The following is a 56,977-nucleotide window of genomic DNA, read 5'->3' on the forward strand; positions in this document are numbered from 1 at the left end:
ACCGCTTCGACGGCATCGAGGCCGTGCTTCGACGCGCCGGTGAGACAGCCGTCGGAGCGCACCGGGTCGGGTTCGTGGCACCCCGTCGCACCGCCGGTCCAGGCGGGCGCCGGCGCCGATGCGGCGTCCTTCGCCGGTGCCTTCGCCGCGGGTGCCTTCGCCGGGGCGGCCTTCTGCGGCGGTGGCGGGGACGACTCGCGGTCGTCGACGGCCGTCGTGCCGGAGTAGTCGGCGACGAAGCCGTGCACCGCGTCGAGGTAGCGCCGGATCGCCGACGCGCACGCCTGCGAGCAGTTCGCCTCCCCTGCTGCCGGCACCCCCGACCTCGACCCGGTGACCCGGCTGCAGCCCGCGATGTGGCAGACCAGCATCGCGTCGAGCACCGGGACGTCCTTCGGGGTCGTCGCGAGATACCCGGCGGCGGCGCGCAGCGTCGAGCAGAGCCACGGCACGACGACGCGCAGGTGCCCCTCCGGCTCGGTGAGCGCCGCGTCCGGCCAGGGTGCGCCGCCGGCCGCGACCCAGGTCCGTTCCGAGACCTGCAGCAGCCCGGCGGCGGTGCCGGTGCGCAGCTCCGGGTCCCAGCCCGACTCCGCCTGCACCTGCGCGACCACCCAGGCCGGCGGCAGCTCCGGGCAGCCCTGCGAGGTCAGCTCCGTGACCAGGTCGAGGTAGGGCCGCGCCGCCTCCGGCACCCGTGCCGCGTCGATGCCCGAGGTGACCGGATCCGCGGTGGGGGCAGCCAGGACCTGACCCGCCGTCCCCAGCAGGAGCGCGACGACGACCGGCACGATCAGCAGCGCGCGCACGGCTCACCGGCCCGGCCCGGTCGGGAGGGCCAGTACCCCACGCATCGGTCGCAGCCCACCGACGCCGGCCGGGGTGAGCGGCCGGTCGAGTCGTCCGGACGTGGTCAGCGCGGTGACGACCCGGCCGATCGCGTCGGCGTAGCGGCGGACCGCGGCCGAGGGCCCGGGCCGGGTGAGGACCCCGGCCGCGTCCGACCACGGGTCCGCCGAGCGGGCCCAGCCCGGCACCGCGGGCAGCGCGACGACGGCTGCCCAGCCGGGCCCCGCGGCGTCGGCGTCGATGCCGTCGGGGTCGGCGGTGCCGGGGTGCAGGACGAGGACCGGTGAGCCCGGCCCGGGCGCCGGGGCGACGCGGGCCGCGGCAGCCAGACCGGCCGCGGTGTCCCGGGTGACGACGACGTCGGGCAGCAGGTCCGGCCCGCACACGCGCCCCAGGTCACGGCCGTGCAGGGCCCTGGCGACGGTCGTCGTCCCGACCCCGCCGGCCAGGCCCCCGACGACGGGGACACGCCCGGTCACCGCACACCGCCCCGTGCGAGGTCGACCGGCGACGGCCGCCGGGCCGGCTCGGCCGCGGGCCCCGCGTCGACGACGAGCCCGTCGTCGGTGAGCGCGACGGCCACCTCCAGCCGGACCCACCGCGCGGCCAGCCCGCGCCAGCCGCGCGCAGCCGGGGCGGGGGCCCCGGCGGGCGCCCCGATCGGGTCGTCGGGCTCGGGCTCGGGCGCGGCCGTCCCACGGGCGTCGACACGGCGGTAGGGCACGACCCGCACCCGGACGTCGACGACGGCCCGGTCGGCATCGGCGCGGACGCGGCCCGGCAGCACGAGGTCGGCCCGCTGACGTCCGGTCCCGGTCCAGCCGAGCAATCCGTCGGCCGCGGTGGCGGGCAGGTAGGCGGCGAGGACACGGGCGCGGCGGTCGACGTCGTCCTCGTCCCAGGACAGCAGGTCCGCGGCGAAGGCCCCGGCCAGCGCGGACGCCTCGGCGGGGTCGACGAGGGGCGGCGGGGCGGTCCGGACGGGGGAGCCGGTGGCGGGCCGCGCCCCGGCGTGGCGGGAATCCGGTCCGGCTGGGACCGGCGACGGGTCGGAGGGGCCGGGCGACGGGTCGGCAACACCGCGCGGCAGGTCGGCGAGACCGGGTGACGGGTCGGCAGGGCCGGGCAACGGGTCGGCGTCGCCGGGGAACCGGTCGGCGTGGCTGGAGGAGGGGTCGGCGTGGCCGAGTGACGGGTCAGCGGGGCCGGGCGACGGCTCGGCATGACCGGGTGACGGAGCGGGAGAGCTGGGTGACGGGTCGGGGGAACCGGCCGAGGGGGCGGCGGGGGCGGATGACGGGGCAGCAGCGGTGCCGGGCGCGGTCCCTGTCGTTGCGACCGGGGCTCCGGCGGGGCGGGCAGCCGGACCGTGCTCGGGGCCCGACGGCGCCGGACCCGGCGCCGCGGTCGTCGTGCCGGTCGTCGTGGTGGGCGGCGTGCTGGGTGGAGTGACGGGGGCCGGCGACGCGGCTCCGGACGCTGCACGATCCGCCCCTCCCTCGGCCGGGGACACCGCGGCAGGCGCCCAGGCCGCCCAGGCCGCAGCGACCTCGTCGGAGGCGGAGGCGGAGACAGGGGCGGGGGCCGAGGTGGCGGCGGCAGGGGGCGGTACCGGCGGGAAGCCGAAGGGATCGGTGACCGGCTCCGGCTCGGCGATCGGCTCCTGCGGCGGCCGCCGCGGCGTCCAGAGCGCCGGTCGCGCCGCCGCGGTCGCGGGACCCTCGGCGGGCAGCGCCGTCGCACCCGTCGTCGGCGCCGGGGGCATCCCGCTCGTCGACGGCGCCGGGAAGGCCTCCCGGGCCCGGGACGGGACGGGCCGCGGCGCCGGTGCGGGAGCCGGGTCGTCGAGCCAGGGGTCGGGACCGTCGTCGAGGAGGTGCTCGTCGCGGGAGGTGCGGCCGAACAGCCGGAACGGGGACATCGTCGTCGCCCGGGTCATCGACGCCGGTCGGGCTGGTGCTGGATGGACATGTCCCTCCGTCCCGTACGCGCACCCGGGGCGGGTGTGCGGAGGGGGACGGTAGGAACGCGAGGGTGGTGAGCGGGCCCGGTCGCGGAGAATGCTTCGCGATGGCGAAGCCGATCAGTCGGGGATCTCCCAGGTGTGGACGGGCTGGTTGGCCGTCGAGTGCGCCAGGTAGCGCTCGAGCATGCCGCGCAGGGCGGTCATCCGGTCCGCGCCCCGCGCCTCCAGCGCGGCGACGGTGTCGATCTGCCACGACGACCCGGTCTGACGCGTGACGCAGCGCCGCTCCAGCACCGTCAGGTACCGGTCGCAGACCGCGCCGGAGACACCCCAGCGGGCGAGCCCCTCGTGCGCCAGGGGGAGCAGCTTGCGCAGGGCGAGCTCGTCGGGGAGCACCCAGCCGGTGCCGGGCCAGTACAGGGGAGCGTGCATGCCGTGCTTGGCCGCGGTCTGGAAGTTCTCCCGGGCCGCCTCGAACGACACCGCCCGCCACAGCTGCTGGTCGGCCTCGACCAGGGTGCGGAGCAGGCCGTAGAAGAACAGCGCGTTGGCGACCATGTCGACGGTCGTCGGCCCCGCGGGGAGCACCCGGTTCTCCAGCCGGACGTGCGGGGTGTCGCCCGTACTGTCGTAGATCGGCCGGTTCCAGCGCCAGATCGTGCCGTTGTGCAGGGTCAGCTCCGGCAGGTCCGGGAACCCCTTGTCGCGCATCTGCGTCGCCGGGTCCACGTCCGAGGTCAACGGCATCAGGGCCGGGAAGTAGCGGGCGTTCTCGGAGAACAGGTCCAGCACCGAGTCGATCCAGCGCTCGCCGAACCAGACCCGTGGCCGTACCCCCTGGTTGTGGAACTCGGGGGTCCGGACGTCGCAGGACTGCTCGAACAGCGGGATCCGGGTCTCCGACCACAGCTGCGACCCGAGCAGGAACGGCGAGTTCGACCCGAGCCCCAGCTGGACGCCGGCCAGGCACTGCGCGGCGTTCCAGTAGCGCCCGAAGTTCGCGGGGGAGACCTGCAGGTGCAGCTGCATCGACGTGCAGGCCGCCTCGGGGATGATCGTGTCGAAGTCGGCGTTGACCCGCTCCTCCGGCGAGCAGCCGGCGATGTCGATCCGGATCGGCTCGCCGCGCGCGGTGAGCATCTGGTCGTTGAGCGCCTCGTAGCGGTCCTCGGGGGAGATCGCCTCGGCGGTCATGTGCCCCGGGTCCAGCGTCGGCAGGATCCCGATCATGACGAGCTGGGTGCGCAGGTCCCCGGCCTTCGCCCCGGCGCCCGCGAGCAGGTCGAGCAGCTCGTGTTCCAGCTGGCGCCACTGGTCGCCGGGCAGCGGGCGCGGCGGGAGGTTCAGCTCGAGGTTCCAGCGGCCGAGCTCGGTCTGCCACTCGCCGGAGTTGATCGTGTCCAGGACGTCGGTCCCGTTGAGCGACGGCGCCAGCTCTGGACCGACCAGGTTGAACTCGATCTCCACGCCGGTCATCGGCTCCGTGTCGGAGAACGGGTAGCTGCTGAGCAGGTCACCGAGAGTGTCCAGACAGCGCTGCACCTTGATCCGGTACCGCTGGCGGTCGCGCCGGCTGAACGTCGTCCGGTCGACCACCTGACCCATGCGCGAACCGACCTCCATCGAACGGGGAGCGCCTCCTCACCCGCACGGCGGAGGGCCGTGCCGAGGGAGGCGGCACTACACCGTGTCATATCGCCGGACCGGGCGGTACCGGCTGACCGGGCGACCAGACGCGGCGAACGGTCAGTGACGTGGGACGATCGGGCGTCGTGGCCATACTCACCACGGTCGAGCACCCCGACGACCCCCGTATCGACGATTACCGCGACCTCACGACCGCCGATCGGCGCCCCGATCGGCCCGGTGGGCGCGGGCTGGTGATAGCGGAGGGTGTCGTCGTCGTGCGTCGTCTGCTCGACTCTCCGTATCCGGTGCGGTCCCTGCTGGGGGTCCCGCGCCGCCTCGACGAGCTGTCCGACGACCTCGCCGGCGTCGACGTGCCGGCCTACGCGACCGACGCCGACACGATGGCCCGCGCGGTCGGGTTCCATCTGAACCGGGGGGTGCTCGCCGTCGCCGACCGTGCTCCCGCGCCGTCCCTCGACGACGTGCTGGCCCGCGCCCGCACGCTGGCGGTCTGCGAGGGGGTGGGGGACCACGAGAACCTGGGGTCGTTGTTCCGCAACGCCGCCGCCCTCGGCGTCGACGCGATCCTGCTCGGCCCCGGCTGCTCGGACCCGCTCTACCGGCGCAGCGTCCGCGTCTCGATGGGGCACGTGCTGCGGGTCCCGTTCACGACCCTCGACGGCGCGTGGCCCGCCTCGCTGGACCGGCTGCGGGAGGCGGGGTTCACCGTCGCGGCACTCACCCCCGCCCCCGACGCCGAGCCCCTCGCCACGGCGGGCCTGGGCGGCCGGAAGGTCGCTCTGCTGCTGGGCGCGGAGGGCCCCGGGCTCACCGACGAGGCACTGGCCGCCGCCGACCGCCGTGTCCGGATCCCGATGGCGAGCGGCGTGGACTCGCTCAACGTCGCGACGGCCGCCGCCGTCGCCTTCCACGCCGTCACCGGCGGGAGCTGACCCCGGCCGTGTTCCCACACCGGATCCGGGCTCCCACACGGGACCGGATCCGGTGTGGGAGGTCGGAACCCGTGCGGGAAGGTGTCAGCGCTGGCCGCGGACGCCGAGCAGGACCTCGTCCCACGACGGCATGACCGGCTTGCCCTTCTTCGTCCGCCGCGATCCTGCGGTGGATGGGCGGCGCGGGGCCGCGGTCTCGGCGTCCTGTGCCGGGGTGGGGTCCGTCTCCTGCTCCGACGTGGCCGGGGTCTCGGTGGTGGCCGCGGCGGGTGCCTCGGTGCGCTCGTCGGCAGACCCGTCGTTCGTGGCGGCCCCGTCGTTCGTGGCGGTCCGGCGGTCGTCGGTCGCGGGACTCGCCGCGGCGGAGTCCGTGTCGGTGCCCGCGGGCCTCTCAGCGGAGTGCGCCTCGGTGGACCGCGCCTCCGCGGACTGCGCCTCGGTGGACTGTGCCGCGGTGGACGGCGCCGCAGCGGACGACCCTGCGGTGCTCGTCGCCGCCTCCGCGGTCGTGTCCTCCGGAGTGGCCGATGCGGTGGCGGCCGGTGACGTGCCGGCGGGGGCCGGGCTGCCCGCTGCGTCGGTGTCCGACGCCGAGGTGGCCGCTCCCGTCGACGTCGCCGCCGCCGAGGCGGTCGCGTCCGTCGCGTCGTGCGCGGGCCCGGTGGCCGACGAGCCCGTACCGATTGCGTCCGTGGCGGTGGCCGCCGGGGCCGGGACGACCGGGTCCACGCCGTCCGAGCCGGTCGAGCTCGCGCCGCCGGAGGTCGTGCCGCCCGGGGTCGTGCCGTCCGCGGACACACCGTCCGAGGCGGGTCCGCTCGACGCGGTGTCGGTCGCGCCGGCCGACCCGGTCCCGTCGGTGGCGTCGGTGCTGTTGATGGCGTCGGTGCCCTCGACCTGCTCGACGCGCTTCGGGACCACCGGCGCCGCGGCGGCCGGGGCCCGGGTGTCGTCCGGGCGGGTGCCCACGGTGCGACCGGGTGTCTCGACGCGGGTCCGGGGCGGCGGCGGGCTCGCCCGACGCTGCTCGGGCGCGATCCCGCGCCCGGCCCAGGCCTCGGGCTGCTGCCCACCGGCCGCCGCGACGGCGCGCGCGGGAGCGGCGGTCGTCGGCGCCTCGGGGGCGTGGTCCTCGTCGCGGGCCATGTCGACCACCGACCCGAGCGGGCGCAGTGGACGTGCGGGCAGACCCTCGACGAGGTCGGAGGCGTGCTCGTCCAGCGCGACGACGGTGCCGCCGTGGGCACCGGGCTGGAACGCCCAGTGCGCGGCGTTGTCCGAGCGGCCGGTCTGCCAGGTCAGGACGACGACCCACTTGCCGTCCTCGCCCTTCCAGGAGTCCCAGCCGGCCCCGGCGTAGTCCTGTCCGCGCAGGCCGAAGGTGTGCGCGACCGTCTCACCGAGCGTGCGTGAGTCGGGGCCGTCGGCGCGCTGCGGATGTGCACTCTGGGCCAGCTCGGCGGTCCGCGACCGCTCGAGCAGGACGGGATAGGCGAAGCGTTCGATCTTCTGGGTCGGGACGCCGGCCGCGGCTGCGACCTCGTCGACCGACGCGCCACCCCGGATGCGGGCCTGGATCTCCCGTGGGCGCAACTGGCTCTCCAACTCGATCGCGATCTGGCCGAGCCGGGTCACGTCACCCCGTGCCGCGGCCCGCAGCTGCTCGTCGGCCGGCACCGTGTAGCGCTCGCGGCGGCCCGGGTCTTCGAGGACGACCGAGCCGTCCCCGGTCACCCCCACGACCCGCAACGCGCGCATCGACCTGACCTCCTGCTGTCGTCCCCGTCCGGGTGACGGTAGATGGCGAGGGGTCCGTGCCGGGTGAGGCGCGCCGGGCGAGTTCTGCCTGGTCGACAACACCTACTCGCCCGGGGGACCACCGGACCTTTCTCACTGACCGTGCTCAGCGTCGCACAGTTCGTGACGCACGAGGGAATTGGGGCGAGTGTTGCGCGTGTGACTACAACGAGTTGCTATCGATCACGCAACGACGCTGCGTGGCAACGCAACCCCCACACACGACGACGGCCGCCCCCAGGTGGGGACGGCCGTCGCGGTTCGTCGACGAGCAGGTGTCAGGAACCCAGCCGCTCCACGACCCAGTCGATGCACGCGGTCAGCGCCGAGACGTCCGACGGCTCGACCGCCGGGAACATCCCGATCCGCAACTGGTTGCGGCCCAGCTTGCGGTACGGCTCGGTGTCCACGATCCCGTTCGCGCGCAGCGCCGTCGCCACCGCGGCGGCGTCGACGGCGTCGTCGAAGTCGATCGTGCCGACCACCAGGCTCCGGTGTGCCGGGTCGGTGACGAACGGCGTCGCGAAGCTGCTCTTGTCCGCCCAGGTGTAGAGCCGGTCGGAGGAGTCGCGGGTGCGCGCGACGCAGCCGTCGAGCCCGCCGCGGGCGTTCATCCAGCGGATCTGGTCCTCGAGCAGGAACAGCGTCGCCAGCGACGGCGTGTTGTAGGTCTGGTCCTTGCCGGAGTTGTCGACGGCGGTGGCCAGCGACAGGAACGGCGGGATCCAGCGGTCCGACGCGGCCAGCTCGGCGACCCGCTCCAGGGCCTTCGGGCTCATGATCGCGAGGAACAGGCCGCCGTCGGAGGCGAAACCCTTCTGCGGGGCGAAGTAGTAGACGTCGGACTGGGTGATGTCGACCGGCAGTCCGCCGGCGCCGGAGGTCGCGTCGATCAGCACGAGCTGGTCGTCGGTGGTGCCCGCGGGCCGGTTGACCGGCACGGCGACTCCGGTCGAGGTCTCGTTGTGGGCCCAGGCGATGACGTCGACCGACGGGTCGCTGACCGGCTCCGGCGCGCTGCCCGGGGCGGCCTTGACGATCACCGGGTCGGCCAGGAACGGCGCGCCGGTGGTGGTGTCGGCGAACTTCTGCGAGAACTCGCCGTAGGTCAGGTGCAGCGACCGCTCGCGGACCAGGCCGAACGCCGCCGCGTCCCAGAACGCGGTCGAGCCGCCGTTGCCGAGGACGACCTCGTAGCCGTCGGGCAGCGAGAACAGCTCGGCCAGGCCCGAGCGCACCCGTCCGACGAGCTCCTTCACCGGCTTCTGCCGGTGCGAGGTGCCCAACAGGGAGTCGCCGGTCGCGGCGAGGGCGGACAGCTGCTCGGGGCGCACCTTGGACGGACCGCATCCGAAGCGGCCGTCCTGCGGAAGGAGATCGCCGGGGATCTTCAGATCGGCAGGAGAGGTCACGGTCCCAGTGTCGCAGCAGTACCCGTGGTGACGTGCGCCCAGTGCCGCGCGGATCACGCGCCGGCGGGTGCCCGGTGGGCGCGCCGGTACGCCAGCGGCGCCATCCCGATCTCGGCGTGCAACCGCTGCCGCAGCGCCGCGGTGGTGCCGAACCCGGCGCGCGCGGCGACCTGCTCGACGGGCAGGTCGGTGGTCTCCAGCAGGCGGCGCACCAGCTCCAGTCGGCGCGCGGCCAGCCAGCGGGCGGGGCTGGTGCCGGTCTCGGCGCGGAAGCGACGGGTGAAGGTCCGCACGCTCATCGACGCCTGCGCCGCCAGCTCCTCGATCGGGAGCGGCCGGTCGAGGCGGTGCAGCGCCCACTCCCGGACGGCGTCGGTGGCCGGGCCGCCGGGGTCCGGGACGTGCGAGGCGACGAACTGGGCCTGCCCGCCCTCCCGCCACGGTGCGACGACGTTGCGCCGCGCGGTCGCGGTGGCCACCGCGGCGCCGTGGTCGCGGCGGACCAGGTGCAGGCACAGGTCGATGCCCGCGGCCACGCCCGCCGAGGTGAGGATGTCGCCGTCGTCGACGAACAGCACGTCGGGGTCCAGCTCCACCTGCGGGTACAGCGCGCGGAAGGCGTCCACGTGTGCCCAGTGGGTGGTGGCGCGGCGACCGTCGAGCACGCCGGTGGCGGCCAGGGTGAACGCGCCGGTGCAGATCGCCACGACCCGTGCGCCGCGGTGCACGGCCCGGCGCACCAGGCCGAGGACGGCCTCGCCCGGATCGTCGGTGTTCGGGCCGCGCACGGCCGGCACCACCAGGGTGTCCGCGCGCTCCAGTACGTCGATCCCGTGTTCGGGCAGCACCCGGTACCCGGCGCTGGTGCGGACCGGGCCGCCGTCGACGGTGGCGACCCGCACGTCGTAGAGCGGGATGCCGTCCGCCGTGGTCGTGGTGCCGAGGATCCGTTCGGGGATGCCCAGCTCGAAGGCGATCACCCCGTCGACGGCGAGCACTCCGACCCGGTGCATGGCCGAATTCTTGCACATGTCGTCCGTCCGGCCACTGTTGTGTGCCGCACCGCCCCCGCACGATGACCCCCATGACGACGGCGCCCACGACGGCGGACACACGAGCACGCCGGGTGCACCCGGCCTGGTGGGCGGCGGGGGCGACGTTCCTCGCCCTGCTCGGCGCGGCCGGGTTCCGGTCCACCCCCGGGGTGCTGGTCGAGCCGCTGCACGCCGAGTTCGGCTGGGGCATCGGGTCCATCTCCTTCGCGCTCGCGGTGAACCTCGCCCTGTTCGGGGTGACCGCGCCGTTCGCGGCGGCGCTGATGGAGCGCTTCGGCGTGCGCCGCGTGGTCGCGACCGCGCTGGTCATGGTCGCGGTCGGTGCCGGCACGACCGTGTTCATGACGGCGGTCTGGCAGCTGGTGCTGCTGTGGGGCGTCGTCGTCGGGCTGGGCACCGGCTCGATGGCGATGGCGCTGGTCGCGACCGTGGTGAACCGCTGGTTCGTCGCCCGCCGCGGCCTCGTCTCCGGGGTCCTCACCGCCGCCACCGCCACCGGGCAGCTGGTGTTCCTGCCCCTGGTCGCGGCCGTCGTCGAGTCGGGCGGGTGGCGGCCCGCGGCGTTGATCACCGCAGGCGCGGCACTGGCCGTGGTGCCGGTGGTGTGGCTGTTCCTGAAGGACCGGCCCGCCGACGTCGGGGTCCTGCCCTACGGCGGCACCGAGGCCGACGTCGTCGCGCCGCAGCGCACGGGCGCCGCGCGGCTGGCGGTGCGGGCGCTGGCCGACGCCGCGCGCACCGGCACGTTCTGGCTGCTCGTCGGCGGGTTCTTCATCTGCGGCGCGACGACGGCGGGGCTGGTCCAGTCCCACTTCGTCCCGGCCGCGCACGACCACGGCATGCCCGCGACGACGGCGGCCTCCCTGCTCGCCCTGGTCGGCATCTTCGACCTGCTCGGGACGATCTTCTCCGGCTGGCTGACCGACCGGATCGACCCGCGGCTGCTGCTGGGCGCCTACTACGCGCTGCGCGGGCTGTCGCTGTTCCTGCTCCCGCCGCTGTTCGGGACCGACCTGAACGCCAGCATGCTCGCGTTCGTCGTGTTCTACGGCCTGGACTGGGTCGCGACCGTCCCGCCGACGATGGCGCTGGCCCGCGAGGCCTTCGGCGCCCGCTCGGCGGTGGTGTTCGGCTGGATCTTCGCCTCGCACCAGATCGGGGCGGCGTTCGCCGCGCTCGTCGCGGGTCTGGTCCGCGACGCCCTGGGCAGCTACGACACGGCCTGGTACGGCGGCGCCGTCCTCTGCGTCGTCGCGGCCGGGCTGTCGCTGGCGATCCGGCGCCACCGGGCCCCCGTGCCGTCGCCCGCGGGCTGATCACCATCTGCTCACGATCGTCCCGATCCGCCGCCGACGTGCCCTGTGTCCGGTACGACACGGGGAGTCGACGAGAGGGGCGAGTCGTGACCGAGAACCATCCCGGCCCGGGGGAGCCCGTGCCGCCGCAGCCGGGGATCGTGCCGCTGCGACCGTTGGACGCGGGGGAGATCGTGGGCGGGGTGTGGCGGTTCCTGCGCCGGACCCCGTGGACGGTCCTGCCCGGCCTGCTCTACGCCGTCGTCGTGCTCGGGACGCTGTGGCTGCTGCAGCCGGTCGGTGCACTGCAGCCGGCGAACCCGTTCGACCTGGTCGGGACCTTCCTGGAGGCGACGCTGTCCGGCCTGCCCTTCGGGCTCGTCGCGGCCGCCGTGGCGCCGCTCGTGCTCGCCGCGGTCCTCCCGGCGGTGACCTCGGCGGTGTACGGCTCGCGGACCGGGATCGCCGCGGCCTGGGCACAGGGCCGCCCCCGGCTGCCCGCCCTCTACGGCGTCCAGCTGGCGCAGCTGGTGATCGGGCTCGTCCCGATCGCGGTCGGCGCCTTCGTCGCGCTGCCGCTGTGGCGTGCGGGCGGGGTGGCCGCGGTGGCCGGGCTGCTCCTCGTCGTCGTGTTCTACGCCGCGCAGACCTGGATCGCGATCCTGCTGTCCCTGGCGTCGCCCGCGGTCGTCGCCGAGGGCCTCGGTGCGCGGGACGCGCTGTGGCGGTCGGTCGAGCTGGTCCGTGGTGCCTGGTGGCGCTGCTTCGGCGTGCTGATGCTGGTCGGGCTGACCGTGGCGGCGGCCGCGATCGTGGTGATGATCCCGGTGTTCGCGGTGACCTTCGCCCTGATGTTCACGGTGAGCCCGACGCTCGGGCTGGCCGTCGCCGGGGTGGCCTACGTCCTGCTGCTGGGCCTGGTGCTCCCGGTCTCGGTCGCCGCGCCGGCGCTGCTGCACCACGACCAGCGGGGCCGCCGCTCCGGGGTGGTCGGCCCCCCACCGGGGGAACAGCCGTAGCGCGCTCGGCCACGGGAGTTCCCCCGGGGAAGGGGGATCAGCGGGCGGAGACCGAGTCCCAGCCGTCGACGTCCTGCGGCCTGCGCGGGCCCGGGCCGATGTACTGCGCGCTCGGGCGCACGAGCTTGCCCTCGCGCTTCTGCTCCATGACGTGCGCCGACCAGCCGGCGGTGCGGGCGGAGGTGAACATCGCGGGCATCATGTGCGGCGGGACCTCGGCGAAGTCGAGGATCACCGCCGCCCAGAACTCGACGTTGGTCTCGATCGGGCGGTCCGGGCGTCGCTCGCGCAGGATCGCCAGCGCGGTGCGCTCCAGCTCGGCGGCCACCTCGTAGCGCGGGGCGTTCAGCTCCTGGCAGGTGCGGCGCAGCACGCGGGCCCGCGGGTCCTCGGCCCGGTAGACCCGGTGCCCGAAGCCCATGAGCTTCTCCTTGCGGTCCAGCAGGCCCGTGACCAGCGCCCGGGCGTCGCCGGTGCGCTCGACCTCGTCGATCATCGGGAGCACCCGGGCCGGGGCGCCGCCGTGCAGCGGGCCGGACATGGCGCCGATCGCGCCGGACAGCGACGCGGCGGCGTCGGCACCGGTGGAGGCGATCACCCGGGCGGTGAAGGTCGAGGCGTTCATGCCGTGCTCGGCGGCGGACACCCAGTAGGCGTCGACGGCGGCGACGTGGCGCGGGTCGGGCTCGCCGCGCCAGCGGGTCATGAAGCGCTCGGTGATCGTGGAGCACTCGTCGATGCGCGACTGCGGCACCGCGGGCACGCCGATGCCGCGGGCGGACTGGGCGACGTAGGACAGCGCCATCACCGAGGCGCGGGCCAGGTTGTCGCGGGCCTCGGCGTCGTCGATGTCGAGCAGCGGACGGTAGCCCCAGTACGGGGCGAGCATCGCCAGTGCGGCCTGCACGTCGACCCGCACGTCACCGGTGTGCACCGGGATCGGGAACGGCTCCGCCGGCGGCAGGCTCTGCCCGAAGCGGCCGTCGACCAGCAGCGCCCAGACGTCGCCGAAGGTCACCGTGCCGGCGAGGTCCTCCAGGTCGACGCCGCGGTAGCGCAGTGAGCCGCCGTCCTTGTCGGGCTCGGCGATCTCGGTGCGGAACGCGACGTGGCCCTCCAGCCCGGACCTGAATCCGGGGGGCGGCGGGGGCACCTCGTGCGCGAGCGTCTCGGTCACCGGGTCTCCTTCGGCTCGGATGGTCGTCGCCACCCTGCTCCGAACGGCCGGGGCGGGGCAACGCGACCGGCCGGTGGTGTCGATCACGAACCGGACACCCGTGCGTGAACGGTGGCCGTGTGCGGGACGGCGGGACGCCCCGCACACGGTCCGCGCGCCGCGGTCAGTCGGTGAAGTAGACGGGGACCCCGGTGACGATGTTCTGGCTCAGCGCCTTGACCGCGGTGGTGGCGATGATCTGGGTCCCCGCCTTGCCCCAGTGCACCGTCCCGTGACCGCTCTTGCCGCAGCCGAGTGACACCCAGTACTCCTTGCCGTCGCTCCACCGGAACCCGCGGGCCTTGACGCAGGCCTGGCCGGAGGAGAAGTTCGGGACCTCCCAGGACACCGTGATGTACGGCTTGCTCTGCCGGGCGATGTGTCCGCAGCTGCCGTTGTAGGTGCGGCTCCACTTTCCACCGATCGGCGCGTAGGCGGCCCGGTCGATCTTGCCGCACGACACCGTGCGCACCGTCGCGGTCACCTCCCGCTCCGGCGCCGCCGCTGCCGCAGCCACCGTCCCCGTCCCCGCCGCCGACGGCGCCGCCACCGGCGCGAGCGCCACGGCCCCGGTGAGCAGTACGGCCAGCGCCGTCGCGACCGGCGCGAACATCCTCGTCACACGCATCGTCTTCCCTCTCGTCATCCGAGCGGGGGTCGTCGTACGTACCCACCATCCCCCCGATCGGGTGGGTACGGATCGACTATTGATTGCGGGATGCAACGACGTCAACGGGTGATCCGGGCGGTCGGGGACCGAACGGCGGGTGCGCGGGAGGCGGGCGCGTGCCTACGGTCGTCGGCGGCACCGACCGTGAGTGAGGGGAACCGATGACGGACGCACCCGCGCTGGAGAGGATGCGGATCGACTACGCGAGCCGACCGCTCGACGTCGACGACCTGGCTCCGACCTGGTACGAACAGCTCACCGCGTGGCTGGAGCAGGCCCGTGAGGCCGGGCTGACCGAGCCGAACGCGATGGTGCTGGCGACTTCGGATCCGGACGGGCTGCCGTCGTCGCGCACCGTCCTGTGCAAGGGCCTCGACGCCGGCGGCATCGTGTTCTACACGAACTACACCTCCGCCAAGAGCCACGACCTCAATCGCACGCGCGTCGCCTCGGTCACCTTCCCCTGGTACGACCTCCAGCGTCAGGTGCAGCTCTCCGGTCGCGTCGAGCGCTGCTCCGAGGCCCAGTCCGACGCCTACTGGGCGCTGCGCCCGCGCGGGTCACAGCTGGGGGCGTGGGCGTCGGCGCAGTCGACGATCGTCGCCGGGCGCACGGTCCTCGACCAGGCGCTCGCCGGGGTCACCCGGCGCTTCGAGGGCGTCGAGGAGATCCCGCGACCGCCGCACTGGGGTGGCTGGCGGATCGTGCCGTGGCAGGTCGAGTTCTGGCAGGGCCGCGCCGACCGGATGCACGACCGGCTGCGGTTCGAGGTCGGCCGCGACGACTCCTGGTCGGTGCGCCGGCTCGCCCCCTAGGGGCAACCCGGAGGCGTGATGTCGGGGCGTCCGTGTACACCTTGACATCGTGAGCACGCGCAACGATCCCGGTGAGGGGCCGACGCAGCCGGTGCCGGGCGCCGAACGGGACACCCCGACCCGCCCCGTCCCCTCGCCCGCGGACGAGGGGCCGACGGTCCGCACCCGCGCGTCGCGGCTGACCGGGCTGCTGCGGTCGACCTTCGCCGACACCACCCCGCTGCGCACGCCCGCCTACCGGCGGCTGTGGGCGGCCGGGATCGTGACGGTGATCGGCGCCCAGCTGTCGGTCGTCGCCGTGCCGATCCAGATCTTCCAGCTGACCGGGTCGTCGGCCTACGTCGGGCTGACCGGTCTGTTCGGCCTGGTCCCGCTGGTGGTGTTCGGGCTGTGGGGTGGCGCGATCGCCGACGCCGTCGACCGGCGGGTCATGCTGCTGTTCACCGGGTCCGGCATCGCGCTGAGCTCGCTGGCGCTGTGGGTGGTCTCGGCCAGCGGGGCCGGGAACGTGTGGGTCGTGCTGGTGCTGTTCGCGTTCCAGTCGGCGATGCTCGCGATGAACCAGCCCACCCGCAGCGCGGTCATCCCGCGGCTGCTGCCCGCCGAGCAGCTGCCCGCCGCGAACGCGCTGAACATGACCGTCGTGCAGGTCGGCGCGGTGCTCGGGCCGCTCCTGGCCGGGGTGCTGATCCCGTTCATCGGGCTGTCGACCCTCTACCTGGTCGACGCGATCTTCCTGCTGGCGACGCTGTGGGCGACCTGGCGGCTGCCCGCGCTGCCGAGCTCCGCGCAGCGGGTGGACGGTGAGCGTCCGAAGGTGGGGCTGCGCGCGGTCGTCGACGGCTTCCGCTACGTCGGTACCCAGCGCATCCTGCTCGTCTCGTTCCTGGTCGACGTGATCGCGATGGGGCTGGGCATGCCCCGGGTGCTGTTCCCGCAGATGGCGGTGGACACCTTCGGCGGTACGGCCGACGGGGGTGTCCAGCAGGGCCTGCTGTACGCGGCGATCCCGATCGGGATGGTTGCCGGCGGCGTGCTGTCGGGCTGGTTGCAGAAGGTGCAGCGCCAAGGCGTCGCGGTCGTGGTCGCGGTGTGCGTCTGGGGCGGTGGGGTCCTGGTGTTCGGTCTGACCGGGTCGTTGTTCCTCGCGGTGCTCGCGCTGGCCGTCGCCGGCGCCGGCGACCTGGTCAGCTCGGTCTACCGGTCCTCGATGCTGCAGACCGTCGCGACCGACGAGATGCGCGGCCGGATGCAGGGCGTGTTCATCGTCGTCGTCGCGGGCGGGCCCCGGCTGGCCGACATGTGGCACGGCTCGGCGGCGTCGTTGATCGGGCCCGGTGTCACCGCGACGCTCGGCGGCGCCGCGGTGATCGTGGGCGTGCTGCTGTGCGTCTGGCGCTTCCCGGAGTTCCTCCGCTACCGCGCGCCCCGCGACGGAGGGTGAGAATCGTCGCCGCGTTCTGCGGATTCGCCCCGGCGGGCTAGCGTGTGCCCGAGACCCGATTGATCCCCGCTGTGAGAGGGAACCTCCACATGTCCGACGAGACCGCCGCCAAGTCCGACACCGCCGTACTCCGGTATTCGGGCGGCGAGTTCGAGACCGCGGTGCACACCCCGACGGAGGGGTCGCAGGCCGTCGACGTCAGCAAGCTGCTCGGCAAGACCGGCCTGGTCACCTTCGACCCGGGCTTCACCAGCACCGCGGCCTGCTCCTCGGCGATCACCTACATCGACGGTGACGCCGGCATCCTGCGCTACCGCGGCTACCCGATCGACCAGCTGGCAGGGAACTCCACGTTCCTCGAGGTCAGCTACCTGCTGATCTACGGCGAGCTGCCGAGCCAGCAGCAGCTCGACGCCTTCACCACCCGGATCAGCCGGCACACCCTGCTGCACGAGGACCTGAAGCGCTTCTTCGAGGGCTTCCCGCGGGACGCGCACCCGATGCCGGTGCTGTCGTCCGCGGTCAGCGCGCTGTCGACCTTCTACCAGGACTCGCTGGACCCGCACGACGAGGAGGCCGTCGAGCTCTCCACCGTCCGGCTCATGGCGAAGGTCTTCACGATCGCCGCCTACGCCTACAAGAAGTCCGTCGGGCAGCCGTTCCTGTACCCGGACAACTCCCTCGGCCTCGTCGAGAACTTCCTGCGGATGACCTTCGGGTTCCCCGCCGAGCCCTACGAGCTGGACCCGGACATGGTCCGCGCGCTCGACACGCTGCTGATCCTGCACGCCGACCACGAGCAGAACTGCTCGACCTCGACGGTGCGTCTCGTCGGTTCCAGCCAGGCCAACCTGTTCGCCTCCATCTCCGCCGGCGTGAACGCGCTGTTCGGCCCGCTGCACGGCGGCGCCAACCAGGCGGTCCTGGAGATGCTGACCCGCATCAAGGACGTCGAGGGCGGCAACGTCGACGACTTCGTCAGCCGGGTCAAGAACAAGGAGCAGGGCGCGAAGCTGATGGGCTTCGGGCACCGGGTCTACAAGAACTACGACCCGCGCGCGAAGATCGTCAAGGAGCAGGCCGAGACGATCCTCAAGAAGCTCGGCGTCAACGACCCGCTGCTCGACATCGCGATGACGCTCGAGGAGAAGGCGCTGGCCGACGACTACTTCGTCGAGCGCAAGCTCTACCCGAACGTCGACTTCTACACCGGCGTCATCTACCGGGCGATGGGCTTCCCGGTGAAGATGTTCACCGTGCTGTTCGCGCTCGGCCGGCTCCCGGGCTGGATCGCGCACTGGCGCGAGATGATGAACGACCCGCAGAACAAGATCGGGCGTCCGCGCCAGCTCTACACCGGTTCCGCGGAGCGTCTCTACGTCCCGGTCGGCCAGCGCTGACCACGTAGCACCACCGCACCGGCCTCTCTGCACGAGCGGGCCGCTCGTACGACCTCGTCGTACGGACGGCCCGCTCGTGCGTTCCGGGGGCGGGAGCGCGACCGGGGGAGGGGGCGCGGCTCGGCGGGCGGGTGGGACGTGGCGGCGCTAGCGTCGACCGGCATGGCGCCCAGCACTGCCGTCGTCTGGTTCCGACGAGACCTCCGGGTCGCCGACCAGCCCACCTTCCTCGCCGCGGCCGACGCCGCCGACCGCGCGCTCGCGCTGTTCGTGCTGGACCCGGCGCTGTTGGCACCCTCCGGCGCCGCGCGGGCGAACTTCCTCTACGGCTGCCTGCGCGAGCTCGACGAGGCCCTGGGCGGGAAGCTGCTCGTGGTGAAGGGGGACCCGGCGGACGTCGTCCCGCGGATCGCGACGGCGGTCGGCGCCCAGACCGTGCACGTCGCCGCGGACTACGGCCCCTACGGCCGCGAGCGCGACGAGCAGGTCGAGAAGGCACTCGCCGAGGACGGCGTCGAGCTCGTCCGGACCGGCTCGCCCTACGCCGTCGCGCCCGGCCGGGTGGAGAAGGGCACCGGCGGGCCGTTCAAGGTGTTCACCCCGTTCAGCCGAGCGTGGGCCGACCACGGCTGGCGCGCCCCGGCCGGGACCGACGCGTCGACGTGCAGGTGGATGGACCCCGCCGACAAGAACGGTGGACCCCGCGCGGTGCAGATCCCCGACGACCAGCCGGTCGAGGCCGAGCTGCCCGAGGCGGGGGAGTCCGCGGCGCGGGCCCGCTGGGCGGACTTCCTCGACGAGGGCGTGGCGGACTACGGGTCCGCCCGCGACCTGCCCGCCGAGCGCGGCACCTCGGGCATGTCGCCGTACCTCAAGTACGGCTGCGTCCACCCGCGCACGCTGCTCGCGGACCTGGCGAAGCAGAAGGGGGACTCGGTGAAGACCTACCGCACCGAGATCGCCTGGCGGGAGTTCTACGCCGACGTGCTGTACCGGCGGCCGGACTCCGCGCGCGAGAACTACGACAAGGCCTTCGACCACCTGCCGCTGCGCACCGGGAAGGCCGCCGACGCCGACTTCGAGCGCTGGTGCGAGGGCCGGACGGGCTTCCCGATCGTCGACGCCGGGATGCGCCAGCTGCGGGGCGAGGCGTGGATGCACAACCGAGTGCGGATGATCGTCGCGTCGTTCCTGGTCAAGGACCTGCACCTTCCGTGGTGGCGCGGCGCGCGGCACTTCATGGCGCTGCTCGTCGACGGCGACCTGGCCTCCAACCAGCACGGGTGGCAGTGGACGGCCGGGTCGGGGACGGACGCGTCGCCGTACTTCCGGATCTTCAACCCCATCACCCAGGGCGAGCGGTTCGACCCCGACGGGGACTACGTGCGCCGCTGGGTGCCCGAGCTCGCCGAGGTCGGGGGCAAGGTCGTGCACCAGCCGTGGAAGCTGCCCGGCGGCATCCCGGAGGGCTATCCGGAGCCGATGGTCGACCACAAGGCCGAGCGTCAGGACGCGCTCGCCCGCTACGACCAGGTCAAGGCCGCCCGGCCCTGAGCGCGTCCCGCCAGCGGACCCGCGCCCCGGTGCGCAGCACCGAGTTGCGGTACACCCGTGCCGACAGCAGCACCATCCCGGCGAGGGCGGCCAGCGCCAGCAGATAGGCGAGCACCGGCTCCCACCACGCGGTGACGCCGAGCGCGGTGCGCGCGGGCATGAGCGTCTGCGACAGGTACGGCACGAACGACAGCACCGTGGTGACGGGGTTGCGCGGGTCCACGGGCAGCACGGCGACGGCGAGCAGGAACGGCACGAGCAGCACGATGGCGATCGGCGCGGTCACCGACTGGAGCTCCTCCTGCCGGGACACCAGCGCGCCCGCCGCCGCGTAGAGCGTCGCGAACAGGAAGAACCCCACGAGGTACCAGGCCAGCGCGGACACCAGCGTGGGCAGCAGCAGCGCCGGGACCGCGAGCACGCCGGTGCCCACCGCGACGGCCGCGCCCACCCCGCCGAGGATCAGCAGCTGCAGCAGCCCGACCAGGCCGAGCCCGAGCACCTTCCCCGCGAGCAGCTGCCGCGCCGGGACGGTCGCGAGCAGCAGCTCGACCACGCGCCCGGCCTTCTCCTCGACCACCCCCTGCGCGACGGCCGCGCCGTAGGCGGTCACCGAGAAGAACAGCAGGAACGTCGTCACGAACGCCGTGCCGATCCGCTGCCCGAGCTCGGTGTCGACCGGTTCGAGTGTGCGCACCCCGACCCCGGACAGTGTGCTCACTCGGTCCGGGTCGGCGCCCGCGGCGAGCAGCGACTCGCGCACGGCCTGCTGCTCCACCACGTCGGCGACCAGCGACCGCAGCCCGGGAGCGACGTCGTCGAGGCCCACGAGCTGGTAGGTCCCCGGTGCCCCGGTGAGCATCGCGTCGGCCTCGCCGGTGCGGACCATCGACTCCGCGGTGTCCCGGTTCCCGGCCTCGGTCACGCGCAGCGTGGTGCCCAGCCGGTCCGCGGTGCCCTGCAGCTCGCCGCGCAGCTCGCGGGCCGGCCCGTCCAGCACCAGCGACGACGACGAGCCCTGCGTCCCGGCGAACACGATCACCGCGCCGTAGCCGCCGAAGACCAGCAGCATCAGCAGGATCCCGACGACGAACGTCCGCGACCGCAGCTGGGTGGTGATCTCGCGCCGCGCGACGAGCAGCACAGTCTTCATCGGGCGCGGTCCGTCGGGAGGGCGCGCTCCGTGGGGAGGGCGCGGTCGGTGGGGAGGGCGCCGTCCGTGGGAAGGGCGGGGTCCGCCGGGACGGCGCGGTCGCGCACGGCGTCGCGGTACAGCTCGGTCAGCGGCGGCCGGTACGGACCGAACGCGTGCACCGGCCCGGCGGCCAGCGCCGCGGCCAGCAGCACCTGGTCGTCGGTGCCCGGCGCCAGCTCGACGCGGGTGCGGGCACCGTCGACGTCGAGGACCCGCACCCCGGGGAGGTCGTCGGTCCAGCCCGGTGGCGGGCCGGTGACGTCGTAGCGGTCCGCGGCACCGGCGCGCAGCCCGTCGACCGTGCCGACCGCCACCATCCGGCCCGCCGAGATGATGCCCACCCGGTCGCAGAGCCGCTCCACCAGCTCCAGCTGGTGGGAGGAGAACACCACCGGCACCCCGGCCGCGGCGCGCTCGCGCAGCACCGCCCCCAGGGTGTCGACGGCCGCCGGGTCCAGCCCGGAGAACGGCTCGTCGAGCACCAGCAGATCGGGGTCGTGCACCAGCGCGGCGCACAGCTGCACCCGTTGCTGGTTGCCCAGCGACAGCTTCTGCACCTCGTCGCCGCGGCGCCCGGCCAGCCCGACCCGCTCGGTCCAGGTCTCGGTGGCCGCCTGGGCCTCCGACCGTGACATCCCGTGCAGCCGGGCCAGGTAGACGAGCTGCTCGGCGACCCGCATCCGCGGGTAGAGACCGCGCTCCTCGGGCAGGTACCCGATCCGGCGGCGTTCCGCGGGACCGAGTGGCGCGCCCTTCCAGGTGACCGCACCGGCGTCGGCGTCGAGGACGCCGAGCACGATCCGCATCGTCGTCGTCTTGCCCGCCCCGTTGCCGCCGACGAAGCCGAACACCTCGCCCGCACCGACCGTGAAGCTCACCTCGTCGAGGGCGGTGGCAGGGCCGAACCGCTTGGCGAGGCCGTCGATCGCCAGCACGTCGGCGACGCTACACGGAGCGGAGGTCGCGCACCGGTCTCGATCAGCGGGCGTGGGTGGCAGGTCCCCTTTCCGCTCTGTAGGCTCCGCACACCGCAATGGTGCTGGGATATGTCGATCGTGTAACGAAATGCGCTTCCGGTAGCGGTTTACGCATTGCGTGAGTGGGGGTCCTCGAATGTCATCGGTTCCGGCAGATGCTGGTCAACAGAGTGGCGAGAACGACGTGGAGCCCTCCGTACTGCGGAGGGCGGTCGCCGCGTCGGCGATCGGGAACGCGACGGAATGGTTCGACTACGGCATCTACGCCTACCTGACCGTCGAACTGACCAACGCGTTCTTCCCGGGCGAACTGGGCTACCTGGGAACGCTGCTGGGCTTCGCGATCTCCTTCATCCTGCGGCCGCTCGGCGGCTTCGTGTGGGGGCCGCTCGGGGACCGCATCGGCAGGCAGAAGGTCCTGTCGATGACGATCATCCTGATGGGCGTCGCGACGTTCCTGATCGGCGTCATCCCGTCCTACGCGACGATCGGCTGGGCCGCGCCGGCGCTGCTGTTCCTGCTGCGGATCATCCAGGGCTTCTCCACCGGCGGTGAGTACGGCGGCGCCGCCACCTTCATGGCGGAGTACGCGCCGGACCGCAAGCGCGGGTTCTGGGGCAGCTTCCTGGAGTTCGGCACCCTGGCCGGCTTCACGCTCGCGGTGCTGGTCGTCTTCGGCCTGGAGACCGCGATCGGCGAGCAGGCCATGCTCGACTACGGCTGGCGCATCCCGTTCATGATCGCCCTGCCGCTGGCGATGATCGGCCTCTACATCCGGACCAAGCTCGAGGACACCCCGGTGTTCCGTGACCTGGAGGCCGCCGGCGAGTCCGAGTCCGCCGCGACCGGCGCGCTCAAGGACCTCCTCGTCCGCTACTGGCAGCCGATCCTCGCACTGTTCGGCCTGGTCATCGCGCTGAACGTCATCAACTACACGCTGCTGACCTACATGCCGACCTACCTGCAGACGACGCTGTCGATGGACTCGGCGAGCGCCGACACGGTCGCCGTGGTCGGCCAGGTCGTGATGATGCTGCTGATCCCCTTCGCAGGGGCGCTGTCGGACCGGATCGGCCGCAAACCGTGCTGGTGGATCTCGCTGGTCGGCATCTTCGTGCTGGCGATCCCGATGTACATGCTGATGGCGGTGAGCGTGCCGCTGGCGATCCTCGGGTTCACCGTGCTCGGGCTGATCTACCTGCTCCAGCTCGGGACGATCTCCGCGACGTTCCCGGCGATGTTCCCGACCCACGTCCGCTTCGCCGGCATGGCGATCTCCTACAACGTGGCGACGGCGGCGTTCGGCGGCACCGCGCCGCTGATCAACGAGTCGGCGATCGAGGGCACCGGTGACGTCCTGTTCCCGGCCTACTACATGATGGGCGCCTGCGTGATCGGCATGATCGCGCTCTACTTCGTCATCGAGACGAAGGGCGTGTCGATCTCCGGCCGGGAGATCCCCGGGCTCGCCGAGCACCGCGCACGGCAGGCCGCGAAGACCGCTTCCTGAGTCGGAGCACCGGTCCACACCGGGCCCGTCTCCGTCGGGGACGGGCCCGGTCGGCGTCAGGGCTGGGACCAGCCGTGTGGCAGCGGCACGTGGCCGTCCCGCGCCGCGGTCCACACCCAGGCCCAGCACACGGTGCCGTCGTCGAGAACCACCCGGGACCGCGCGTAGTCCGGGCCCTCGTAGGCGTCGAGCGCGGCCAGCGCGGTCTCCGGGTCGGCCAGCTCGACGACCCAGCCGGGCACCCCGTCGCCGGTGTCGAGGGTCAGCGCGGGGTACCCGCGGCCGGTGTCGGCGACCGCGCCAGTCGGCAGCACCACCGGCTGCGGCAGCACGTCGGAGGCGTGCCCGCGCAGCATCCCGAAGGCCCGGCGGCCGGGCATGAGGGTGCCGTAGACGAACACCCGAGACGGCCACTGCTCCGGCACGGGTACGCCGTCGACGGACGTGGCGTCGAGACCGTCCGGGCCGGGTGCCCCGGACAGCGCGACGGCCCCGGCCTGGGCGAGGTCGGCGCAGCGGACGGGGGCCCCGTCGACGTGCAGCGGACGGCGGTCGGTGCGGGCGTCGCCGGTGGGGACCTCCGGGGCGAGGTAGGCCCACGGCCGGTCCAGCACCCCGGCGGCGTCGACGAGCGTGACCCGCCCGGTCGCGACCCGGGCCAGCCGGTAGCGCGGCGGGTCGGCGTCGCGGCCCTCGACGGCGTCGAGCGCGGCGAACTGCTCCGGCGCGACCAGCCACACGGTGTGCTCCTCGACCGCCCCACCGACGGCGGCGAGGGTGGCCGGGCGCTGGTCGTCGACGACCCGGCGGCCGGCCGACCAGACCGCCGCCATGCCTTCGGTGCGCACCCGCAGCACGACGACCGGCCCGGTCAGCCCGCGGGCCTCGCGCATCCAGGAGATCTTCGACGGGCAGGCGTTCGAGCCGTAGGCCAGCAGCGGTACCCGCCCGGCCATCGGCGGCGCGTTCGCTCCGGCGAGCACGTCGTCGAGACAACGACCGTCGACCCGCCATCCCGAGGGCGTCGACGGGTCGGCCGCCAGGGGGTGGGTGCGGCCGTCGACGTGCAGGAACGAGCACGGCGGCCGAGCACCCGGATAGGGGTCCGCGGGGAACGCGGAGTCCGGCCACGGTGCGGTGATGTCCGTTCCCGTCATGGGCACGGACCGTAGATCAACAGCCCGGGGTCAGCGGGGCGCGTCCGGGTACCGCCGCCGTAGCAGCGCCGTCGCCACCGCGAACAGCACCAGGACCGACAGCACGGCCGCCACGACGATCACCACGGTCGAGGTGCCCGCGGGCAGCAGTGCGAACGGCCAGAGTCCGGAGACCAGCACGGTCAGGCCGCCGACCGCGCCGCGCAGCAGGGCCGGGGTGCCGTCGGGGAACACGAACAACCGTCGGAGTAGTGCCATGGACCGACGGTAGGGGCCGAACGGGGGTTGCCGCAGCCCCGGACGGACCTCACCGTGCCCCGCCGTCTGCCCCGCTACCGGGCCATCCCCGCACCCTCCGGCGTCGCGATGCCGTAGCCGCGGATCTTGCGGTAGATCGTCGCCCGGCTCATCCCGAGCCGGCGCGCCGCCTCGGCCTTGTTGCCGTCGGCGTCGAGCAGGGCGTCGACGATGGCGTCGCACTCGATCGACTCGAGCGGGGTCAGTACCCGCCGGGCCAGCACCCGCGTCTCCGGCGGCAGGTCCTCCAGCCGGATCACCCCGGTCCGGCGACGACTCACGACCTTGCGCAGCACCTGGTAGAGCTGCTCGACGTTGCCCGGCCACCGGTGGCGCATGAGCACCCGCAGGGCCTCCGGCGCACAGGTCAGGTCGGCGCCGCGGGTCAGCCGGGCGAGCAGGTAGGGCACCAGCTCGGCGACGTCCTCCACGTGGTGGCGCAGCGGCGGGACCTCGATGGTGCGCGGGAAGCAGTCCAGCAGCGACGCCAGCTCGGGCGAGTCGGTCGTCCGGGAGCTGCCGCGGGTCGCGACGACCCAGGCCCGCTCCGGGTCGGTCGACTCGCGGTGCGGCTCCAGCGCGTCGGCGAGCGCCGCCGCGGCGGCCGGGGGCAGCCGGTCGACCTCGCGCAGCACCAGCGTCCCGCCGCCCCCGCCGAGCTCGTCGGTCACCTCGGAGAACCAGCGCGGGCCCACGTCGCCGGCGTCGAGCACGCGGACGTGCCCGGCGGGGGAGTGGAGGTGGTGGGTGGCGCGGGCCAGCGTGGTCCGGCCGGAGCCGGGCTCGCCCTGCAGCACCAGCCACTCGTTGGTGCGGAAGTGCCGGTCCACGGCCTGGGCGCACTTGGTCCACAGCGCCCCCGAGCCGACGGCGGTCGGCAGCGCGGTGGTGATCGTCGGCGTCGCGGAGCCGCGGCCGACGGTCTCGCGGTGGGTCAGGCTCACCTGCAGGATGCCGCCCGCCGAGCCCGCCTCGTTCCAGCTGGGCCGGCACTGCACGCGCGCCGTCGCCCCGCTCGGCAGGTCGACGACGAGCTGGCGGTTGCGCCCGGCCCGCAGCGCGTCGGTCGCCCCGGCCAGCAGCGGGGCCTGGTCGCCGGGGGCGATGAGCTCGCGGGCGCGGTCGTTCATCATCACGAGGTCGTCGCCGACGGCGAGCACCGCGGAGTCGCCCCCGCGCTGGACCGCGGTCAGGTAGTCGTGCAGCAGCGTCAGCTCGTGCCGCCCGGACGCGGCGAGCAACGCCTCCTCGATGCGGCGGGCCGTCGTCGCGGCGGTGGCGACCATCAGCGCGTTCGCCTCGGTCCGCCAGCAGGTCAGATCGATGACGCCCAGGATCTTGCCGGTGACCGGGTGCCGGATCGGGGCGCCGGCGCAGGCCAGGTCCTCCAGGTGCTCGACGAAGTGCTCGTGCCCGAACACCTCGGTCGGCCGCCTCCCCTCCAGCGCGGTGCCGATGCCGTTGGTGCCGACGTGCTGCTCGGCGTAGGAGAAACCGGGGACGAGCCACACCCGGTCCAGGTGCTGACGCAGCGCGGAGTCGCCGGTCCGGCGGTCGAGGACGACACCGTCGGAGTCGCAGAGGATGAGGCTGACCGGCTCGGTGGCGAACTGGTCGCACAGCTCGGAGACGATCGGGGTGGCCGCCCGTACCAGCGGGCTGTCGGTCTCGCGGCCGACCTCGGGCAGGTCGATGGAGTCCGGCGCCACGTCGCTGTCCCGCGACCGGATCCAGGACGCCAGGATCGGTGGGCGGACCGCGTCCTCACGCATCTGCTCGTGGTGCAGGAACGCCTCGCGGGCGGCCGCGATCCGTTTGGCCGCGGTGCTGGTGGCGGTCCTGGACACGGATGTGGGCGCCGAGCCGGTGGCGGAGACGTCAGATCCGTCCCCGGGGTGTCGCGGGCGCGGCGTCGGCCGGCCCGCCCGGGTGGCGCCCTGCGCGCCGTCGGGCAGGGGTCTCACACACGGCCTCCTTGCCAGTGTCGAGCTCGGGACACGACCACCGGGGATCCGCGTGCGACAGCGGTGACCTGCCCGGATCCCGTGGCCACGGCGACGGTACGCGCCGTGAGAGCAAGATCACCACAGGTGGCGGGGCGGAAGAGTCTCATATTGAGACCTCGAATGCCTGCCGGACCATGTGTGATTCGCAGCACGGAGGACAGACGGCACCGGCGCCGCGGCACCCACCCACGTCACCGGGTCGTCCGACCTCCGCGTTCGACCACGACATCGGGCTACCCGCGCTCGCCCGCTGATCCGACCACAACCCACCACCGTGAGGAGACGACGTGAGTCGGCAGAGTTTGGCGAAGGCTCACCAGAAGATCCAGGAGCTTTCCTGGGAGCCGCAGTACCACGAGCCGTACATGAAGTACGGAACCGACTACACCTTCAAGAAGGCGGCGAAGAAGGACCCGCTCAAGCAGGTCCTGCGCTCGTACTTCCCGATGGAGGAGGAGAAGGACCACCGCGTCTACGGCGCCCAGGACGGTGCCATCCGCGGCAACATGTTCCGGCAGGTGCAGGAGCGCTGGCTGGAGTGGCAGAAGCTCTTCCTGTCGATCATCCCGTTGCCGGAGATCTCGGCGGCGCGCTCGATGCCGATGCTGTTCCACGTGGTTCCGAACCCGGAGCTGCACAACGGCCAGGCGATCCAGATGATCGACGAGGTTCGGCACAGCACGATCCAGCAGAACCTCAAGCGCCTGTACATGAACAACTACATCGACCCGGCGGGCTTCAACAACTCGCTGCGGAACTTCCAGTCGGACTACTGCGGCACGATCGGCCGCCAGTTCGCCGAGGGGTTCATCACCGGTGACGCCATCACCGCCGCGTCGATCTACCTGACCATCGTCGCGGAGACCGCGTTCACGAACACCCTGTTCGTGGCGATGCCGGCCGAGGCGGCCGCCAACGGCGACTACCTGCTGCCGACGGTGTTCCACTCGGTGCAGTCCGACGAGTCGCGGCACATCTCCAACGGCTACGCCACGCTCCTGATGGCGCTGTCGGACGAGGACAACCGCCAGCTGCTCGAGCGCGACCTGCGCTACGCGTGGTGGAACAACCACCGCGTCGTCGACGCCGCCATCGGCACCTTCATCGAGTACGGCACGAAGGACCGCCGCAAGGACCGTGAGTCCTACGCGGAGATGTGGCGCCGCTGGATCTACGACGACTACTACCGCAGCTACCTGCTGCCGCTCGAGAAGTACGGCCTGGTGATCCCGCACGACCTGGTCGAGGAGTCCTGGAACCAGATCTGGAACAAGGGCTACGTCCACGAGGTCGCGCAGTTCTTCGCCACCGGCTGGTGCGCCAACTACTGGCGCATCGACGGCATGACCGACACCGACTTCGAGTGGTTCGAGTACAAGTACCCGGGCTGGTACGACCGGTACGGCAAGTGGTGGGAGAACTACAACCGCCTCGCCAAGCCGAACGGTCACCACGCCATCGTGGCCGAGGACGTCGACTACGTGTACCCGCACCGCTGCTGGACCTGCATGGTCCCGTGTCTGGTGCGCGAGGACATGGTCGTCGACAAGGTGGACGGCCAGTGGCGCACGTACTGCCACGAGGTCTGCCGCTGGACCGACGCCGAGGCCTTCCGGCCCGTGTACCAGGGTCGCGAGACCCCGAACATGGGCAAGCTCGTGGGTCACCGCGAGTGGGAGACGCTCTACCACGGCTGGAACTGGGCCGACGTCATCCAGGACATGGGCTTCGTCCGTGACGACGGCAAGACGCTGACCGCTCAGCCGCACCTCGATCTCGACCCGAAGAAGATGTGGACGCTGGACCACATGCGGCGCATGCCGCACCTGGCCAGCCCCAACGTCATCCTCAACGAGATGAGCGACGCCGAGCGCGAGGCGTTCGTGGCGGACTACAACCGCCAGGGGCCGGGAGGCCGGCCCGCGCCCACCGACGCCTGAGCGCGGGTCAGGCGAGGGGAGAGGGTTCCCGTCACTCCATGACGGGGCTCTCTTCCCGCGGCCCGGCCGGGGGGTCGTCTTCCCCGGCCGGGTCACCCCGGGACCCCTGTCCGTCGGGCGGGGCCCGGGGCGACGCCTGCCCACGTCTGTCCGATTGGTCTTTTTTCTCACGCCATTCGTCACGCCAAGAGAGGTGGTCTGCGCTCGTGGGCGACAAACACGTCGTGCGGTTCGAGCCCGTCGGCATCGAGATCGAGGTCGACGAGGACCAGAACATCCTCCGTGCCGCGGCCGAGCAGGGCGTCCAGCTCATGCACGGTTGCAAGGAGGGCCAGTGCTCGGCCTGCAAGTCCTTCGTCCTGGAGGGCGAGGACATCGAGTACGACAGCTACTCGACGTTCGCGCTGCCGGACTACGAGAAGGACGAGGGGCACACCCTGCTGTGCCGGGCACACGCCTACGAGGACCTGGTCATCGAGCTGACCAACTACGACGAGGAGATCATCCGCTCCGGCCTGCCCCTCACCAAGGGCGTGGTCGAGGTGGTGTCGGTCGAGGCCGTCACCCACGACATGCGGCACCTGACCGTCAAGCTGGTCGAGCCGTCGGAGATCAAGTTCTTCCCCGGGCAGTACATGGACCTCGTCTGCCCCGGGACCGAGGAGAGCCGCTCGTTCTCCATGGCCAACACCCCGAACCGGGACGGCACCTACGAGTTCGTCATCAAGGTCTACCCGGGCGGGCTGTTCGGGACCTGGCTCGACGAGAAGGCCGCCCCCGGTGACCGGCTCGACGTCGAGGCGCCCTTCGGCACCTTCACCCTCCGGCAGAACCGCAGCTCGCCGATCGTCTTCGTCGGCGGTGGCGCCGGGATGGCGCCGGTGCTGGGCCTGCTGCGGGCGATGGCCGAGGGCGGGGTCGAACGACGAGCCACCTTCTACTACGGCGCGCGCACCGCGGCCGATCTCTGCTTCGAGAAGGAGATCGCCGAACTGGCGCCCCAGCTGGGCGGCTTCCGGTACGTCCCCGCCCTGTCCGACGTGGACGGCGGCGCGGACTGGGCCGGCGAGACCGGCCTGATCACGGAGGTGGTCAGGCGCAACGAATCCGATCTGAAGGGAGCGGATGCCTACGTCTGCGGTCCCCCGCCGATGGTCGACGCGGCGATCGCGACGCTGACCCAGCTGGGTGTGAGTGAGACCAACATCTTCTACGACAAGTTCACCACGACCGGTGAGCAAGAAGGCGAGGACGGACAGCAATGACTCAGTCCCCCACCACGCAGGACACGTCGTCCGGTTCGCAGCGCAGCGTTCCCAAGCCCGTCTTCACCGACGCGGAGGCCGGGGCACGGGAGTTCCCCGACTCGAGCTCGAACGCGCGCCGCTACAACTACTACGCGCCCGCCAAGCGCAAGCAGACGCTGTACGAGGACACCACCGTCGAGGTCCAGCCGGACCCGCGGCACTACCTCGCCCAGGGCTGGATCTACGGCTTCGCCAACGGCGAGGGCGGCTACCCGCTGCACTGGACCAAGCTCAAGGCCTGGGGCGTCGACGAGCCGGAGCCGCAGCGCGGCGTCGGCACCGGCGGCCTGCACGTGAAGAACTGGCCGGCCCACGGCTGGCACGAGTTCCGCGACCCGAACGAGGAGTGGGAGCAGAGCCTCTTCCGGTACAACGCGAACGTCGTCCGCCAGCTCACCCAGAACATCGAGAACGCCCGGAACGCGAAGGCGTTCGAGCTGTGGAACCCGAACTGGGTGCGCTTCGTCGAGCGCAACGTCGGCGCCTGGATGCACATCGAGCACATCCTCGGCCTCTACGTCTTCGCGTCCAACGAGCGGTCCGCGCCGACGAACATGCACAACACCGCGCTCGCCGCGAACTCCACCCGCAAGATCCGGTTCGCCCAGGACCTCGCGCTCTACAACCTGACGCTGTCCGAGGAGATCGACGGTTTCGACGGCACCGCCCACCTCGACGCGTGGGACAACGCGCCGGAGTGGCAGGGCGCCCGCAGGATGACCGAGGCCCTCACCGCGGTCCAGGACGACTGGGGCGAGGCGATCTTCGCGGCGAACTGCGTGTTCGAGCCCCTGGTCGGCGAGCTGTTCCGGTCGAACCTGGTCATGCAGTCCGCCGCCACCAACGGTGACTACGTGACCCCGACGGTCATGGGTGCCGGCGAGTTCGACTACGCCCAGCGCGACCTGCGCTGGTCGATCGCCTGCTTCGCGCCGCTCACCCAGGACCGCGAGTTCGCCGACCACAACCGGGAGCTCGTGGGCGGCTGGCTCCGGACCTACGTGCCGCAGGCGCTGGAGGCCGCCCGGACGATGCAGCCGATGTGGTCCCAGTCGGACTCCAAGCCGCCGACGTTCGAGGACTCCCTCGACCGCGCCAAGAACCGGTTCGCCGGGATCTGCAGCGATCTCGGTCTCGACGTCCCCGAGGAGCTGAAGCAGTGACCAGCACGGACAGCCCGTTCAAGCAGGACAGCACCGCGTCGAACATGTGCGGATTCACGCTGATGAACAACCAGATCGGCGCGGTCATCGCGACGGTCCTGGACCGTCAGGACAACGTGACCGTGCAGCACCTGCCCTCGATGATCCGCGTCGACGGCACCGGCAAGTTCGAGCTCGACTACGAGGCGATGGACGAGGAGGCCGGCCAGGAGGAGGGCTGGTTCGACGCCGCCCAGTTCGAGGAGAACATGTCCACCCACTACGGGCGGATGGTCCACCTGGACGACAAGACGATCATGTTCGCCAATCCCGAGGACGCCGCCGAGTACATCGACTTCGACCTGAAGCCGGTGTAGGACCCGCTCCTCACCCGGATCGCACCGCCCGGGACGACGACCCGTCCCCGGCCCACCACGGTCGGCGACGGCCCGGGCGGTGCGTTCCACCCGCGCAGCGCGCCTGGACGGCGCCTCGGCTGCGCACGTTGATCCACACCCGCGCACCTGGACCGACTCTCTCCGGGAGGACCCACCATGGCCAAGGAACTCCGCTTCGGCGCCGAGGGCCGTCATCTGCTGCAGGCCGGCGTCGACCAGCTGGCCGAAGCCGTCAAGAGCACGCTGGGCCCCAAGGGCCGCAACGTCATCCTGGAGAAGATCACGGGCTCGCCCGAGGTCACGAACGACGGCGTCACCATCGCCCGCGAGATCCACCTGCGCGACCCCTTCGAGAACATGGGCGCCCAGCTGGTCAAGGAAGCGGCGGTCAAGACCAACGACACGGTCGGCGACGGCACCACCACCGCGACCGTCATCGCCCAGGCGATCGTCAAGCAGGGCATGAGCGCCATCGAGGGCGGCGGCAACCCGGTGCTGGTCAAGCGGGGCATCGACATCGCGGTCAACGCGCTCGTCGACCGCCTGCAGACGGTGTCGCACCCGGTCAGCACCGAGGAGGACTACGCCCGCGTCGCCTCCATCTCGGCCAACGACGACTACACGATCGGCGGGGTCGTCGCGAAGGCGCTGCACACCGTCGGCGACGACGGCGTCGTCACCGTCGACGACACCCCGCTGCCGGGCGTCTCGGTGGACTTCGTCGAGGACTTCGAGTTCGACAACGGCTACGTCTCGCCATACATGGTGACCAACCCCGGCACGCTCGAGGCGATCGTCGACGACCCCTACATCCTCTTCACCGCGCACAAGATCAAGGACGTCCAGCAGATCATGCCGGTGCTGGACCGGATCATGCGCAACGACCGGCGCCCGCTCGTCATCGTCGCGGAGACGGTCGAGGGCACCGCCCTGCAGATGCTGGTCCACAACCACGTCAACGGGCACTTCCAGGCCGTCGCGATCAAGGCGCCCGGCTTCGGCGAGAAGCGCATCCACCTGCTGGAGGACATGGCCGCGCTCTGCGGCGGACAGGTGCACTCCAAGAGCTCCTCGTTCTCGCTCGAGCAGATCGACGTCGAGCACCTGGGGCGCGCCGTGCAGGTGCGGGTCACCAGCGAGGGCACCACGATCATCGGCGGTGGCGGGGACAAGCAGAAGCTGGAGTACCGGCTGTCGCAGCTGCGCGCCGAGCTGGCCCGCGCGACCATCGGCACCGACGAGGACTTCTTCTCCGACCGCATCGCCCGGCTGTCCGGGAAGGCCGCGATCATCTCGGTCGGGGCACCGACCAACGCCGAGGCCCGCGAGATCCGGCATCGCGTGGACGACTCGCTGCAGGCGACCCGGGCCGCGGTGGCCGAGGGCATCGTCGCCGGTGGCGGCGCGGCGCTGCTGCACGCCGAGCCCGCCCTGGACGAGCTGGACGTGACCGGGGACTACCGGATCGGCGTCGAGATCGTCCGGCAGGCGCTCACCGAGCCCGTGCACCTCATCGCCTCCAACGCGGGCTACGACGGCGACGAGGTGGTCAAGCAGGTCACGACCATGGGCGTCGACGAGGGCTTCGACGCCCTGGAGGGCCGCTACGGGGACATGGTCGAGATGGGCATCATCGACCCGCTGCGGGTCGTGCGCTCCGCCCTGCAGAACGGCGCCTCGGTCGCCGGGCTGATCCTCACCACCAACTCCCTGGTGGCCGAGGAGGTCACGCCCTGGAACAAGGCCCTCATGACCGAGTTCGGCCAGCTCGACGAGGGCATCCCGCAGCCCAGCCCGGACTCGAGCACACCCCAGTCGATGGGGCTCGGCCCGTCGGTCGGGTAGGTACCGGCCAGCCTGGTCACAGGGAACCCAGGGGAGCGGCCCGGCACGCGCTGCGCGTGCCGGGCCGCTCCGCGACAGTGGAGGTGGTCGTCGTGGACCGGTGCTGCCCAGCGCCCCCGGGGCGTGGTGGTCTCCCGGCGGTCGTCGACGCCCAGGTGCACGGCTGGGACGGCAGGCCGCACAACCAGTCGGGCCCGGCGGGGGAGCAGTTCGTCGCCGACCTGCTGCACCGCCACCGGATGGTCGACCCCTCGCCGCGGCCGCTGTCGGCGGACGCGTTCGAGCTGGTCACGCCGCAGGCACTGGCTGCGCACGTGCTGTCCGCGGTGGACCGCGCGGTGCTGGTCCCTGCCGGGTTCGAGGACCTGTTCGTTCTCGGGTTCGCCGCGCCTGCCTGGCACGCCGAGCTCGCCGCCGAGCACCCCGGTCGGCTCGCGCTGGCCGGCGAGCTCGATCCCGCCGACCGGGCCCGTGCCCGTGGCATCGGCGCCCGGGTCGGTCGCGACGGTCTGCGCGCGCTGACCGTGCTGCCGGCCCGTCGTCCGGAGACCGCGCTGTCCCTGCGGGCACCGTGGCTGCGACGGACCCTGATCCGGGCGGAGCAGGCCGGCGCCGGGGTGGTCCACATCGGGGTCGCACCGACCGCGCGACCGTCGCGCGCGGCACCGGACTGGGCGCACGCGGGCGTCGTCGCCGAGGGGGAGGCGGCTCCGCGGCCCCGGTGGCCGGAGTGGGCCGAGCCGGTCCGCGCCGGGTCCGCCCTGCCGGTCCGGGTGCGCAGCGCGGGGCCGCTGCCGGCCGGGGCCGTCGACGTCACCGAGGTCGCCGCGCTGGCCACGGCCCTGCCCAAGATCCGGTTCGTGGTGGGCGCCGCCTGCGCCCCGACCGCGTCGCTGATCCGGCTGGCCCGCGTGCCCAACGTCTACGTGCTGCTCACCGACCTGCTGATCGCGTTGCGGCGACACCGGGTGCCGGCCGCGGAGGCGCTCGGTGAGCTGCTGGCCGCCTACGGCCCGGACCGGCTGATGTTCGGGAGCGGCTACCCGCTGGTGCGTCCGGCGCGGCTGATCCGCGACCTCATGACCTTCCGCTATCCCGACGAGCTGCGCGGACGGTTTCCCGAGCTCGACGACGACGTGCGCGCCGCCCTGCTCGGCGGTACCGCAGCGCGGGTGCACGGGTTCGACCTCGGCTGCGCCACGCCCCGCACCGGCCCGCGCCGCAGGGGCGCGCTGAGCCCACCTGAATGCAGCACAGGCAAGCCTAAGTTCGTGTCCTAGCATTCCGCCGGACGAGCGGAAGGAACGGACATGGGACTGACCCGGCGACAGATGCTCCTGGGGACGCTGGCAGCGGCCGGTGGCGCCGCCCTGGCGGGGTGTGGCGGGGGCGGCAGGTCGGAGACCGGCACCGGTGCCGCGACGGGGAGCGCCGGATTCCCGGTGACGATCGAGGGCAAGCTCGGCGCGGCGACGATCCCACAGGCCCCGCAGCGCGTGGTGTCCGTGGGCTACACCGACCACGACGCGATCCTCGCGCTCGGGGTGGCGCCGGTGGCGGCCCGCTACTGGTACGGCGACGAGAAGGTCGTCGTGCAGCCGTGGGCCCAGGCGGCCGCGCAGGCGGTGGGCGCGGCACCGGCGGTCCTGAACATGTCCTCCATCGAGCCCGAGAAGATCGCAGCACAGCGCCCCGACCTGGTGATCGGCCTCTACTCCGACCTCGACGCCCAGAGCTATCCGGTGGTGAGCGCCGTCGCGCCGACCGTCGGGCCACCGCGGGGGTTCGACGACTACGGCGCACCGTGGCAGGAGTACACCCGCGAGACCGGGCGGGCGCTGGGCAAGGAGGCCGAGGCCGAGAAGCTGGTCGCCGACCTGGAGGCCAGGTTCGTCGCCGCCCGCGACGCCGATCCACAGTGGAAGGGGCGCTCGGTCGTCGTCGCGAGCCGCAGCGCGGACAAGATCAGCGTGTTCTCCTCGCAGGACCCCCGCTCACGGTTCTTCACCGAGCTGGGGTTCACCGTGCCGCCGCGGATCGACCAGCTGGCCGCAGGCAAGTTCTACACCGAGTTCAGCTTCGAGCAGGCGAGCGAGCTCGACCACGACCTCATCGTCTGGGACCAGCTGTCGTTCACCCCCGGCGGGAAGGCGACGGTCGTCGGGGATCCGCTGCTGTCGCGGTTGCCCGCGATGCGCGACGGGCGCACCGTGTTCCTGGAGGGGGCCACCGAGCTGGCCTTCGCCTGGCAGACCGTGCTCAGCCTCCCGTCCGTGCTCGACGCGGTCGTCCCCGAGCTGCAGCGGGCGATTCCGAAGGCCTGACCCGCTCCCGTCGGGGTGGGGCGTGCCCCGGCCCCGGGGGCCGCCCTGCCACGCGACGCTCCTGCCGGTGGCGTCGCTGCGGGGTCCTCGTGGCGGTGGTCAGGCGCGACGACGGCGGACGGCCGGGGTGAGCAGGAACAGCACCGCGGCCGTCGTGCCGAAGGCGGCGGCGAAGCCGAAGGGCTCGGCGATCGCTCCCAGCCCGGTCGCCCCCAGGCCGGTCCCGGCGTCGTAGGCGATGTTCCAGACGGCGCTCGCCGGGCCGTAGTGCAACGGCCCGGCGGCGGCGAACAGGGCGACCATGGCGTCGTTCTGCACGAGCCCGAACCCGGCGCCGACAGCGGCCGCCCCCGCCACCAGCAGGACCGACGCGAACGGAGCGGTGAGCACCCCGAGCAGCCCGACCGTGGCGCACGCGGTCCCGACCGGCAACAGGGCCCCGGGACGTCCGCTGCGGTCGGTGAGGGTGCCCGCGACGCCGCGGCCGAGCAGCGCCCCGAGCGCGGTGGCGAACAGCGCAGCGGGCACCGCGACCGTCGCCCCCGGCGCGACGAGCGGGGCGAAGGTGATCACGCCGCCCTGCGCGGTGGAGCAGCCCAGCATCGCGAGCACCGGCGCGGCGGGGAGTCGCCTGCGGGTCGCGCGGGGGTGCGGGACGGCGTCGTCGCGGCGGGGTGCGGGGGCCCGCCGGGGCCCGCGCACGAACGCCACCACCAGCGCCCCGGCGACCGGGGTGATCCCGGCGAGCAGGAACACCCCGGTGAACCCCAGCGCGTCGACGACCGCGACGCCCGCCGGCAGGAACAGCAGCTGGGGCAGGCCGACCGCGTAGCCGTAGCGCGCCGCCGCGCGACCGTGTGCGGACGGCTCGACCAGCTCCGCGACGAGCGCGCTCCCGGCGACCGTGGCCATCCCGAACCCGAGCCCACGGACGGCGGAGATCGCCAGCACCGGACCGAGGTCGGCGGTCAGCGCGAGCAACGGCGTCGGGAGGCCGAGCAGCAGTGACCCCACGACCAGCACCGGACGGTGCCCGACCCGGCGCAGCATCGCGGGCACCAGCAGCTGGGTGCCGACGGTGGCCGCCATCAGTACGCCCGTGCTCAGCCCCGCTCCGAACTCGCCGGAACCGCCCCGGGACACCCACAGCGGGACGACCGGCAGCAGCAGGGCGTACCCGCCGAACGCGAGCGCGGTCGAGGCGAGGAGCAGACGGAACGGGAGCGACGACAGCGAGCGGGGCACGCCCCACCGTGTCAGACGCACGCGTCGCGGCGCGTCCCGCGCCCCGGCTCCACGCTGCCCCTCGTCCCGCGCTGTCCGCTCGACCGCTCGCCGAGATGCAGCTCAGCGGGATCCGTGGCTCGTCCGAGCCCGCTGAGCTGCATCTCGGTGTAGGAACCGCTGCGGCCCGGCCCCTGGGTGTGAGGGGCCGGGCCGCAGCGGGGGTGTCGGGTCAGGATCGGTTGCGGATCCATTCGTCGAGGTGGGGTGCTTCGTCGCCGATGGTGGTGGGGTCTCCGTGTCCGGTGCGGACGCGGGTGTCGGCGGGGAGGGTGAGCAGGGTGGTGCGGATGGACTCGATGATGGTGTCGAAGTTGGAGTAGGAGCGTCCGGTGGCGCCGGGTCCGCCGTGGAACAGGGTGTCGCCGGTGAACACGATGCCGAGTTCGGGTGCGTAGAGGCAGGACGAGCCCGGTGAGTGGCCGGGGGTCTGCAGCACCCGCAGGTCGATCCCGCCCGCGGTCAGGGTCTGCCCGTCGGACAGTTCCTGGTCGGGTGTGCGGTCGGGCCAGGTCATGTCCCACAGGACGTGTTCGGCGGGGTTGAGCAGGATCGGTGCGTCGAAGCGGTCGGCGAGGGTGGGTGCTTGGTTGATGTGGTCGTCGTGGGCGTGGGTGCACACGATGGCCTTCACGGTGCGGTCGCCGACGGCGTGGGTGATGGCGTCGGCGTCGTGGGCGGCGTCGATGACGAGGACTTCGTGGTCGTCGCCGATGATCCAGACGTTGTTGTCGACGTCGAAGGATCCGCCGTCGAGGTTGAAGGTGCCGGAGGTGACGACGTGGTCGATGGGGGAGTCGGTCGGGGCCATCAGAGGATCACGACCGATCGGAGGACGTCGCCGGCGTGCATTTTGTCGAAGGCGGTTTCGATGTCGTCGATGCTGATGGTTTCGGTGACGAATTTGTCGAGGGGGAGGCGGCCTTGGAGGTAGAGGTCGATGTAGGTGGGGAAGTCGCGTGAGGGTAGGCAGTCGCCGTACCAGGAGGATTTGAGGGCGCCGCCGCGGCCGAAGTAGTCGATGAGCGGGATCTGGGGGGCGTGCAGGTCGGGGGTGGGGACGCCGACGAGGACGACGGTGCCGGCGAGGTCGCGGGCGTAGAAGGCCTGTTTGTAGGTTTCGGGTCGTCCGACGGCGTCGATGACGACGTCGGCGCCGTTGCCGTCGGTCACGGACTGGATGAACTCGACCGGGTCCTGTTCGGTGGCGTTGACGGTGTGGGTGGCGCCGAACTCTTCGGCCCACTTGAGTTTCCGCGGGTCGGTGTCGACGGCGATGATGGTGGTGGCGCCGGCGAGTGTGGCGCCGGCGATGGCGGCGTCGCCGACGCCGCCGCAGCCGATGACGGCGATGGAGTCTCCGCGCCCGACGCCGCCGGTGTTGATGGCGGCGCCGAGGCCGGCCATGACGCCGCAGCCGAGGAGGCCGGCGGCTTTCGGGTCTGCGTCGGGGTTGACCTTGGTGCATTGTCCGGAGTGGACGAGGGTCTTCTCGATGAAGGCGCCGATGCCGAGGGCGGGGGACAGTTCGGTGCCGTCTTCGAGGGTCATCTTCTGTGTCGCGTTGTGGGTGTCGAAGCAGTACTGGGGCTTGCCCTTGTTGCAGGCGCGGCACTGTCCGCAGACCGCGCGCCAGTTGAGGACGACGTAGTCGCCGGGGGCGATGTCGGTGACGCCGTCGCCGACGGTTTCGACGATGCCGGCGGCTTCGTGGCCGAGGAGGAAGGGGAACTCGTCGTTGATGCCGCCGAGTTTGTAGTGCAGGTCGGTGTGGCAGACCCCGCAGGCCTGGATCTTCACCACGGCCTCACCGGGGCCGGGATCGGGGACGATGATCGTCTCGACGGTGACCGGCTCACCCTTGGCCCGGGCCACGACGCCGCGTACCTGCTGTGCCATAACTCGTACTCCCACTCGTCCTCGATGCCGTCCGCTCGGGACGGATGCTCGGATGGCGACTCTGGCATGGGTGACCGGACGGTGCCAGGTCGGCTCCGGCTCTGCAACAGGTGTTTCGGCATGTGGGGGAACAGAACGGCCCCGGCCCACGGATCGCGTGGGCCGGGGCCGTCCCGGGTGGGCTCAGAAGTCGAAGTCGCCGCCCATGTCGAACCCGCCGCCGTCGTCGAAACCGGGGTCCTCGGCGGCCGGCTCCTCGGCCGGGGGCTCCTCGGCCGCGGCCACGTCCTCACCGGCACCGGCGTCGTCGAACATCGCTCCCGCGATCGCCGTGCCGATGAAGGCACCGGCGACACCGGCCAGCAGCGACCCGGCGATCATGCCGCCCATGCCGGGCGCACGGCCGCCGCCGAGCGACCGCTCCATGGTGCCGGGGTTGCGCATCTCCGCGCGGGTCGCCATCCGCGCCAGCTCCTGCGGATCGGTCGAGCGGGCCCGCTCGGCCTCGGGCACCTGCCCGCCGACGTCCTCGAGCACCTTCTGCCGCTGCTCGGGCGTCAGCTTCGCGAACGCCTCCGCGTGCGCCTGCTCCACCTGCTCGGGCGGTGCGGTGCGGAGCATGTAGCGGTAACGCTCGATCGCCTGCTGGTCGGGGTCCTGCTGCTGCGGTGCCGCGCCGAAGCCCTGCTGCGGCGTCGGGCCGGGCCCCTGCGGCCCAGCACCCCCGAAGCCCTGCTGCGGCTGTGCCTGCGCGCCTCCGGTGAGGCGCTCCTTGAGCTTGTCGAGCAGACCCATCTGCGGGTGTCCTCCTGCGTTCCGGTTCGAGTCCGGTTCCCGCCCGATCCGGACGGACCGGGCACACCGGTCGTAACGTGCGACCGTCACGGTGAGTTCCCCGCCCGCGCCGTCGCCGCATCGCCTACGGTCGGGGACCGTGACGACCGCGCCGCCGCCCGTTCCCGCCCTCGCACTCGGCGCCGTCGCCGGGAAGGGACGCCCCGGCGGCTCCCGCATCGCCTGCCCGCTGCCCGACGGCGGTCTGCTCGACGTCGGCTCGCTCGCCACCGCGCAGCGCGGCCCGTACCCGGACCTGCTGACCGCGCCCGACCTGACCCGGCTGCTCGACGCCGGCGCCCCGGCCTGGCGCGAGGTCGTCGAGTGGCTGCGCGAGTGGCGCGCGGACCACGAGCGGGCCGCCGCGCACCGCCTGCCCGACGAGGGGCTGGTCCCGGTGCTGCCCTTCGCCGTCGCCGACTACGTCGACTTCTACGCCTGCGAGCAGCACGCGCGGAACGCCGGTCTGATCTTCCGCCCGGACGCCTCGGACCCGCTCACCCCGAACTGGCGACGGATGCCGGTCGGGTACCACGGCCGCTCCGGCACGGTCCGGGTCACCGGCACCCCGGTCGCGCGTCCGTCGGGACAGCGTGGGCCCGAGGACTTCGGCCCCTGCGCCACGCTCGACTTCGAGGCGGAGCTCGGCTTCGTCCTGGGCGGACCGGTACCGGGACCGGTCGGGATCGACGACGCCGCCGACCACGTCTTCGGCGTCGTGCTGCTCAACGACTGGTCCGCCCGCGACATCCAGTTCTTCGAGTCCCGCCCGCTCGGCCCGCACCTGGGCAAGTCGTTCGCGACGTCGATCTCGGCCTGGGTGACCCCGCTCGACGAGCTGTCCGCGGCCCGGGTCCCGCTGCCCGTGCACGATCCCGCGTCGCTGCCCTACCTCACCCCGACCGGCCCCGCGCTCGGCCTGGACCTCGACCTCGCCGTGCACCTCAACGGCGAGCTGATCGCGTCCCCGCCGGCGAGGGACCTGTACTGGTCCCCTGAACAGATGGTGGCCCACCTGACCTCGGGCGGGGCCGGGCTGCGCGCCGGTGACCTGCTCGGCTCGGGCACGATCTCCGGTGCGGAGCGCGGGGAGTTCGGCTCGATGCTGGAGCTGTCCTGGAACGGCCGTGACCCGGTCGCGCTCCCCGGTGGTGCCTCACGCGCCTGGCTGGAGGACGGCGACGAGGTCGTGATGACCGCGACCGCGCCCGCCCGCGACGGTGGCAGGATCGCCCTCGGCGAGGTCCGCGGCCGGATCCGCGGCACCTGACCGGATCAGGGCCGCAGCGGCATCAGCGGCTCGGGATCGCCGAGCGCGTTGTGGATCAGCGCCGGGATCTCCTGCTTGCCGCTGCCGTCGACGGCGATCACCACGTAGACGGTGCGGCAGTCGCAGGTGACGGTGCGCTCGCCCGTGTCGTCGAGGGCGCGGACCTGGAAGTCGAGCGCGAAGCTGGTCCGGCCGATCCGCGCCGTCGACACCGCGACGACGACGTCCTCGCCCCACCCGACCCCGGCCCGCCAGTCGAGTTCGGTGTGGACGAGCTGGATGTCGTAGCCGGCGTCGAGCATCGCCCGGTAGGTGAGGCCGCGGTGCTCGAGGAACTCGGTCATCGCCTCGTCGAACCAGGCGAGGTACCAGGCGTTGAACACCACACCCTGGGCGTCGACCTCGTGGTAGCGCACCCGGACCGGGAACTCGAAGTTCGCCATGGACCGATGCTACGACCGCCCTGTCGCGCTCACCCCTCCTGACGGTCGGCCGTGGCGCGACCGGAGTCGACGCGTTCGCGGATGGCCCGGTTGACCGCCCGCCCGAACGCGGCGACGACGCCCTGCACGGTGATCGGCTTGAGCCGGGAGAACGCGGCGGCCAGCCGTCGTCGCTCCTCGGCGGGGCGGCCGCGGTCCCGGTAGGGCTGCAGGACCTCCTCCTGGAACAGCGTCATCAGGTCCTCCGCGAGCGCGGAGGTGTGCCGCTCGATGAGGTCGTGCGAGCGCTTCCACAGCTCCGGCGGCAGGCCCGCGTCCAGCGCCTGCAGGGCCGAACCGAGCGCGACCATCCCGTGCAGCCGCACGGAGTCCGGTCCCGCGTCCGGCAGCCGGGTCAGGGCGCCGAGCTGCTCCAGGGTGGTGACCTCGTCGTCGGACAGGCGACGCCCGGCGCGGCGGTCCAGGCCGGCGCGGTCGAGCTCCTCGTCGACCTCGGGCAGCCAGGGGGTGAGCAGTGCCCGCTGCAGGGCCAGCTCCTCCGGCGCGGTCTCCAGCGGCACCTGTTCCAGCTGCCGCTCGATGGCGGCCAGTGTGAACCCGAGCCCGGTGAGCTCGCCGATCAGCTCCAGCCGGGCGCGGTGCGCCGCGTCGTAGAGGCCGGTGCGGCCCCGCAACCGGGGCGCCGGGATGAGCCCCTTGCCCGCGTAGAAGCGGATGGTGCGCACCGAGATGCCGGTCCGCTCGGCGAGCTGGTCGACGGTGAGCAGCTCGGGGGAGCCGTCGTCGCTCGAGGCATCGGTGGCGGCGGACATGACCGCAGGTTACGGGCCGGGCGTCCTATGCGACAGTGGTGGTGTGACATGGTCGCTGTCACGTTCTTCGACGGCCGTCTTGACCCATGTGACAGTGCTGCTGTAACAAAAGCTACTAGTAAGTAGGGGCAGTGCCGCCCGGCCGCCCCGGCGCCGACCACCCACGAGAGGTTCGGATGAGCGAGATCCCCGAGGCCTACATCTACGACGCGATCCGCACACCCCGCGGCCGGGGCAAGGCCTCCGGTTCGCTGCACGAGGTCAAGCCGATCTCGCTGGTGACCGGCCTGATCGACGCGGTCCGCGAGCGGAACCCGCAGCTCGACACGAACACCATCGACGACCTGGTGCTGGGTGTCGTCTCGCCGATCGGCGACCAGGGCGGTGACATCGCCAAGACCGCCGCGATCGCGGCCGGGCTGCCCGACACCGTCGCCGGTGTGCAGCTCAACCGGTTCTGCGCGTCCGGCCTGGAGGCCGTGAACACCGCGACCCAGAAGGTCCGCTCCGGCATGGAGGAGCTCGTCCTCGCCGGTGGCGTCGAGGCCATGAGCCGCGTGCCGATGGGCTCCGACGGTGGCGCCTGGGCGATGGACCCCGACACCAACTACCGCACCGGCTTCGTGCCCCAGGGCATCGGCGCCGACCTCATCGCCACCATCGAGGGCTGGTCCCGCGAGGACGTCGACACCTTCGCCGTGGAGTCGCAGACCCGTGCGGCCAAGGCGTGGGCCGACGGCCGCTTCGCGAACTCGATCGTCCCGGTCAAGGACCGCAACGGGGTGACCGTCCTCGACCGCGACGAGCACATCCGGGCCGGCGCGACCGTCGAGACGCTCGGTGGGCTCAAGCCGTCGTTCGAGATGATGGGCCGCGACGGCGGTTTCGACGCGGTGGCGCTGCAGAAGTACCACTGGATCGAGAAGATCGACCACGTCCACCACGCGGGCAACTCCTCCGGCATCGTCGACGGCGCCGCGCTGACCCTGATCGGCACCGAGGCGGCCGGGAAGGCCAACGGCCTGACCCCGCGGGCCCGGATCGTCGCCACCGCGCTGTCCGGCGCGGACCCGACCATCATGCTGACCGGCCCGGCGCCCGCCGCGCGCAAGGCGCTGGCCAAGGCCGGGCTGTCGGTCGGCGACATCGACCTCTTCGAGATCAACGAGGCCTTCGCGGCCGTCGCGCTGCGTTTCATGCGCGACATGGACATCTCGCACGACATCACCAACGTCAACGGCGGCGCCATCGCCATGGGCCACCCGCTGGGCGCCACCGGCGCGATGATCCTCGGCACCCTCGTCGACGAGCTGGAGCGCCGTGACCTGCGCCGCGGCCTGGCCACGCTCTGCGTGGGCGGCGGCATGGGCATCGCCACCATCGTCGAGCGCGTCTGAATCTCCCGGAATCTCGGAAGGACTGAACAGCAGTGAGTGAGCAGAAGGCCGTCCGCTGGGAGAAGGACGCCGACGGCATCGCCGTCGTCACCCTCGACGATCCCGCCAGCAGCGCCAACACCATGAACGACGCCTACCGCGACGCCATGCGGGAGGTCGTCGACGACCTGGTGAAGCACAAGGACGACATCGTCGGTGTCGTCATCACCTCGGCCAAGAAGACCTTCTTCGCCGGCGGGAACCTGGACCAGCTCATCGCGGCCGGCCCCGACGACGCCGAGCAGATCCTCACGATGGTCGCCGAGGTCAAGGGCCAGCTGCGCACGCTGGAGACCTTCGGCCGTCCGGTCGCGTCCGCCCTGGTGGGCGCGGCGCTCGGCGGAGGCCTGGAGATCGCGCTGGCCACCCACCACCGGGTCGGCGTCGACGCGAAGGGCGTGGTCTACGGCCTGCCCGAGGTCAGCCTCGGCCTGCTGCCCGGCGGTGGCGGCGTCACCCGCGTCACCCGCATGCTGGGCATCGCGAACGGTTTCATGAACGTCCTCGCGCAGGGCCAGCGGCACAAGCCGGCCAAGGCGCTGGAGCTGGGCCTGATCGACGAGCTCGCGGCCACCCGCGAGGAGGCGTTCGACAAGGCCCGCGCCTGGGTGCTCGCCAACCCCGAGCACACCACCCAGCCCTGGGACCGGCCGAAGTACAAGATCCCCGGCGGCACGCCGTCGAACCCGTCGCTCGCGTCGATCCTGCCCGCGTTCCCGGCGAACCTGCGCAAGCAGCTCAAGGGCGCGCCGATGCCGGCGCCGCGCAACATCCTCTCCGCGGCCGTCGAGGGCAGCCAGGTCGACTTCGACACCGCGCTCAAGATCGAGGGCCGCTACTTCGCGGAGCTCGTCACCGGCCCGGTCGCGAAGAACATGATCAAGGCGTTCTTCTTCGACCTGAACGCGATCAACGGCGGCAAGTCCCGCCCCAGCGCGCCGGAGAAGTGGCAGCCCACCAAGGTCGCGGTGCTCGGCGCCGGGATGATGGGTGCTGGCATCGCCTACGTCTGCTCCCTCGCCGGCTGGGAGGTCGTCCTCAAGGACGTCTCGAAGGAGGCCGCCGAGAAGGGCAAGGCCTACTCCCAGGGGCTGGTCGAGAAGGGCGTCGCGCGCGGCAAGACCACGCAGGAGAAGGGCGACGCGCTGCTCGGCCGGATCCTGCCGACCGACGACTACGCCGACCTCGCCGGCTGCGACGTCGTCATCGAGGCCGTGTTCGAGTCCGTGGAGCTGAAGCAGGAGGTGTTCCGCGAAGCCGCGAAGTACATCAACGCCGACGCGCTGCTGTGCTCGAACACCTCGACGCTGCCGATCACCGAGCTGGCCAAGGGGGTCGACCGTCCGGACGACTTCATCGGTCTGCACTTCTTCTCGCCGGTCGACAAGATGCCGCTGGTCGAGATCATCAAGGGTGAGCGGACCGGCGACGAGGCACTGGCCAAGGCGTTCGACCTGACCCTGGGGATCAAGAAGACCCCGATCGTCGTCAACGACTCCCGTGGGTTCTTCACCAGCCGGGTCATCGGCACCTTCATCAACGAGGGCGTCGCGATGATCGCCGAGGGCATCGACCCGCAGACGATCGAGCAGGCGTCGTCGCAGGCCGGCTACCCGGCCCCGGTGCTGCAGCTGATGGACGAGCTGACCCTCACGCTGCCGCGCAAGATCCGCGAGGAGACGAGGAAGGGCGTCGAGGCCGCCGGCGGCACCTGGACCCCGCACCCGTCCGACCCGGTGATCGACCGGCTCGTCGACGAGTTCGACCGCAAGGGCAAGAGCTCCGGCGCCGGGTTCTACGAGTACGAGAACGGCAAGCGCACCCGCCTGTGGCCGGGCCTGCGCGAGCAGTTCGGTGCGACGAACCACGACGTCGACCTGCACGAGCTGTCCGAGCGCATGCTGTTCATCGAGTCGATCGAGACCGTGAAGTGTGTCGACGAGGGCGTGCTGACCACCGTCGCCGACGCCAACATCGGCTCGATCTTCGGCATCGGCTTCCCGGCCTGGACCGGTGGCGTGCTGCAGTACATCGAGGGCTACCCCGGTGGCCCGGCCGGCTTCGTGGCCCGTGCCGACGAGCTCAAGGCCAAGTACGGCGAGCGCTTCGAGGTCCCGCAGTCCCTGCGTGACCGCGCGGCGAAGGGGGAGTCGGCCACCGCGGCCGCCTGATCCCGTCCGACACCGACCCCCGCCGGCCCCTCGCCGGCGGGGGTCGGTGCGTTCCGGATCCGCCGCGCGCCGTTCTCGCCGCGCTGCTCGTCGGTCGAGCGGATCCGGCCCGCCCGTCGGGACCGGTCGAACCGGACCAACCGGGCGATCTGATCTTCAGGCACCATGGGGTGCGTGACGCAGTGGGTGTTCGACATCGTGGACCGGCTCGGCGCCGCAGGCATCGGGTTGCTGATCTTTCTGGAAAATGTGATCCCCCCGATCCCGTCGGAGGTGATCCTCCCGCTGGGCGGCTTCCGCGCCTCGACCGGCGCGATGAGCCCCATCGGCGTCTGGGCGGCGGCCACGATGGGGGCCGTCGCCGGTGCGCTGGTGCTCTACGCGCTGGGGCACTGGCTCGGCTACGAACGGGTGCACCGGCTGTGCGGCCGCCGTTGGTTCGTCGTCTCCAGCCAGAAGGACCTGGAGAAGGGGCTGGCCCTGTTCGAGCGCTGGGGGAACTGGTTCGTCCTCGGCGGGCGCTGCATCCCGATCGTGCGCAGCCTCATCTCGATCCCGGCCGGGATCGCCCGGATGCCGCTGCTGCGGTTCACCGCGTTGTCCGCGATCGGCAGCGGTGTCTGGAACGCGCTGTTCGTCTACCTCGGCTTCGCGCTCGGTGAGCGCTGGGAGGTCATCGAGGTCTACATGTCGCCGATCAGCAAGGTCGTCGCCGTGCTCGGCGCGGCGGTGATCGTGTGGCTGGTCGTGCGGAAGCTCCGGCAGCGCCGCAACCGCGACGCCGCGGTGTCGACCGGGACCGGCTGAACGCGCCGAGCCGACGCCCGGCTGCGCCGAACGGGTGATCTCGACAGCCCTGCGTACCGCCCCCGCCACGGGCCGTACCGCCGTGCCACCGCCGGCCCGGACGGCCGCGCCGCTGTGCGAACCTGATCGTCACGCACGCGGGAGACGAGCGGTGGAGGTGGTCGGGTGCGCCTGGTCGGGATCCACCACACCCACCCGTCGGGGGCGGTCGCGCTGCGCGGCGCCGACCTCGACGTCGACCCGGCCGTGCCGACCGTCGTGCGGGGCGGCAACGGGGCGGGCAAGTCCACGCTGCTGCGGATCGCCGCCGGCGCGCTCGCCCCGACCGCGGGTGAGGTCGAGGACGTCCCCGAGGTCGTCGGCTACCTGCCCGACCGCTTCCCGGCCGCTCGCAAGCTGACCCCGCGACGCTGGCTCGACCACATCGCCCGAGTGCGCGGCGTGGACGTCGACGACGCCGCCGACCGAGCCGATGAGCTCCTGACCGAGCTCGGGTACGACGGCGACGACGACGAGCCGATGGCCGACCTGTCCACCGGCAACGCCCGCAAGGTCGGGCTGGTGCAGGCGCTGGCCTGCGAGCCGGGGCTGCTCGTGCTCGACGAGCCCTGGAACGGCCTCGACGACGACGCCGCGGACGCCCTGACCAGGCTGCTCGCCGCGCGCGCCGCCCCGACCCTGCTGACCGACCACACCGGCACCGCGGCGGGCCTGCCCGGCGCCCGCCTGCACAGGCTGCGCGAGGGCCGGATCGCGACTGCCTCCGACCCGGACTCCGTGCCGCTGCCGACCGCGCCGCCGCCCGGGGCGATGATGCGCTTGGACATGGCCTGCGCGGGCGACCCCCGCCCGCTGCTGGAACGGGTGCTGCCGCCCGCCCGCGTCGAGGGCGCGGCGCCGGGCCGGTTCACCGTGCGGGTCCCCGCCCCCGAGAGCGACGCCTGGCTGGCGGCCGCGCTCGCCGCGGGCTGCGCGGTCCGCTCGGTGCGGCCGGTCCGTCCGGCTCCCCCGAGAGGCCGCCGGTGACGCGGCGGATGCGCTCGGCCTTCGCCGTCGCGATGCTGCTGGGCGAGGACGTCGGCCGCACCGAACGCTTCGTCGCCCCGCTGGTGCTCTACGCCGGCGCCCTCGCCGTGCTGTTCGGCGGGGCGCCCGGCCCGCTGCCCGCGCCGTGGGCGGCCAGCGCGCTGCTGCTCTACCCGGTCGGGGCCTGGCTGGCACACGCGCTGGCCGAGTCCGAGGACGACGACTCCCGCGCCGTCACCCTGTCCGCCGCGGGGGGCCCGTGGCCGGTCGCGGCCGGCGTGCTGATCGCCGCGACGGCCGGCGTGGCGCTGCTGGGGCTGCTCGCGGTGGTGTGGGGCGTGATCGCCGCCTGGGGCACGGCGACGACCGGGAGCCTGCTCGACGGCCTGCTCGCCCACCTGGCCTGCGGGATCACCGGCGCCGCGGTGGGGTCGGTGTTCTCGCGGCCGGTGATCCGCAACGAGGGTGTCGCGCTGATCGGTGCGCTGGTCGTGCTCGTGGTGACCGGGACGCAGCCGTGGCTGCCGCCGGTCGGGACCGCGGCCGCGGCGCTGGGGAGCGGGCGCCTCGGGGTGGGGCCGTTCGGCGACCTGATCGTCGCGCTGCTGGTGGCGGTCGCGGCGACGGCGCTCGTCGTCCGGGTCGAGCAGGGCGGGGTGCCGGGCGACCTGGGCGCACGCCTCCGCCGGCTCGCCGGGCGGCTGCGCCGCTGACCTGAGCCGCTGACCTGCGCCGCTGACCTGCGCTGCTCACCCGGAGCTAGTTCGACCGGCATCGGGCGGCGCCGCTCCTCGGGCCGGGGGAGCGCTCAGAGCAGGCCCGCGACCCGGCCCAGGCGTTCGACGGTGCCCGCGAACAGCGCGTCGCGGGCGTCGACGGCGTTCTCGAACTGGCCGAACAGCTCGAAGGACAGGTGCCCGAACAGCCCGGTCCATGCGGTGAGGGCGGCGAACACGGCCCCGTCGGACAGGTCCGGGAGGCCCAGTGCGGCGCGGACGCGGTCGGCGTCGGCGGCGAGCGCGGGGTCCGGTTCGGGCGCGTCGACGAGCGTCCCCGCGGCATGCGCGGTGGCCAGAGCGCGGGCGAGCGGCTCCAGGACCCGGGCCGCGACGGGGACGGTGCCGGTCGGCGCGTGGTAGCCCGGCACGGGGGAGCCGTAGATCAACGCGTACTCGTGGGGGTGAGCCAGCGCCCAGCCGCGCAGGGCCTGCGCGATCGCCCGCCACTGCTCGGCCGGGCTTGAGCCGGGGTCGGCCGCGGCGAGGGCGTCGGCGAGCGCGTCGTAGCTCTGCACGATCAGCGCGGTGAGCAGGTCGTCGCGGGTGGGGAAGTAGCGGTGCAGTGCCGAGGACACCATCCCGATCTCGCGGGACACGGCACGCATGGACAGCGCCGCCGCGCCGGTCTCGGCCAGCTGGCGGCGCGCCGCCGCGGTGATCTCGGAGACGAGCTCGGCGCGGGCCCGCTCGCGGGCGGTGCGGGAGGCGTTCACCGGGTCACCGTAGAGCACTGCATGAACAATGGTCGACGACGAGAGCGATGCTCTGCCAAGCGGAAGGTAGCGGCCGCCCCTGGACGCGGCGGCCTCTTGGCTCTATGGTTCATTACATGAGTAATGAACCACCGAGCTACGACACCGTGAGGCCGCCGTGATCGACGACGGCCGCCCGTTGTTCGCGCAGATCGCGGAGGACATCGCGTCCGCCGTGGTGGACGGGACCTACCCGGAGGAGACCCAGGTTCCGTCCAGCAACGAGCTCGCCGCCTTCCACCGGATCAACCCGGCCACCGCGGCGAAGGGTCTCAACCAGCTGGTCGCACAGGGTGTGCTCTACAAGAGACGGGGGATCGGCATGTTCGTCGCGCAGGGGGCGCGAACCCGGCTGTTGGAGAGCCGTCGCGAGGACTTCGCCCGGCAGTACATCGCTCCGCTGGTCACCGAGGCCCGCAAGCTCGGGATCGACCCCGAGCAGCTCAAGAAGATGATCGACGTCTGGGGGGACGACCGATGAGTACGAACGTGATCGCCATGCACGGCGTCACGAAGCGCTACGGCAGCGACGTGACCGCGCTCGACGACGTGACGTTCGCGCTGGAGGAGAACCGCATCCACGGGCTGCTCGGCCGCAACGGCGCCGGCAAGACCACCGCGATGCAGATCCTCACCGCGCAGAACTTCGCGTCCTCCGGGCGCGCTGAGATCTTCGGCGAGCAGCCCTACGAGAACGCACCGGTGCTCGCCCGCACCTGCTTCATCCGCGAGTCGCTGAAGTACCCGGACTCCTACACCGTCGGGCACGCACTGCGCGCCGCCGCGACCGTGTACCCGCACTGGGACCAGGCGTTCGCCGACCAGCTGGTCGAGGAGTTCGCGCTCCCGCGCACCCGGCGGGCCAAGAAGCTCTCCCGCGGCCAGGTCTCCGCCGTCGGCGTGATCATCGGACTCGCGTCGCGGGCCCCGCTGACCTTCTTCGACGAGCCCTACCTCGGTCTCGACGCCGTCGCCCGCCAGCTGTTCTACGACCGCCTGCTCGCCGACTACGCCGAGCACCCGCGCACCGTGGTGCTGTCCACGCACCTCATCGACGAGGTGTCCGACCTGATCGAGCACGTCGTCCTGATCGACGGCGGCCGGGTCCTGATCGACTCCGACGCCGAGGACCTGCGGGGGAGCGCCGTCACCGTGACCGGGCCGGTCGAGGCCGTCGAGCGGTTCGCCGGCGGGCACGTCGAGCTGCACCGCGAGCAGATGGGTGGCTTCCTGCGCGTGACGCTGTCCGGCGCGGTGTCCGAGCCCACGCTGCCGGAGCTGCAGTTCGAGCCGGTCTCGCTGCAGCAGCTCGTCGTACGCACCACCCAGCAGAACTCCGCCGCCCGCTCCGACCGGAAGGTCCTGTCATGACCACCGCCGCTGCCGTCGCCGAGGTCGACCGTCCCGTGACCACCGGGAGCAGGCTGGCCGCGGTGCTCCGGATGAACCTCGTCGACGCCCGCAACCGGGTCGGCATGCCCTGGGTCATCCTGGCCGCCATCTTCGCGATCAACGTGGCCGTCTTCTGGGCCGTGCGTGCCGGTACCGGCTCCCCCGAGGGCGGGGTCACCGGTGCGCTCGCCGCGCTGTTCTTCATCGTGGGGTCGCAGTACCTGGTCACGATGACGCAGGTGATGCCGTTCGCGCTGAGCCTGGGCATCACCCGGCGGCACTTCTACACCGGGGTGCTGTCCCTGCTCGCGGTGGAGACCCTGCTGCACTCGGTGCTGCTGACCGTGCTGTTGGAGATCGAGGGGGCGACCGGCGGCTGGGGTGTCGGGATGCAGTTCTTCGCGGTGGGGTTCCTGTCGGGGCAGAACGTGCTGCTGACGATGCTCTGCTACTGGGTCCCGATGTTCGTGGTCGGCGCCGTGTTCCTGCTGTCCGGAGCGGTCTTCCGGCGCTGGGGGCAGCTCGGGGTGTGGGCGCTGGGCGTCGGCGTCGGACTGGTGGTCGGGGTGGCAGTGGTGCTGGTGACGCTGCAGCAGGCATGGCCGGCGGTGGGCCGGTTCCTCACCGGGGCGCCGGTGCCGCTGCTGCTCGCCGGCTACCCGCTGCTGGTGGGGGTGCTCGCCGCCGTCGGCGGCTACCTCGTCGTCCGGCGCGCCCGGGTCTGACGGCGCGGCAGGGCCCGGCACCCTCGTGGGGGGTGGTGCCGGGCCCCGTCCGCGTTCACCCGTGCAGGACGACCTCGGCCCGCTCCGGGGCACCCCCGGAGCGGGCCAGCTCCTGCTCGGCGCGGCGCCAGCCGTCGCGGAACGGGGCGTACCCGGGCCAGTCCGCCCGATCCCGCAGTCGCCGCTCCCGCTCGTCGGCGGGCGCGTCCACCCAGATCGCGAGCGCGGTCACCGGCGCGAGCTCGGCCGCGCCGCTCCCGCACCCTTCCAGCACGACGACGGGTGCCGGTGCGAGCGTCCGCTCTGGACCCGGCCGGTCGTGCACCCAGTCCCACGACGTCCAGCGCAGCGTCGTCCCGGCGGCCAGTGGGTCCCCGATCCCGCGCCGGGCCAGTGCCGGGACCCTGGCCAGGCCGTCCCAGCCGGGGCACAGGTCCTCGATCTCGAGCAACGGGGCGGCGAGCCGGTCGGCCAGCTCCCGGGCCCGGGTCGACTTCCCGGCGCCGGAGAAGCCGTCGACGGTGACCAGCCGGTTCCCGGCCGGGCCGGCGGGCGCGGTGGCCACGAGCCCGGCGACGACGTCGGTCCACCCGGGACCGGCGGCGAGCCTCACGGACGTACGACCACTTTGACCTGCGACGGGTCGGGGGACAGCGCGTCGCCGACGTGGTCGAGGTCGACGTGCCCGGTCACCAACCGGTCCAGCTCCACCGCACCGGTGGCGGCCAGGCGCACCGCGGTGGGCCAGGTGTTGGCGTAGCGGAAGGTGCCGGTCAGGGTGATCTCGCGGGACTGCAGCGCCGACACCGGCAGCGTCATCTCGTCGGCGCCCATCCCGACCAGCACCGCGGTGCCGCCGGGGCGGACCGAGGGCAGCCCGCCCAGCACCGCCGCCGGCACCCCGGAGCAGTCGACGAAGGCGTCCACCCCGGACACGTCGGTACCCGGGGCGACGACGTCGGTCGCCCCGAAGTCGCGGGCCAGCGCGGCACGCGCCGGGTCCGGGTCACTGACGACGACCTCCGCGGCCCCGAGCACCGCGGCCACCTGCGCGACGAGCAGACCGATCGGCCCGGCACCGGCGACGAGCACCCGCGACCCGGCCCCGGTGCGCGCCTTGTGGTGCGCCCACAGCGCGACCGAGAGCGGTTCGAGGAGCGCGGCGGCGTCGTCGGAGACGTGCTCGGGGACGGGGTGGGCGAAGTCGTCGGCGACCGTCACGTACTCGGCGAACGCGCCGTCGACCGGCGGGGTCGCGAAGAAGACCATGTCCGGGCACAGGTTGTAGGCGCCGGTGTGGCAGTAGCGGCAGCGCCGGCACGGCACGCCCGGCTCCAGCGAGACCCGCTCGCCGATCCGGCCGGTGTCGACGCCCTCGCCGACGCCGACGATCCGCCCGGACGGCTCGTGCCCGAGCACCATCGGCTCACGCAGCACGAACTCCCCGATCCGGCCGTGCCGGAAGTAGTGCACGTCCGAGCCGCAGGTGCCGACCGAGGCGACCCGCACCAGCACCTCGCGCGGGCCGGGGCGGGGGACCGGGCGCTGCTGGACCTGCAGCTCTCCGGCGGCACGCAGCACGCTGCACCGCATGGACTCGGGGACCTCGGCGATCGTCGTCACGCGGCCGACGGTTCCACGCCCGGCCGGGGGCGGGCAACGCGACACACACCGACCGGGCGGGACGTGCCGGTACCCGTGCGGCCGATCATGGGACGGCGGCCGTCCGCACCCCGGGCGGGCGCCGGTGGTGTACTGCACCGCGACGAGGAGCAGGCCCGGTCATCCCGCGGGTGGCCGGCGAGGAGAAGGACGCCCATGGGTTCGGCCATCGAACGACCGGCGGTCACCGGCTTCCACCACGTGTCGGCCGTCGTGACCGACGTGGAGTCCAGTGCGCTGTGGTACCAGCGCGTCCTCGGGCTGCAACGGCTGCCGATGACCTTCCCGCACCACGGTGCGGGCGGTGGCGACCCGGAGAAGGCGGCCCTGCTGCTCGACGCGGTCACCGGGGTGATGATCGAGCTGCACGCCGACGGCGACGGCAGCCCGGTCCGCGGGGCCCTGGACCACCTGGCGTTCGGCGTCGCGGACCGGGCCACCCTCGACGACTGGGCCGCCTGGCTGGACGCGCTCACGGTGCCGCACGGCGGCGTAGTCGACCGGACCGACCCGACCGACTACGCCACCCTGGAGTTCCGCGACCCGGACGGCATCACGCTGGAGTTCATCCACTTCCCCGGGCGCGGCTGATCAGGCGCTGCCCGGCTCCACGCAGACCAGGCCCCACGGCCGGTCCTCGACCCGGGTCATCACCACGGTCGCGTGCCGCGACCCGCGGCCGCGCAGCCTGCGGGCGAGCGCCTCGACGTCGCCGGCCAGGCCGCGGCGGCGCACGTCGACCGCCCCGACGTCCAGGTCGCGGAGCAGACGCGGCAGCCGCTTCTGGTCCCACGGGCGGGAGTCGAGCACCCGCAGCGGGCGGGCGAACGGGGTGGGCGGGGGCTCGTCGTCGCCGGTCAGGAACGCGATCCGCGGGTCGATCCGCGACGTCGAGGTGGCCCGCGCGAGCGCCGACACCAGCCCGGCGCGGGTGACGGCCGGGTTCGGGTCCAGCAGCCACCCGCCCGGCTCGCCGACCGCGATCCCGGTGTCCCCGTCCGGCGGGTCGGGCTCGCCGGAGAGCTGGTGCACCCCGTCGTCGTGGACGACGGTGGCGCGCGTGCGGGCCCCGGCCACCGCCGGCGACCAGGCGCACGCCTCCTTCAGCTCGCGCCCGAGCGCGAGGAACTCGATCTCCCAGCCGGCCGGGACGGTGTCGTGGTCGATGCCCGGGGCCGCCTTGACCCCCACCGCGCCGACCCGGCCGGTCAGCCCGACGCACCACTCCAGCGGCGGCTCGGACTCCCCGGTGCGCAGCCGGCCGCCGCCGGTGCGCCGGGCGGGGTCGACGAAGACACCGTCGGCGCCGGACAGGTCGACATCGCGGACGTCGGAGCGCACCGTGCGGGCCCGCCCCCCGTGTACGGCGGCGTTGCGGGCCGCCATCCACAGGTGCACCGGGTCGAGGTCGACGCCGGTGACGTCGTGCCCCGCGGCGACGAGCGACACCAGGTCCCCGCCGATCCCGCAACACAGGTCGAGCACCGTGCGGCCGGCGAACCGCGCGGCGCGGTGCCGTGCGATCACCTCCGACGACGCCTGTTCGAGCCCGTCACGGGTGAACCACATCTGCCGTGCCCGTGCGAACTTGCGGGCCGCCCGGTCGCGCAGGTCGGCCTGGGCCATCGCGTCGGCTACCAGCTCGGCGTCGTGCTCGCGGCGCAACGCGGTACCCAGTCGCAGCGCGGCGTCGCCGCCACGATCGGCGACGGCGAGCCGGTCCAGCAGTGCGGTGCCCTCCGGCCCGGCGAGCCGCTCCAGCCGGGCGATCGGATCGTCGATCACGACCCCAGTGTCCACTGGTACCGGCGGCACCGCTCCGGCCGGCGGCCACCGCTGGTGGCCGGAGCACCTGCGGCGGGCTGGAGCGACGGGCCGGCGTCCGCCGTGACCGGGGCGCCGTCGCGGGTCGCGGTGCTGGTCCGGGGGCAGGCACCGGAGACATCGCCCGCCCGGCCCTGACCAGCGGCGATCTGTGGCGACCGCTCGAACGGAGCAGCGGACTCATCCCCGTCGTCCCACTGATCCCGATTATTCCCGCGTTCCTTTGTGTCACAACGCAATCGGAGCACCGGATGGATTCGGGTGACCGCCGTGAGGGTGAGTTCGTCCCTCATACAAGTGGCGGGAGTGGCTGTTGTGCACTGTGTGCTTCTAGTTTCCTCGATATCGGACAAGGCGGACACCGATGGGACGGGAACGGGGCCAATGAGGCGTGGACTGGCACGACGCACAGTGATGAGCGCTGCGGCGGTGGTGACGGTGAGTGCCGTCTTCTATACCGGAGGGGTGCTCCTGATCACCGACGGCGCGCCTCTGCCCGCGGCGAGCGCACCCGTCGTGTCCGGCGTCGCCCCGCAGCCGGCGCTGCCCGCGGCGCCCGGCGTGCTCGCCGAACCGATGTCCAGCCCGTCGGGGAGCTCGGGGAGTCCGGTCGACTCCGCTCTGCGATCGTCGTCCTGGGCCGCAGGCGCCGGGACGACGGCGAGCGAGACCGTCGTGCGGGGCGCCGAGGACACGACGAGCTCGGCCGCACCCGAGGGGGCGGCCGTCGGTTCCGCGCCTGCCGCTTCCGTGCCGCCCACGCGGGCCACCCTGGGCGCTCCGTCCGCGCCCTCCGGGAAGGCCGCGGACGGAGCCACCGCTCCGGCTCCTCCCGCCAAGGCTCCGACCGTGCCGGTGACCGCGTCCGCTCCACGGGATCCGGCCGCCGCAGCGGTGGTCCCCGTGGCAAAGCCCGTCCCGGCAGCCGGGACCGCCCCCACCGCTCCCGCGGCGCCGGCCGGGAAGCCCGCCGCTCCGGCAGTGGCTCCGGCTCCGGCGGCCAAGCCCGCTCCGGCTGCGGCTCCGGCCCCGCGGCCCGCTGCTCCGCCGGCTGCTGCTCCGCCGGCCAAGCCTGCTCCGGCGGAGAAGCCCGCTCCGGCTGGGGCGCCGACTGCGGCCCCCCAGCCTGCGGGTCCGCCGGCCGCTGCTCCGGCGGAGAAGCCGGCCCCGGTCGACACACCTGCACCGGCGGAGAAGCCCACTCCGGCCGACACACCTGCACCGGCGGAGAAGCCGGCGACCCCGCCGGCAACGACCCCGCCGGCAACGACCCCGCCGGCAACGACCCCGCCGGCAACGACCCCGCCGGCAACGACCCCGCCGGCAACGACCCCGCCGGCTCCGGCCCCGGGTGACACCCCCACGGCCCCGGCCGAGCAGCCCGCCCCCGACCCGGCGGAGACTCCGTCCACGGAGCCGGCCACCCCGCCGGTCGACAAGCCCGCGTCGCCGGGAGACCCGGCTGCCCCCACGGAGGAGCCCGCCGTGACCGACCCCTCGGCCCGACCGGCCGACCAGAGCAGGCCCCGCCCCGGCGCCACCAGCGCGGCCGAGCGCTACGGCTGGGGCGTGCCGCTGCCGGCGTCGGACGAGTTCGACTACACCGGACCGCCCGACCCGGCGAAGTGGAACCAGGCCGGCGAGTGCTGGCCCGGTCACGCCGGCAACGGCGGCCGCTGCGCCAGCCGGTCCACCGTGAAGGACGGCAAGCTCGTCCAGACCGGGCTCCGCAACGGCGACTCGGCCTGGATCTCGTCGAAGTTCAACCAGCAGTACGGCCGCTGGGAGGCACGCGTCCGCTCCGAGGGCACCGGCCCGAACAACGGCAGGCAGTACCACCCGCTGCTGATCATCTGGCCGCAGTCGGACCGCTGGCCCCAGGACGGCGAGTACGACTTCCTGGAGAACGGTGCCCCCGGCGAGCGGTGCGCCGAGGCGTTCATCCACTACCCGCACGGCCGCGGCGCGGTCCAGCAGGAGCACGCCAAGGAGAGGAACTGCGGCGCACCACTGAGCGAGTGGCACAACGTCGCGATCGAATGGACGCCCGACCACGTGAAGGGCTTCATCGACGGCAAGGAGTGGTTCTCCTTCTCCGACGGCGCCCGGTCCGGCCGCAGCAACATCCAGGCCATGCCGAGCGGGCACCTGACCATCCAGCTCGACAACTTCTTCGGCGGCAACATGCAGCCGGCGACCTACGAGGTGGACTGGGTCCGGATCTACTCCCTCGACCCGGAGTGACCGGCTAACGCCCGGACGTCGTTGCGCGATGGGACGGGTGTGTCGCTACTCACGCGCAGGACCGCGGGATGGCTGCTGGCGGGCGTCGTCGTCGTGGAGGCCGTGATCCCCGCGGTCGGTCTGCTCACCACGGACCCGCCGCGCCGCTACTCGTGGAGCATGTTCGTCGCCTCCTCGACGGAGTACGCCTACTCCGGACGGACCGCCGACGGCGCCCTCCGGAGTCTCGACACGGCGGCGCTGCCGTGGCCGCAGCGGACCGTCCACTACGGGTCCACGGTCCCGGACCTGCTGTGCGCGGCGAACCCCGACCTCACCGCGGTGTCCCGGACCTGGGACGGCCGTCCGGAGCGGGAGCAGTCGTGCTGAGGATCCCCGACACGCTTCCGGCGCGGCCGCTGGCCGGGTACCGCATCCTGGTCGGGCTCGTCGCCGGGGCGAAGGC

53 protein-coding genes (2 of these 53 cut by a window edge) are annotated in these 56,977 nt (G+C 73.1%); 28 read left to right on the forward strand and 25 right to left on the reverse strand.

From position 1 onward, the window contains the following. From Ae717Ps2_RS01125 to Ae717Ps2_RS01140, 4 genes are all read right to left on the reverse strand, one after another. A protein-coding gene (locus tag Ae717Ps2_RS01125) for a hypothetical protein (protein WP_075308651.1) crosses the window boundary here: on the reverse strand, positions 1-809 show its 5' portion. Its footprint begins 343 nt before the window's first position; 809 of the gene's 1,152 nt are visible here — the first part of the coding sequence; the start codon lies at positions 807-809; its stop codon lies off the left edge, out of view. Between the two features lie 3 nt (positions 810-812). Further along, complete coding sequence (locus Ae717Ps2_RS01130; RefSeq protein WP_075308644.1) at positions 813-1,328, reverse strand: hypothetical protein; 516 nt, start codon at positions 1,326-1,328, stop codon at positions 813-815. After that, positions 1,325-2,788 (reverse strand): hypothetical protein, encoded by a 1,464-nt coding sequence (locus tag Ae717Ps2_RS39820; protein ID WP_075308642.1) that lies wholly within the window; start codon positions 2,786-2,788, stop codon positions 1,325-1,327. The genes Ae717Ps2_RS01130 and Ae717Ps2_RS39820 overlap by 4 nt, the downstream gene beginning before the upstream one ends. A 144-nt stretch (positions 2,789-2,932) precedes the next feature. Further along, complete coding sequence (locus tag Ae717Ps2_RS01140; protein WP_075334137.1) at positions 2,933-4,420, reverse strand: glutamate--cysteine ligase; 1,488 nt, start codon at positions 4,418-4,420, stop codon at positions 2,933-2,935. A 167-nt stretch (positions 4,421-4,587) separates the two neighbouring features. On the opposite strand from Ae717Ps2_RS01140, the gene Ae717Ps2_RS01145 reads away from it, so the two are divergent. Further along, positions 4,588-5,397 carry an RNA methyltransferase gene (locus tag Ae717Ps2_RS01145; RefSeq protein ID WP_075308640.1) on the forward strand — a complete coding sequence of 270 codons (810 nt, stop codon included), beginning with the start codon at positions 4,588-4,590 and terminating at the stop codon, positions 5,395-5,397. A gap of 84 nt (positions 5,398-5,481) precedes the next feature. Here the strand turns inward: Ae717Ps2_RS01145 and sepH are convergent, their stop codons facing one another. From sepH to Ae717Ps2_RS01160, 3 genes are all read right to left on the reverse strand, one after another. Continuing rightward, entirely contained in the window at positions 5,482-7,155 is a 1,674-nt protein-coding gene (gene sepH / locus Ae717Ps2_RS39825) for a septation protein SepH (protein ID WP_198932120.1), read from the reverse strand. Positions 7,156-7,472: 317 nt separating this feature from the next. Beyond that, positions 7,473-8,606 (reverse strand): phosphoserine transaminase, encoded by a 1,134-nt coding sequence (serC, locus tag Ae717Ps2_RS01155; protein WP_043281338.1) that lies wholly within the window; start codon positions 8,604-8,606, stop codon positions 7,473-7,475. 53 nt (positions 8,607-8,659) lie between these two features. Next, positions 8,660-9,619 (reverse strand): GlxA family transcriptional regulator, encoded by a 960-nt coding sequence (locus Ae717Ps2_RS01160; protein WP_198932121.1) that lies wholly within the window; start codon positions 9,617-9,619, stop codon positions 8,660-8,662. Between the two features lie 71 nt (positions 9,620-9,690). Between Ae717Ps2_RS01160 and Ae717Ps2_RS01165 the strand changes: the two genes are divergently transcribed. Continuing rightward, a complete protein-coding gene (locus Ae717Ps2_RS01165; protein ID WP_075308634.1) occupies positions 9,691-10,977 on the forward strand; it encodes an MFS transporter in 1,287 nt (428 codons plus the stop codon). An 86-nt stretch (positions 10,978-11,063) separates the two neighbouring features. After that, on the forward strand, positions 11,064-11,975 hold the full coding sequence (locus Ae717Ps2_RS01170; RefSeq protein WP_020626952.1) for a hypothetical protein: 912 nt from the start codon (positions 11,064-11,066) through the stop codon (positions 11,973-11,975). A 37-nt stretch (positions 11,976-12,012) separates the two neighbouring features. On the opposite strand, the gene Ae717Ps2_RS01175 is transcribed toward Ae717Ps2_RS01170, so the two are convergent. Beyond that, positions 12,013-13,152, reverse strand: a complete 1,140-nt coding sequence (locus Ae717Ps2_RS01175) for a citrate synthase 2 (protein WP_075332906.1) — start codon at positions 13,150-13,152, stop codon at positions 12,013-12,015. 163 nt (positions 13,153-13,315) lie between these two features. Next, entirely contained in the window at positions 13,316-13,819 is a 504-nt protein-coding gene (locus Ae717Ps2_RS01180; RefSeq protein WP_139318841.1) for a hypothetical protein, read from the reverse strand. 203 nt (positions 13,820-14,022) lie between these two features. On the opposite strand from Ae717Ps2_RS01180, the gene pdxH reads away from it, so the two are divergent. The 4 genes from pdxH to Ae717Ps2_RS01200 all read left to right on the forward strand — a co-directional run bounded on the left by pdxH (position 14,023) and on the right by Ae717Ps2_RS01200 (position 19,074). Then, positions 14,023-14,676 (forward strand): pyridoxamine 5'-phosphate oxidase, encoded by a 654-nt coding sequence (gene pdxH / locus Ae717Ps2_RS01185; protein WP_020626955.1) that lies wholly within the window; start codon positions 14,023-14,025, stop codon positions 14,674-14,676. Between the two features lie 49 nt (positions 14,677-14,725). Continuing rightward, complete coding sequence (locus tag Ae717Ps2_RS01190; protein WP_233147403.1) at positions 14,726-16,120, forward strand: MFS transporter; 1,395 nt, start codon at positions 14,726-14,728, stop codon at positions 16,118-16,120. Positions 16,121-16,209: 89 nt separating this feature from the next. After that, entirely contained in the window at positions 16,210-17,520 is a 1,311-nt protein-coding gene (locus Ae717Ps2_RS01195) for a citrate synthase (protein ID WP_060713456.1), read from the forward strand. A 162-nt stretch (positions 17,521-17,682) separates the two neighbouring features. Further along, positions 17,683-19,074, forward strand: a complete 1,392-nt coding sequence (locus tag Ae717Ps2_RS01200; protein WP_075308630.1) for a deoxyribodipyrimidine photo-lyase — start codon at positions 17,683-17,685, stop codon at positions 19,072-19,074. On the opposite strand, the gene Ae717Ps2_RS01205 is transcribed toward Ae717Ps2_RS01200, so the two are convergent. Further along, positions 19,055-20,227 carry an ABC transporter permease gene (locus Ae717Ps2_RS01205; RefSeq protein ID WP_075308628.1) on the reverse strand — a complete coding sequence of 391 codons (1,173 nt, stop codon included), beginning with the start codon at positions 20,225-20,227 and terminating at the stop codon, positions 19,055-19,057. The two genes, Ae717Ps2_RS01200 and Ae717Ps2_RS01205, sit on opposite strands and share 20 nt — an antisense overlap. Further along, positions 20,224-21,204, reverse strand: coding sequence for an ABC transporter ATP-binding protein (locus Ae717Ps2_RS01210; protein ID WP_083702235.1), 981 nt, complete (start codon positions 21,202-21,204; stop codon positions 20,224-20,226). The genes Ae717Ps2_RS01205 and Ae717Ps2_RS01210 overlap by 4 nt, the downstream gene beginning before the upstream one ends. A gap of 226 nt (positions 21,205-21,430) precedes the next feature. Between Ae717Ps2_RS01210 and Ae717Ps2_RS01215 the strand changes: the two genes are divergently transcribed. Further along, entirely contained in the window at positions 21,431-22,756 is a 1,326-nt protein-coding gene (locus Ae717Ps2_RS01215) for an MFS transporter (protein ID WP_233147404.1), read from the forward strand. A 56-nt stretch (positions 22,757-22,812) separates the two neighbouring features. On the opposite strand, the gene Ae717Ps2_RS01220 is transcribed toward Ae717Ps2_RS01215, so the two are convergent. The 3 genes from Ae717Ps2_RS01220 to Ae717Ps2_RS01230 all read right to left on the reverse strand — a co-directional run bounded on the left by Ae717Ps2_RS01220 (position 22,813) and on the right by Ae717Ps2_RS01230 (position 26,057). Beyond that, the gene (locus Ae717Ps2_RS01220; RefSeq protein ID WP_083695531.1) at positions 22,813-23,913 is read right to left on the reverse strand and encodes a gamma-glutamylcyclotransferase; all 1,101 of its coding nucleotides are present in this window, start codon (positions 23,911-23,913) and stop codon (positions 22,813-22,815) included. 30 nt (positions 23,914-23,943) lie between these two features. Continuing rightward, positions 23,944-24,171, reverse strand: a complete 228-nt coding sequence (locus tag Ae717Ps2_RS01225) for a hypothetical protein (RefSeq protein ID WP_139318840.1) — start codon at positions 24,169-24,171, stop codon at positions 23,944-23,946. Between the two features lie 74 nt (positions 24,172-24,245). After that, positions 24,246-26,057, reverse strand: coding sequence for a sigma-54-dependent Fis family transcriptional regulator (locus Ae717Ps2_RS01230; protein WP_075308622.1), 1,812 nt, complete (start codon positions 26,055-26,057; stop codon positions 24,246-24,248). 461 nt (positions 26,058-26,518) lie between these two features. On the opposite strand from Ae717Ps2_RS01230, the gene Ae717Ps2_RS01235 reads away from it, so the two are divergent. The 7 genes from Ae717Ps2_RS01235 (at position 26,519) to Ae717Ps2_RS01265 (ending at position 35,172) form a co-directional block, all read left to right on the forward strand. Continuing rightward, entirely contained in the window at positions 26,519-28,156 is a 1,638-nt protein-coding gene (locus Ae717Ps2_RS01235; RefSeq protein ID WP_043276429.1) for a methane monooxygenase, read from the forward strand. A 206-nt stretch (positions 28,157-28,362) separates the two neighbouring features. Beyond that, the gene (locus Ae717Ps2_RS01240; protein WP_020622161.1) at positions 28,363-29,421 is read left to right on the forward strand and encodes a 2Fe-2S iron-sulfur cluster binding domain-containing protein; all 1,059 of its coding nucleotides are present in this window, start codon (positions 28,363-28,365) and stop codon (positions 29,419-29,421) included. Continuing rightward, positions 29,418-30,626: a toluene hydroxylase gene (locus Ae717Ps2_RS01245; RefSeq protein ID WP_075332907.1), complete on the forward strand. Its 1,209-nt coding sequence runs from the start codon at positions 29,418-29,420 to the stop codon at positions 30,624-30,626. Before Ae717Ps2_RS01240 ends, Ae717Ps2_RS01245 begins: the two co-directional genes overlap by 4 nt. Beyond that, the gene (mimD, locus tag Ae717Ps2_RS01250; protein ID WP_020622163.1) at positions 30,623-30,982 is read left to right on the forward strand and encodes a propane 2-monooxygenase effector subunit MimD; all 360 of its coding nucleotides are present in this window, start codon (positions 30,623-30,625) and stop codon (positions 30,980-30,982) included. The genes Ae717Ps2_RS01245 and mimD overlap by 4 nt, the downstream gene beginning before the upstream one ends. Before the next feature lie 177 nt (positions 30,983-31,159). Beyond that, the gene (gene groL, locus Ae717Ps2_RS01255; RefSeq protein WP_060713448.1) at positions 31,160-32,848 is read left to right on the forward strand and encodes a chaperonin GroEL; all 1,689 of its coding nucleotides are present in this window, start codon (positions 31,160-31,162) and stop codon (positions 32,846-32,848) included. A gap of 92 nt (positions 32,849-32,940) precedes the next feature. Then, entirely contained in the window at positions 32,941-34,128 is a 1,188-nt protein-coding gene (locus Ae717Ps2_RS01260) for an amidohydrolase family protein (RefSeq protein WP_139318839.1), read from the forward strand. A gap of 30 nt (positions 34,129-34,158) precedes the next feature. After that, a complete protein-coding gene (locus Ae717Ps2_RS01265) occupies positions 34,159-35,172 on the forward strand; it encodes an ABC transporter substrate-binding protein (protein WP_020626635.1) in 1,014 nt (337 codons plus the stop codon). A gap of 99 nt (positions 35,173-35,271) precedes the next feature. On the opposite strand, the gene Ae717Ps2_RS01270 is transcribed toward Ae717Ps2_RS01265, so the two are convergent. The 4 genes from Ae717Ps2_RS01270 to Ae717Ps2_RS01285 form a co-directional block, all read right to left on the reverse strand. Next, complete coding sequence (locus Ae717Ps2_RS01270; RefSeq protein WP_075332909.1) at positions 35,272-36,417, reverse strand: MFS transporter; 1,146 nt, start codon at positions 36,415-36,417, stop codon at positions 35,272-35,274. A 211-nt stretch (positions 36,418-36,628) separates the two neighbouring features. Continuing rightward, on the reverse strand, positions 36,629-37,267 hold the full coding sequence (locus tag Ae717Ps2_RS01275; protein WP_075332910.1) for an MBL fold metallo-hydrolase: 639 nt from the start codon (positions 37,265-37,267) through the stop codon (positions 36,629-36,631). Continuing rightward, positions 37,267-38,355: an S-(hydroxymethyl)mycothiol dehydrogenase gene (locus Ae717Ps2_RS01280; RefSeq protein WP_075332911.1), complete on the reverse strand. Its 1,089-nt coding sequence runs from the start codon at positions 38,353-38,355 to the stop codon at positions 37,267-37,269. The genes Ae717Ps2_RS01275 and Ae717Ps2_RS01280 overlap by 1 nt, the downstream gene beginning before the upstream one ends. A gap of 183 nt (positions 38,356-38,538) precedes the next feature. After that, the gene (locus tag Ae717Ps2_RS01285; protein WP_075308612.1) at positions 38,539-39,150 is read right to left on the reverse strand and encodes a hypothetical protein; all 612 of its coding nucleotides are present in this window, start codon (positions 39,148-39,150) and stop codon (positions 38,539-38,541) included. Between the two features lie 139 nt (positions 39,151-39,289). Between Ae717Ps2_RS01285 and Ae717Ps2_RS01290 the strand changes: the two genes are divergently transcribed. Then, a complete protein-coding gene (locus Ae717Ps2_RS01290; RefSeq protein ID WP_075308610.1) occupies positions 39,290-40,459 on the forward strand; it encodes a fumarylacetoacetate hydrolase family protein in 1,170 nt (389 codons plus the stop codon). A 5-nt stretch (positions 40,460-40,464) separates the two neighbouring features. Here Ae717Ps2_RS01290 and Ae717Ps2_RS01295 read toward each other — a convergent pair whose 3' ends face one another. Then, a complete protein-coding gene (locus Ae717Ps2_RS01295; protein ID WP_020627548.1) occupies positions 40,465-40,902 on the reverse strand; it encodes a thioesterase family protein in 438 nt (145 codons plus the stop codon). Positions 40,903-40,931: 29 nt separating this feature from the next. After that, positions 40,932-41,714, reverse strand: coding sequence for a MerR family transcriptional regulator (locus tag Ae717Ps2_RS01300; RefSeq protein ID WP_075308608.1), 783 nt, complete (start codon positions 41,712-41,714; stop codon positions 40,932-40,934). A gap of 176 nt (positions 41,715-41,890) precedes the next feature. Here Ae717Ps2_RS01300 and Ae717Ps2_RS01305 point away from each other — a divergent pair, with 176 nt between their 5' ends. The 5 genes from Ae717Ps2_RS01305 (at position 41,891) to Ae717Ps2_RS01325 (ending at position 47,867) form a co-directional block, all read left to right on the forward strand. Further along, the gene (locus Ae717Ps2_RS01305) at positions 41,891-43,111 is read left to right on the forward strand and encodes an acetyl-CoA C-acetyltransferase (protein WP_198932122.1); all 1,221 of its coding nucleotides are present in this window, start codon (positions 41,891-41,893) and stop codon (positions 43,109-43,111) included. Between the two features lie 32 nt (positions 43,112-43,143). After that, a complete protein-coding gene (locus Ae717Ps2_RS01310) occupies positions 43,144-45,321 on the forward strand; it encodes a 3-hydroxyacyl-CoA dehydrogenase NAD-binding domain-containing protein (RefSeq protein ID WP_020627545.1) in 2,178 nt (725 codons plus the stop codon). A 174-nt stretch (positions 45,322-45,495) separates the two neighbouring features. Beyond that, a complete protein-coding gene (locus tag Ae717Ps2_RS01315) occupies positions 45,496-46,128 on the forward strand; it encodes a DedA family protein (protein ID WP_233147405.1) in 633 nt (210 codons plus the stop codon). Positions 46,129-46,293: 165 nt separating this feature from the next. Beyond that, complete coding sequence (locus tag Ae717Ps2_RS01320; RefSeq protein WP_075308604.1) at positions 46,294-47,154, forward strand: ATP-binding cassette domain-containing protein; 861 nt, start codon at positions 46,294-46,296, stop codon at positions 47,152-47,154. Positions 47,155-47,162: 8 nt separating this feature from the next. Beyond that, positions 47,163-47,867, forward strand: coding sequence for a hypothetical protein (locus Ae717Ps2_RS01325; protein WP_139318837.1), 705 nt, complete (start codon positions 47,163-47,165; stop codon positions 47,865-47,867). Positions 47,868-47,962: 95 nt separating this feature from the next. Here the strand turns inward: Ae717Ps2_RS01325 and Ae717Ps2_RS01330 are convergent, their stop codons facing one another. Continuing rightward, positions 47,963-48,646, reverse strand: a complete 684-nt coding sequence (locus tag Ae717Ps2_RS01330) for a TetR/AcrR family transcriptional regulator (protein ID WP_075312438.1) — start codon at positions 48,644-48,646, stop codon at positions 47,963-47,965. Positions 48,647-48,806: 160 nt separating this feature from the next. On the opposite strand from Ae717Ps2_RS01330, the gene Ae717Ps2_RS01335 reads away from it, so the two are divergent. Genes Ae717Ps2_RS01335 through Ae717Ps2_RS01345 form a run of 3 tightly spaced genes read left to right on the forward strand, consistent with a single transcriptional unit; the run spans position 48,807 to position 50,802 of the window. Then, positions 48,807-49,166 carry a GntR family transcriptional regulator gene (locus Ae717Ps2_RS01335; RefSeq protein WP_043280317.1) on the forward strand — a complete coding sequence of 120 codons (360 nt, stop codon included), beginning with the start codon at positions 48,807-48,809 and terminating at the stop codon, positions 49,164-49,166. Then, complete coding sequence (locus tag Ae717Ps2_RS01340) at positions 49,163-50,056, forward strand: ABC transporter ATP-binding protein (RefSeq protein WP_043280315.1); 894 nt, start codon at positions 49,163-49,165, stop codon at positions 50,054-50,056. The genes Ae717Ps2_RS01335 and Ae717Ps2_RS01340 overlap by 4 nt, the downstream gene beginning before the upstream one ends. Then, a complete protein-coding gene (locus Ae717Ps2_RS01345; RefSeq protein WP_020625873.1) occupies positions 50,053-50,802 on the forward strand; it encodes a hypothetical protein in 750 nt (249 codons plus the stop codon). The genes Ae717Ps2_RS01340 and Ae717Ps2_RS01345 overlap by 4 nt, the downstream gene beginning before the upstream one ends. A 55-nt stretch (positions 50,803-50,857) precedes the next feature. Here the strand turns inward: Ae717Ps2_RS01345 and Ae717Ps2_RS01350 are convergent, their stop codons facing one another. Together Ae717Ps2_RS01350 and Ae717Ps2_RS01355 are read right to left on the reverse strand one after the other, a co-directional pair. Continuing rightward, positions 50,858-51,415, reverse strand: a complete 558-nt coding sequence (locus Ae717Ps2_RS01350; RefSeq protein ID WP_075308600.1) for a hypothetical protein — start codon at positions 51,413-51,415, stop codon at positions 50,858-50,860. Continuing rightward, positions 51,412-52,425, reverse strand: a complete 1,014-nt coding sequence (locus tag Ae717Ps2_RS01355) for an NAD(P)-dependent alcohol dehydrogenase (protein WP_020625875.1) — start codon at positions 52,423-52,425, stop codon at positions 51,412-51,414. The genes Ae717Ps2_RS01350 and Ae717Ps2_RS01355 overlap by 4 nt, the downstream gene beginning before the upstream one ends. Before the next feature lie 195 nt (positions 52,426-52,620). Between Ae717Ps2_RS01355 and Ae717Ps2_RS01360 the strand changes: the two genes are divergently transcribed. Next, a complete protein-coding gene (locus Ae717Ps2_RS01360; RefSeq protein WP_020625876.1) occupies positions 52,621-53,055 on the forward strand; it encodes a VOC family protein in 435 nt (144 codons plus the stop codon). Here Ae717Ps2_RS01360 and Ae717Ps2_RS01365 read toward each other — a convergent pair whose 3' ends face one another. Further along, positions 53,056-54,249, reverse strand: coding sequence for a class I SAM-dependent methyltransferase (locus Ae717Ps2_RS01365; protein WP_233147406.1), 1,194 nt, complete (start codon positions 54,247-54,249; stop codon positions 53,056-53,058). Between the two features lie 491 nt (positions 54,250-54,740). After that, positions 54,741-55,049, reverse strand: a complete 309-nt coding sequence (locus Ae717Ps2_RS35875) for a hypothetical protein (RefSeq protein WP_139318836.1) — start codon at positions 55,047-55,049, stop codon at positions 54,741-54,743. Positions 55,050-55,773: 724 nt separating this feature from the next. On the opposite strand from Ae717Ps2_RS35875, the gene Ae717Ps2_RS35880 reads away from it, so the two are divergent. The 3 genes in view from Ae717Ps2_RS35880 to Ae717Ps2_RS01385 are tightly spaced (at most 39 nt apart) and all read left to right on the forward strand, a layout consistent with a single transcriptional unit that may run on beyond the window. Further along, on the forward strand, positions 55,774-56,532 hold the full coding sequence (locus tag Ae717Ps2_RS35880) for a glycoside hydrolase family 16 protein (protein WP_075332914.1): 759 nt from the start codon (positions 55,774-55,776) through the stop codon (positions 56,530-56,532). A 39-nt stretch (positions 56,533-56,571) separates the two neighbouring features. After that, on the forward strand, positions 56,572-56,901 hold the full coding sequence (locus Ae717Ps2_RS37190; RefSeq protein WP_075308592.1) for a hypothetical protein: 330 nt from the start codon (positions 56,572-56,574) through the stop codon (positions 56,899-56,901). After that, a protein-coding gene (locus Ae717Ps2_RS01385; protein WP_075308590.1) for an HTTM domain-containing protein crosses the window boundary here: on the forward strand, positions 56,895-56,977 show its beginning. Its footprint extends 778 nt past the window's final position; only the first 83 of its 861 coding nucleotides appear in the window; the start codon lies at positions 56,895-56,897; the stop codon falls past the right edge of the window. The genes Ae717Ps2_RS37190 and Ae717Ps2_RS01385 overlap by 7 nt, the downstream gene beginning before the upstream one ends.

Source organism: Pseudonocardia sp. Ae717_Ps2, assembly GCF_001932475.1.
In the GTDB taxonomy this organism is placed as follows: domain Bacteria; phylum Actinomycetota; class Actinomycetes; order Mycobacteriales; family Pseudonocardiaceae; genus Pseudonocardia.

Bases quoted from the DNA above. Each gene is read 5' to 3' on its own strand.
- groL (WP_060713448.1), top strand. From the start codon at position 31,160: ATGGCCAAGGAACTCCGCTTCGGCGCCGAGGGCCGTCATCTGCTGCAG.
- sepH (WP_198932120.1), bottom strand. From the start codon at position 7,155: ATGCGCGCGTTGCGGGTCGTGGGGGTGACCGGGGACGGCTCGGTCGTC.
- Ae717Ps2_RS01280 (WP_075332911.1), bottom strand. From the start codon at position 38,355: ATGGCACAGCAGGTACGCGGCGTCGTGGCCCGGGCCAAGGGTGAGCCG.
- Ae717Ps2_RS01295 (WP_020627548.1), bottom strand. From the start codon at position 40,902: ATGGCGAACTTCGAGTTCCCGGTCCGGGTGCGCTACCACGAGGTCGAC.
- Ae717Ps2_RS01245 (WP_075332907.1), top strand. From the start codon at position 29,418: ATGACTCAGTCCCCCACCACGCAGGACACGTCGTCCGGTTCGCAGCGC.
- Ae717Ps2_RS01360 (WP_020625876.1), top strand. From the start codon at position 52,621: ATGGGTTCGGCCATCGAACGACCGGCGGTCACCGGCTTCCACCACGTG.
- pdxH (WP_020626955.1), top strand. From the start codon at position 14,023: ATGACGGACGCACCCGCGCTGGAGAGGATGCGGATCGACTACGCGAGC.
- Ae717Ps2_RS01160 (WP_198932121.1), bottom strand. From the start codon at position 9,619: ATGCACCGGGTCGGAGTGCTCGCCGTCGACGGGGTGATCGCCTTCGAG.
- Ae717Ps2_RS01140 (WP_075334137.1), bottom strand. From the start codon at position 4,420: ATGGGTCAGGTGGTCGACCGGACGACGTTCAGCCGGCGCGACCGCCAG.
- Ae717Ps2_RS01325 (WP_139318837.1), top strand. From the start codon at position 47,163: ATGCGCTCGGCCTTCGCCGTCGCGATGCTGCTGGGCGAGGACGTCGGC.
- Ae717Ps2_RS01285 (WP_075308612.1), bottom strand. From the start codon at position 39,150: ATGGGTCTGCTCGACAAGCTCAAGGAGCGCCTCACCGGAGGCGCGCAG.
- Ae717Ps2_RS01220 (WP_083695531.1), bottom strand. From the start codon at position 23,913: ATGACGGGAACGGACATCACCGCACCGTGGCCGGACTCCGCGTTCCCC.
- Ae717Ps2_RS01265 (WP_020626635.1), top strand. From the start codon at position 34,159: ATGGGACTGACCCGGCGACAGATGCTCCTGGGGACGCTGGCAGCGGCC.
- Ae717Ps2_RS01345 (WP_020625873.1), top strand. From the start codon at position 50,053: ATGACCACCGCCGCTGCCGTCGCCGAGGTCGACCGTCCCGTGACCACC.
- Ae717Ps2_RS01205 (WP_075308628.1), bottom strand. From the start codon at position 20,227: ATGAAGACTGTGCTGCTCGTCGCGCGGCGCGAGATCACCACCCAGCTG.
- Ae717Ps2_RS01165 (WP_075308634.1), top strand. From the start codon at position 9,691: ATGACGACGGCGCCCACGACGGCGGACACACGAGCACGCCGGGTGCAC.
- Ae717Ps2_RS01180 (WP_139318841.1), bottom strand. From the start codon at position 13,819: ATGCGTGTGACGAGGATGTTCGCGCCGGTCGCGACGGCGCTGGCCGTA.
- Ae717Ps2_RS01275 (WP_075332910.1), bottom strand. From the start codon at position 37,267: ATGGCCCCGACCGACTCCCCCATCGACCACGTCGTCACCTCCGGCACC.
- Ae717Ps2_RS01195 (WP_060713456.1), top strand. From the start codon at position 16,210: ATGTCCGACGAGACCGCCGCCAAGTCCGACACCGCCGTACTCCGGTAT.
- Ae717Ps2_RS01225 (WP_139318840.1), bottom strand. From the start codon at position 24,171: ATGGCACTACTCCGACGGTTGTTCGTGTTCCCCGACGGCACCCCGGCC.
- Ae717Ps2_RS01340 (WP_043280315.1), top strand. From the start codon at position 49,163: ATGAGTACGAACGTGATCGCCATGCACGGCGTCACGAAGCGCTACGGC.
- Ae717Ps2_RS01200 (WP_075308630.1), top strand. From the start codon at position 17,683: ATGGCGCCCAGCACTGCCGTCGTCTGGTTCCGACGAGACCTCCGGGTC.
- Ae717Ps2_RS01305 (WP_198932122.1), top strand. From the start codon at position 41,891: ATGAGCGAGATCCCCGAGGCCTACATCTACGACGCGATCCGCACACCC.
- Ae717Ps2_RS39820 (WP_075308642.1), bottom strand. From the start codon at position 2,788: ATGACCCGGGCGACGACGATGTCCCCGTTCCGGCTGTTCGGCCGCACC.
- Ae717Ps2_RS01300 (WP_075308608.1), bottom strand. From the start codon at position 41,714: ATGTCCGCCGCCACCGATGCCTCGAGCGACGACGGCTCCCCCGAGCTG.